The sequence below is a fragment of the Calothrix sp. FACHB-168 genome (assembly GCF_963889195.1).
In the GTDB taxonomy this organism is placed as follows: Bacteria; Cyanobacteriota; Cyanobacteriia; order Cyanobacteriales; family Nostocaceae; genus Aulosira; species Aulosira anomala_A.
Genome location: NZ_CAWPNJ010000013.1, coordinates 115,344 through 173,014 on the forward strand (window position 1 = coordinate 115,344; position 57,671 = coordinate 173,014).

Annotated in this window: 44 protein-coding genes and 1 pseudogene (2 of these 45 cut by a window edge); 18 read left to right on the plus strand and 27 right to left on the minus strand. The window is 40.4% G+C overall.

What is annotated here, in order from left to right; genetic code table 11:
- Nucleotides 1-741, minus strand: partial view of an ATP-binding protein gene (locus tag AACW45_RS06960; RefSeq protein WP_190632347.1) — the start only. 1,914 nt of this gene lie to the left of the window's left edge; 741 of the gene's 2,655 nt are visible here — the first part of the coding sequence; its start codon is at nucleotides 739-741; the stop codon falls past the left edge of the window.
- A 277-nt stretch (nucleotides 742-1,018) separates the two neighbouring features.
- Here AACW45_RS06960 and AACW45_RS06965 point away from each other — a divergent pair, with 277 nt between their 5' ends.
- Nucleotides 1,019-1,483 carry a hypothetical protein gene (locus AACW45_RS06965; protein WP_190632348.1) on the plus strand — a complete coding sequence of 155 codons (465 nt, stop codon included), beginning with the start codon at nucleotides 1,019-1,021 and terminating at the stop codon, nucleotides 1,481-1,483.
- 33 nt (nucleotides 1,484-1,516) lie between these two features.
- Here the strand turns inward: AACW45_RS06965 and AACW45_RS06970 are convergent, their stop codons facing one another.
- From AACW45_RS06970 to AACW45_RS06980, 3 genes are all read right to left on the minus strand, one after another.
- On the minus strand, nucleotides 1,517-3,013 hold the full coding sequence (locus tag AACW45_RS06970; RefSeq protein WP_190632349.1) for an ABC transporter substrate-binding protein: 1,497 nt from the start codon (nucleotides 3,011-3,013) through the stop codon (nucleotides 1,517-1,519).
- 411 nt (nucleotides 3,014-3,424) lie between these two features.
- Nucleotides 3,425-5,308 (minus strand): ATP-dependent zinc metalloprotease FtsH, encoded by a 1,884-nt coding sequence (ftsH, locus tag AACW45_RS06975; RefSeq protein WP_190632350.1) that lies wholly within the window; start codon nucleotides 5,306-5,308, stop codon nucleotides 3,425-3,427.
- A 168-nt stretch (nucleotides 5,309-5,476) separates the two neighbouring features.
- Nucleotides 5,477-5,602, minus strand: a complete 126-nt coding sequence (locus tag AACW45_RS06980; RefSeq protein WP_277880325.1) for a hypothetical protein — start codon at nucleotides 5,600-5,602, stop codon at nucleotides 5,477-5,479.
- Between the two features lie 193 nt (nucleotides 5,603-5,795).
- Here AACW45_RS06980 and AACW45_RS06985 point away from each other — a divergent pair, with 193 nt between their 5' ends.
- A complete protein-coding gene (locus AACW45_RS06985; protein WP_190632351.1) occupies nucleotides 5,796-6,341 on the plus strand; it encodes an NADPH-dependent FMN reductase in 546 nt (181 codons plus the stop codon).
- 108 nt (nucleotides 6,342-6,449) lie between these two features.
- Here AACW45_RS06985 and AACW45_RS06990 read toward each other — a convergent pair whose 3' ends face one another.
- A complete protein-coding gene (locus AACW45_RS06990; RefSeq protein WP_190632352.1) occupies nucleotides 6,450-6,638 on the minus strand; it encodes a hypothetical protein in 189 nt (62 codons plus the stop codon).
- A gap of 10 nt (nucleotides 6,639-6,648) precedes the next feature.
- Nucleotides 6,649-6,813, minus strand: coding sequence for a hypothetical protein (locus AACW45_RS06995; RefSeq protein WP_190540720.1), 165 nt, complete (start codon nucleotides 6,811-6,813; stop codon nucleotides 6,649-6,651).
- Nucleotides 6,814-7,054: 241 nt separating this feature from the next.
- On the opposite strand from AACW45_RS06995, the gene AACW45_RS07000 reads away from it, so the two are divergent.
- Nucleotides 7,055-7,999 carry a cation diffusion facilitator family transporter gene (locus AACW45_RS07000; protein ID WP_190632353.1) on the plus strand — a complete coding sequence of 315 codons (945 nt, stop codon included), beginning with the start codon at nucleotides 7,055-7,057 and terminating at the stop codon, nucleotides 7,997-7,999.
- Between the two features lie 260 nt (nucleotides 8,000-8,259).
- Here AACW45_RS07000 and AACW45_RS07005 read toward each other — a convergent pair whose 3' ends face one another.
- A complete protein-coding gene (locus AACW45_RS07005) occupies nucleotides 8,260-9,048 on the minus strand; it encodes an SDR family oxidoreductase (RefSeq protein WP_190632354.1) in 789 nt (262 codons plus the stop codon).
- A 26-nt stretch (nucleotides 9,049-9,074) separates the two neighbouring features.
- Complete coding sequence (locus AACW45_RS07010; protein ID WP_190632355.1) at nucleotides 9,075-10,334, minus strand: proton extrusion protein PcxA; 1,260 nt, start codon at nucleotides 10,332-10,334, stop codon at nucleotides 9,075-9,077.
- Nucleotides 10,335-11,739: 1,405 nt separating this feature from the next.
- On the opposite strand from AACW45_RS07010, the gene AACW45_RS07015 reads away from it, so the two are divergent.
- Nucleotides 11,740-12,309, plus strand: coding sequence for a pentapeptide repeat-containing protein (locus AACW45_RS07015; protein ID WP_096644534.1), 570 nt, complete (start codon nucleotides 11,740-11,742; stop codon nucleotides 12,307-12,309).
- A 263-nt stretch (nucleotides 12,310-12,572) separates the two neighbouring features.
- Entirely contained in the window at nucleotides 12,573-13,760 is a 1,188-nt protein-coding gene (locus tag AACW45_RS07020; protein WP_190632356.1) for a glycosyltransferase, read from the plus strand.
- Nucleotides 13,761-13,871: 111 nt separating this feature from the next.
- Here AACW45_RS07020 and AACW45_RS07025 read toward each other — a convergent pair whose 3' ends face one another.
- Entirely contained in the window at nucleotides 13,872-15,038 is a 1,167-nt protein-coding gene (locus AACW45_RS07025; protein WP_190632357.1) for a pyridoxal phosphate-dependent aminotransferase, read from the minus strand.
- A gap of 349 nt (nucleotides 15,039-15,387) precedes the next feature.
- Here AACW45_RS07025 and AACW45_RS07030 point away from each other — a divergent pair, with 349 nt between their 5' ends.
- Nucleotides 15,388-16,353, plus strand: coding sequence for a DUF4351 domain-containing protein (locus AACW45_RS07030; protein ID WP_190632358.1), 966 nt, complete (start codon nucleotides 15,388-15,390; stop codon nucleotides 16,351-16,353).
- 1,121 nt (nucleotides 16,354-17,474) lie between these two features.
- On the opposite strand, the gene AACW45_RS07035 is transcribed toward AACW45_RS07030, so the two are convergent.
- From AACW45_RS07035 to AACW45_RS07070, 8 genes and pseudogenes are all read right to left on the minus strand, one after another.
- Nucleotides 17,475-19,589, minus strand: coding sequence for a hybrid sensor histidine kinase/response regulator (locus AACW45_RS07035; RefSeq protein WP_190632359.1), 2,115 nt, complete (start codon nucleotides 19,587-19,589; stop codon nucleotides 17,475-17,477).
- Between the two features lie 238 nt (nucleotides 19,590-19,827).
- The gene (locus AACW45_RS07040; protein WP_190632360.1) at nucleotides 19,828-20,181 is read right to left on the minus strand and encodes a XisI protein; all 354 of its coding nucleotides are present in this window, start codon (nucleotides 20,179-20,181) and stop codon (nucleotides 19,828-19,830) included.
- The gene (locus AACW45_RS07045) at nucleotides 20,169-20,474 is read right to left on the minus strand and encodes a XisH family protein (protein WP_242045728.1); all 306 of its coding nucleotides are present in this window, start codon (nucleotides 20,472-20,474) and stop codon (nucleotides 20,169-20,171) included. The genes AACW45_RS07040 and AACW45_RS07045 overlap by 13 nt, the downstream gene beginning before the upstream one ends.
- Nucleotides 20,475-20,630: 156 nt before the next feature.
- A pseudogene (locus AACW45_RS07050) lies at nucleotides 20,631-20,756 on the minus strand (element excision factor XisH family protein); the annotation flags it as partial.
- A gap of 24 nt (nucleotides 20,757-20,780) precedes the next feature.
- Entirely contained in the window at nucleotides 20,781-21,620 is an 840-nt protein-coding gene (locus AACW45_RS07055) for a CheR family methyltransferase (protein WP_242045729.1), read from the minus strand.
- A 72-nt stretch (nucleotides 21,621-21,692) separates the two neighbouring features.
- Complete coding sequence (locus AACW45_RS07060) at nucleotides 21,693-22,064, minus strand: hypothetical protein (protein WP_190632361.1); 372 nt, start codon at nucleotides 22,062-22,064, stop codon at nucleotides 21,693-21,695.
- 18 nt (nucleotides 22,065-22,082) lie between these two features.
- The gene (locus tag AACW45_RS07065; RefSeq protein WP_190632362.1) at nucleotides 22,083-28,682 is read right to left on the minus strand and encodes a HAMP domain-containing protein; all 6,600 of its coding nucleotides are present in this window, start codon (nucleotides 28,680-28,682) and stop codon (nucleotides 22,083-22,085) included.
- 638 nt (nucleotides 28,683-29,320) lie between these two features.
- A complete protein-coding gene (locus AACW45_RS07070) occupies nucleotides 29,321-30,787 on the minus strand; it encodes an NB-ARC domain-containing protein (protein ID WP_190632363.1) in 1,467 nt (488 codons plus the stop codon).
- A 593-nt stretch (nucleotides 30,788-31,380) separates the two neighbouring features.
- Between AACW45_RS07070 and AACW45_RS07075 the strand changes: the two genes are divergently transcribed.
- The 3 genes from AACW45_RS07075 (at nucleotide 31,381) to AACW45_RS07085 (ending at nucleotide 35,306) form a co-directional block, all read left to right on the plus strand.
- On the plus strand, nucleotides 31,381-31,812 hold the full coding sequence (locus AACW45_RS07075) for a response regulator (protein WP_190632364.1): 432 nt from the start codon (nucleotides 31,381-31,383) through the stop codon (nucleotides 31,810-31,812).
- 728 nt (nucleotides 31,813-32,540) lie between these two features.
- The gene (uvrC, locus tag AACW45_RS07080) at nucleotides 32,541-34,412 is read left to right on the plus strand and encodes an excinuclease ABC subunit UvrC (RefSeq protein WP_190632365.1); all 1,872 of its coding nucleotides are present in this window, start codon (nucleotides 32,541-32,543) and stop codon (nucleotides 34,410-34,412) included.
- Between the two features lie 714 nt (nucleotides 34,413-35,126).
- Entirely contained in the window at nucleotides 35,127-35,306 is a 180-nt protein-coding gene (locus tag AACW45_RS07085; protein ID WP_096644520.1) for a replication restart DNA helicase PriA, read from the plus strand.
- A gap of 407 nt (nucleotides 35,307-35,713) precedes the next feature.
- Here AACW45_RS07085 and rlmN read toward each other — a convergent pair whose 3' ends face one another.
- From rlmN to lgt, 4 genes are all read right to left on the minus strand, one after another.
- Complete coding sequence (gene rlmN / locus AACW45_RS07090; RefSeq protein ID WP_190632366.1) at nucleotides 35,714-36,766, minus strand: 23S rRNA (adenine(2503)-C(2))-methyltransferase RlmN; 1,053 nt, start codon at nucleotides 36,764-36,766, stop codon at nucleotides 35,714-35,716.
- Between the two features lie 278 nt (nucleotides 36,767-37,044).
- On the minus strand, nucleotides 37,045-37,398 hold the full coding sequence (locus AACW45_RS07095; RefSeq protein WP_190549208.1) for a phenylpyruvate tautomerase MIF-related protein: 354 nt from the start codon (nucleotides 37,396-37,398) through the stop codon (nucleotides 37,045-37,047).
- Between the two features lie 172 nt (nucleotides 37,399-37,570).
- Complete coding sequence (gene cobM, locus AACW45_RS07100; RefSeq protein ID WP_190632367.1) at nucleotides 37,571-38,377, minus strand: precorrin-4 C(11)-methyltransferase; 807 nt, start codon at nucleotides 38,375-38,377, stop codon at nucleotides 37,571-37,573.
- A 225-nt stretch (nucleotides 38,378-38,602) separates the two neighbouring features.
- Entirely contained in the window at nucleotides 38,603-39,478 is an 876-nt protein-coding gene (gene lgt / locus AACW45_RS07105; protein WP_190632368.1) for a prolipoprotein diacylglyceryl transferase, read from the minus strand.
- A gap of 735 nt (nucleotides 39,479-40,213) precedes the next feature.
- Between lgt and coaD the strand changes: the two genes are divergently transcribed.
- From coaD to AACW45_RS07125, 4 genes are all read left to right on the plus strand, one after another.
- Nucleotides 40,214-40,765, plus strand: a complete 552-nt coding sequence (gene coaD, locus AACW45_RS07110) for a pantetheine-phosphate adenylyltransferase (RefSeq protein ID WP_190632369.1) — start codon at nucleotides 40,214-40,216, stop codon at nucleotides 40,763-40,765.
- Nucleotides 40,675-41,343, plus strand: a complete 669-nt coding sequence (locus AACW45_RS07115; RefSeq protein ID WP_190632370.1) for a DivIVA domain-containing protein — start codon at nucleotides 40,675-40,677, stop codon at nucleotides 41,341-41,343. The genes coaD and AACW45_RS07115 overlap by 91 nt, the downstream gene beginning before the upstream one ends.
- A gap of 300 nt (nucleotides 41,344-41,643) precedes the next feature.
- Nucleotides 41,644-42,000: a Ycf66 family protein gene (locus tag AACW45_RS07120; protein WP_242045730.1), complete on the plus strand. Its 357-nt coding sequence runs from the start codon at nucleotides 41,644-41,646 to the stop codon at nucleotides 41,998-42,000.
- 481 nt (nucleotides 42,001-42,481) lie between these two features.
- Nucleotides 42,482-43,219: a DUF554 family protein gene (locus AACW45_RS07125; RefSeq protein ID WP_190632371.1), complete on the plus strand. Its 738-nt coding sequence runs from the start codon at nucleotides 42,482-42,484 to the stop codon at nucleotides 43,217-43,219.
- A gap of 301 nt (nucleotides 43,220-43,520) precedes the next feature.
- On the opposite strand, the gene AACW45_RS07130 is transcribed toward AACW45_RS07125, so the two are convergent.
- Nucleotides 43,521-44,855 (minus strand): hybrid sensor histidine kinase/response regulator, encoded by a 1,335-nt coding sequence (locus AACW45_RS07130; protein WP_313933766.1) that lies wholly within the window; start codon nucleotides 44,853-44,855, stop codon nucleotides 43,521-43,523.
- The gene (locus AACW45_RS07135; protein ID WP_190632372.1) at nucleotides 44,852-47,608 is read right to left on the minus strand and encodes a hybrid sensor histidine kinase/response regulator; all 2,757 of its coding nucleotides are present in this window, start codon (nucleotides 47,606-47,608) and stop codon (nucleotides 44,852-44,854) included. The genes AACW45_RS07130 and AACW45_RS07135 overlap by 4 nt, the downstream gene beginning before the upstream one ends.
- Before the next feature lie 578 nt (nucleotides 47,609-48,186).
- Here AACW45_RS07135 and AACW45_RS07140 point away from each other — a divergent pair.
- Nucleotides 48,187-48,828: an iron-containing redox enzyme family protein gene (locus AACW45_RS07140; RefSeq protein ID WP_190632373.1), complete on the plus strand. Its 642-nt coding sequence runs from the start codon at nucleotides 48,187-48,189 to the stop codon at nucleotides 48,826-48,828.
- A 168-nt stretch (nucleotides 48,829-48,996) separates the two neighbouring features.
- Here the strand turns inward: AACW45_RS07140 and AACW45_RS07145 are convergent, their stop codons facing one another.
- From AACW45_RS07145 to cysS, 3 genes are all read right to left on the minus strand, one after another.
- The gene (locus AACW45_RS07145; RefSeq protein ID WP_190632374.1) at nucleotides 48,997-50,343 is read right to left on the minus strand and encodes a TldD/PmbA family protein; all 1,347 of its coding nucleotides are present in this window, start codon (nucleotides 50,341-50,343) and stop codon (nucleotides 48,997-48,999) included.
- Nucleotides 50,344-50,455: 112 nt separating this feature from the next.
- A complete protein-coding gene (locus AACW45_RS07150; RefSeq protein ID WP_190632375.1) occupies nucleotides 50,456-51,895 on the minus strand; it encodes a TldD/PmbA family protein in 1,440 nt (479 codons plus the stop codon).
- A gap of 306 nt (nucleotides 51,896-52,201) precedes the next feature.
- Nucleotides 52,202-53,659 (minus strand): cysteine--tRNA ligase, encoded by a 1,458-nt coding sequence (cysS, locus tag AACW45_RS07155; RefSeq protein WP_190632376.1) that lies wholly within the window; start codon nucleotides 53,657-53,659, stop codon nucleotides 52,202-52,204.
- Between the two features lie 251 nt (nucleotides 53,660-53,910).
- Here cysS and AACW45_RS07160 point away from each other — a divergent pair, with 251 nt between their 5' ends.
- The 4 genes from AACW45_RS07160 to AACW45_RS07175 all read left to right on the plus strand — a co-directional run bounded on the left by AACW45_RS07160 (nucleotide 53,911) and on the right by AACW45_RS07175 (nucleotide 57,089).
- Nucleotides 53,911-55,080, plus strand: coding sequence for a CobW family GTP-binding protein (locus AACW45_RS07160; protein WP_190632377.1), 1,170 nt, complete (start codon nucleotides 53,911-53,913; stop codon nucleotides 55,078-55,080).
- A 481-nt stretch (nucleotides 55,081-55,561) separates the two neighbouring features.
- Nucleotides 55,562-56,014 (plus strand): D-aminoacyl-tRNA deacylase, encoded by a 453-nt coding sequence (dtd, locus tag AACW45_RS07165; RefSeq protein WP_190632378.1) that lies wholly within the window; start codon nucleotides 55,562-55,564, stop codon nucleotides 56,012-56,014.
- A 106-nt stretch (nucleotides 56,015-56,120) separates the two neighbouring features.
- Nucleotides 56,121-56,456 (plus strand): photosystem II reaction center protein Psb28, encoded by a 336-nt coding sequence (gene psb28, locus AACW45_RS07170; RefSeq protein ID WP_190632379.1) that lies wholly within the window; start codon nucleotides 56,121-56,123, stop codon nucleotides 56,454-56,456.
- A gap of 129 nt (nucleotides 56,457-56,585) precedes the next feature.
- A complete protein-coding gene (locus AACW45_RS07175; RefSeq protein ID WP_190632380.1) occupies nucleotides 56,586-57,089 on the plus strand; it encodes a MogA/MoaB family molybdenum cofactor biosynthesis protein in 504 nt (167 codons plus the stop codon).
- Nucleotides 57,090-57,290: 201 nt separating this feature from the next.
- Here the strand turns inward: AACW45_RS07175 and mraY are convergent, their stop codons facing one another.
- A protein-coding gene (mraY, locus tag AACW45_RS07180) for a phospho-N-acetylmuramoyl-pentapeptide-transferase (RefSeq protein WP_190632382.1) crosses the window boundary here: on the minus strand, nucleotides 57,291-57,671 show its end. 717 nt of this gene lie beyond the right edge of the window; 381 of the gene's 1,098 nt are visible here — the last part of the coding sequence; its start codon lies off the right edge, out of view; it ends in the stop codon at nucleotides 57,291-57,293.

A 57,671-nucleotide genomic window follows, 5' to 3' on the forward strand; every position in this document is an offset into this window, starting at 1 on the left:
ATCAAGTCGCTCCGTAGGTAGGGGTTCATCCCATTTTCCTTGTGCTAATTGCTTGGCTGCGTGGTTCAGCTTCAGGGTAGGACGTACCACTAAAGATTGCGCCAACCACCAAACAATCCCCAAAGTCAGCAATAAAATGCCGATGAAGGTGATTAGAGCAATTGTTTGGGCTTCTATTTCTCGTTGGAGAATCGGTCTAGCATCCAACTCAACCACCAGCAAACCATCCTGGCGATTATATTGATCGGTGATTGGTGCATAACCATACAGCACAGGGATGCCATTATTATTAACAGTAATTTCCCGCTCAGTTTTGGGTTGTTTGAGCAAGCCGCCAGCTGCTAGGAGGGGAGGTATTGGATCTAAGCGATCGCCTACTTTTGCGGGTGTGGAATTGTCTGGCGAGTAATCTAGCACATACCTGTACTCACCATTCGCTTGGGGACGGACTGTATAAATATGCCGAATGTCATTACTGGCTGCCTGGATTTGCTGTAATTGCTTGGCGTTAATTTGGTAGAATGGCGTATCTTTATCCTTTGGCTGCACGACCAGACTGTGATAGTCGCTGTCAATCTGGGGTTTAGCTAGCTGCAAAATTTCTAGCAGGCGATCGCTCGTTGCTTGTCGCAAACTCAGGCGTAACTGCCAATATTGACCCAAGGCTAAACTGCCTGCCGCTAACGTAATTAAAGCAGAAAACGCCAGCACAATTTTTGTACTTAAATTCCAATTTTGCATTTTCTTTTGTTCTCGCTCAAGATACTCTGTGGGTTCAGTCCTAACCCAACTTGATAAATTAATTCAAAATTCCAAATATAGTCAGGTTGAGTTTGCTATTTATCTGATTTAGAATACCCAGTACATTTAACTTAATAACGTCAAATTAATTTTCTTAATACCGCCAGCAAAAAGCTGATGTCAACACAGTAGATTTGATGAACATTCCGTTTTATGGCAGTAGAATAGACCAGAAAATTATCTATATGTTGAAGTTAAAAACTTCAAGGATTTTCCGATGACTCAGAATCAGACATTGTTTAAATTTCTGGCTGGATTTACTGCTGGCTTTTTTGCTGTGTTGGTTTTCCACCAAGTAGCGTTAACCATTCTTCATGCAATTAACTTCATTTCAATTTCTGCCTATGCAACACAACCTACCCCACCATTTGGTGTTCCACAGGTCTTATCTTTGGCATTTTGGGGTGGTATTTGGGGAATCATCCTCGCAGTATTGATCTTGAGATCCAACTCCTCATTAGCATGGTGGCAGACTCTCATCTTTAGTGCGATCGCACCTACTAGTGTTTTTTTATTCGTAGTTTTACCGCTTAAAGGAATGCCTATTGCTGGTGGATGGCAACCCAATTTGATCATCACAGGATTGATTGTGAACTCAGCTTGGGGGCTGGGAACTGCACTGTTGTTAAAACTTTTTCAAAGTTTTGAGCAGAAAATTTTCAGAAAAGATATTTCCAAATAGATGCTTGTTGACTGAATAATTTTGTGTAAATACTTATGGGTTCAGTCCTAAACCAATTCGATAAACCGTTTTTTGTTGACTGCGACCCATTTTTTCAGTTAATTTTTCCCATTCTGTATCGATGGTTGTCACCGCTTGGTTGAGATTGATATCACCCGCTAAAAAGTCTGCCACTGCGCTATCTAAGATTTTTTGTTGATAGCCGTTGTTGTTGGGGATGGTGAGATCCATCATCATGTTAGGGTTATTCAGACTAGCACCAATTCCCCCCAAATATTTATTCGCCGCCGAGGGACTCATCCCTGCTTTTACCCAAATTTGATTGCTGGAAAATTGAGACACCCGATAGGGGTTAAAACCAGTTTCACCCACTGTCACATCAACATTGGACTGAGCAGGTTGGCTGACATAGGAGATAAAAGCATAAGCCGCCGCTTGCACTTGGGGAGGAGATGAGGCATTCACCCCAGCCGTCCATCCAATCAAGGCTGCATAGGGAGCATGATTCACACCGTTGACTGCATAGGGACAGTTAAATTTGTCGCAGGTCACGAGTTTACCAGTTTTGCGGTCTAAAACTTCCTTCGTACCTGGGAGAATACTAGTACCAACTTTATCGACCACCTTCGATCCTGGCGCAATGGTCAATGTACCTGTATTCCCATGATCCATAGTCAAGGCACACCGTCCACCGATAAATCGTTCTCGTGTATCATCCATAGAGTGCTTTAACTCATCGGGGGGGCCGTATTCTCCAGTTTTTTTATAAATTGCTAATGCCTTGGCAAATGCTTGGTTATTAATCAACGGCTTCATTGTCTCTGGATCAAAAAAGCCTCCTTGATTAGTTCCTTGAGTTTGTAGAAAAGAACTGGCAATTGACCAGAATGCCCAGCTAATTACATGATTGCGGAGTTTTGGTAAACAAGAGCCATAATCTGGCGTACCATCTCCGTTGAGGTCTTTACCGTGGAAGTGTTTGGCAATGGCCAGATATTCATCCCAAGTGCTAGGAGGCTTAAAACCAGCCTTTTCCAGTAAATCACTCCGGTAGTAAAGCATATAGTAGTCGCCATCTACAGGTAGCCCATAGATTTTATTGTGATAACTGGCGCTATATTTTTGATAAAAGGGAGTGATGTCATTCCATTGCAAAACTGGATCGGTTTTGACGCGATCGCTAATATCCGCCAGATAATTGGCATTCACCAAGTCAGGCAGCCACAGTGGGGTATAGACAATTACGTCATACTGATTGGCTTTATTTTTGTAATCTTTAGCAATGAAATCGTACAATTCCCCGAAAGCAGCCGGTTTAAAGACAATTTTCGCTCCAGTCATGGCTTCAAACTCTTTGGCACGAGCTGCAAAAGCATTACCAATGGGATATTTAAGTGCTACAAAGGTGACTGTGGTACCATCAAAACGTTGGGCTACTGCGGCTGTAGCTTGGCGATGTGGTTCTTTCGCCTCCAATGTTTTGGTTGTAGTGATGGACTGATTACAAGCACTGATTAGACTTAATCCCATTAGCGCGATTGCGAAACTAAGTTTTCGTACTGGGATTGTCATAACAAAGAAGAATAGATTTAATTTCTTGAGATGTTGATTTGCCATATTGGGATCAAGTCTGCAAAGACTGCTATCTTAAGTTACCCAATTCACTTGAAATAATCCCAGTAGGCGATTGTATAGTTATAGTCACATTAGGACATCATAAAAAACTCCACCCACAATGGATGGAGTTTAGAGGATGTTTTAAAAGTTTTGTTGGTGGTAGCAAAAATTTTTATAGCGCAAATAAGGATACCATCTAAAATAGATGAAAAGCTGACTGGAAAAGGCAGGGGGAAAGGGAAGGTTTCCCGCCGCCTTTGATGAAAATTGCTCTTTCCTAGCCCCTAGCCCCTAGCCCCTAGCCCCTATTTTCAAGCTTGACTACTAATGAGATACAGCTACTTTTTCATCAGCAACCTGCGCATGTTCAGCAACAATTTGGCGGAATAGTTCGCCTTCAATTGTCTCTTGGTCTGATAACAAATCTACCAAGCGTTCTAAAGCAACACGGTTTTGTTCCAAGATTGATTTTGCAGTGTGGTAAGAACTACTGATAATTTCCCGGACTTGGGCATCAATTTTGGCAGCAATTTCTTCCGAATATTCTGATTTATTCATCCAATCGCGCCCTAAAAATACTTCGCCGCTTTGATTTTCTAAAGATAAGGGGCCTAAGGTAGACATCCCAAATCGGGTGACCATTTGGCGGGCTAAATTTGTGACTTTTTGCAAGTCATCACCTGCGCCGGTGGTAACTTCTGGCTTACCAAACACAACTTCCTCAGCAGCGCGACCACCTAAAATTGAGGTAATTCTCGCTTTGAGTTGAGAACGGGAAATTAAACCCTGTTCTTCGTTGGGTGTAAACCAAGTTAAACCTAGTGCTTGTCCGCGCGGAATCAGGGTAACTTTCTGCACGGGGTCGTGGTCTTTAATTAAGGTTCCGACTAAGGCATGTCCAACTTCGTGGTAAGCAATTAACCGTTTAGCCTTACTATCTACTAGGGCGGTTCTTTCCATCCCTGCAACTACCCGATCGACAGCATCATCAATTTCCAGGATGGTAATGGCTTCTTTTCTGCGTCTGGCGGTGAGAATTGCAGCTTCGTTGAGTAAGTTAGCTAAATCTGCGCCTGTAAATCCTGGGGTGCGGCGCGCGATCGCATCTAGAGATACACTAGGATCGATTTTCTTATTGCGGGCATGAACTTTTAAAATATCCAAGCGCCCTTTTAAATCTGGTGAATCAACAATCACCTGTCTATCAAAGCGTCCGGGACGTAATAACGCTGCATCAAGGACATCGGGACGGTTAGTGGCAGCAATTATAATGATGCCAGTGTTACCTTCAAAACCATCCATCTCCGTGAGCAATTGATTTAGAGTTTGCTCTCTTTCATCGTTACCGCCACCGATACCCGCACCCCGTTGTCTACCAACAGCGTCAATTTCATCAATAAATATCAAACAGGGTGCATTTTCTTTGGCTTTTTTAAATAAATCGCGGACGCGGGATGCACCCACACCAACAAACATTTCTACGAATTCTGAGCCAGAAATGCTAAAAAAGGGAACGCCCGCTTCTCCTGCGATCGCTTTTGCGAGTAAAGTTTTACCTGTACCCGGAGGCCCAATTAACAGCACACCTTTGGGAATTTTTGCGCCGACAGCCGTAAATCTTTCTGGCTGTTTCAAAAATGTGACGACTTCTTGCAGTTCTTCTTTAGCTTCTTCTACCCCTGCCACATCCTCAAATTTTACTCCCGTTTTCGCCTCCATTTGAAAGCGCGCTCGCGATTTGCCAAAATTCATTGCTTGGCTAGAAGCATTCGTAGAGCGGCGCAAAAACAATAGCATTAAAGCCACCAGTGGTAAAATCCACATCAGGTTAATCAATAACCCCACAGCAGCTCTACTGTTGGCGGAAGAAACTTCCCCAAACTCCACATTTTTTTCTTTGAGTTTATTAATTAACTCTGTGTTTTGGTCTAAAAGTTTCACTTGAATCGGTGTATCTTTTTGCCCAACTAAGTACACTTTGGCAATATTTTCCGCCTCATCCAGTTCGACTTTTGCCACTTCCCCCTTGTCTGTTTTTTTAATCAACTCCCCATAACTTAAGGAATTGCGCTCTGCTTTTTGCGCCAAGGCTGGATTGCCAGCGACAATCCCCGGTAATAATATCAAACTGGCAGCTAATGCTCCAGCCCAAGAAACACGCTTTGTCGATGGCTGTTTGTACAATTCTTTTTTACCTAAAACTTTCATAACAATTACCTTTCTCCTGGTGGCAAAAGCTGCGCGCTGTTTTTATGCCTATTCTTCTAGCCAAAATTGAAATAACGGGAAATAAATGTTTTCTCATCTAGTTTAGCTTCCACACAAAACCATTTCCCAGAGTTTTTTCATTAGGTTTTCAGAATACAGTCCCTAAAATCAGGGAATGAAAATAAACCCAACTTTGAGCCTAGCAAATTGGTAGGTAGCTATATGCGCCATGAGGCTATATACATGGTATCTATTTTGACAAAATATGGGCATGGGGCATTGGGCATTGGGCATTGGGCATTGGGCATTGGGCATTGCTGATTATTGTACAGACGCGATTCATCGCGTCTCTAATGACTCTTGACATATTTTTCAACAAAATTGCTAAAATAGCCATAGTCGTAATGATTCCGCTTTTCAAAAATCTGAGTGCTAGCAGATATCTAGTGATTTAGTAAATGTTGTTATTGAGTTGGTGGGTGAAATTATGGTGAAAATTGTTGGTATTGGTGGTAGTTTAAGATCCAACTCCTATACCCAGCTTGCTTTAGAACTGGCAGCACAAAGGGTAGAAGTATTGGGTGCAGAAGTAGAAATTCTGGATTTACGGCAGATGCAGCTACCATTTTGCAATGGTGGTAAAGAATATCCAGATTTTCCAGAAGTTCTACGTTTGCGGGATACAGTCAAAAATGCTGATGGTTTAATTTTAGCGACACCAGAGTATCATGGCGGTGTCAGTGGTGTATTGAAAAATGCACTGGATTTATTGAGCTTTGAAGAATTGTCTGGTAAGGTGACTGGACTAATTAGCGTCTTAGGTGGACAGTCAAATAGTAACGCCCTTAATGACTTACGGTTAATTTTGCGCTGGGTACATGGTTGGGTAATTCCTGAACAAATTGCGATTGGACAAGCTTGGGGTGCTTTTAGTCCTGAAGGTAAACTCAAAGATGAACAACTCTCCCAACGCTTTGATAGCTTTGCTCAGAGTTTAGTTGATAATACTCGCAAACTTCGAGGAATAAGCTAAATTTTTACTTAGTTGGCTGGTCAAGAGTCAATAGTCAAGAGTCAAGAGTCAATAGTCCAAAGTCAATAGTCCAAAGTCAATAGTCCAAAGTCAATAGTTGTTTATTTTTTACCATTGACCATCAACCATTGACCATTGACCATTGACCATTGACCATTGACCATTGACCATTGACCATTGACCATTGACCATTGACCATTGACCATTGACCATTGACCATTGACCATTGACCATTGACCATTGACCATTGACCATTGACCATTGACCATTGACCATTGACCATTGACCATTGACCATTGACACCTATTCACCACAACATCATTGGTAACCCTGCAATTACAGAAGCAATTCCTGTCCAAATCGAAAAACGTCCAATATCTGCTTCGTCTAATGCCATACTCATTTGTGCCAGTGCTGCTAACAATGCTGCTAACATCACAATGAATAAACTGGCATATCCCAAGTTACTCATGATTCATCCTCATTATTTCATCATAGTTTTGGGTGTAAGAGTATTTGCCCTACCAACAATCAATACTCTTCTCTAAGAAAATAATGGCGATGAATGGCTTTAACTTCTGCTATACGGATGGCAAATTTTTTATTTCTTTCTATTTCAATCAGAAGATTAATATTAAGTTAAATTAGTGGCAATTAGCACAAAAATTCTGCAAACTAGTATTCAGAAGTTGGCTGTTATTTAGGTATCAAAGATGGGACATAATCATCATCATGGTCATCACAATCATCATCATCATAGTCATGAGCATGAACATGGTACTAATAACTACAGCCGCGCTTTTACGGTTGGTATCATCCTGAATGTTGGATTTGTCATTATTGAAGCAACTTATGGATACTTAGCTAACTCGTTGGCTTTGCTGGCTGATGCAGGGCACAATATGAGTGATGTTTTAGGATTATTACTAGCTTGGGGTGCGAGTTTTTTGGGTAGCCGACCCCCCAGCCAACGCTATACTTATGGATGGCGACGTTCTTCGATTTTAGCGGCTTTAATTAATGCGATCGCACTTTTATTAGTCATGGGCGGAATTGGCTGGGAAGCAGTCCAACGCTTCAGTCAACCTGCATCTATCGGGGGAAATACAGTTATTGTTGTAGCGATAGTTGGCATCATTATTAACACTATCACCGCTTTAATGTTTATGTCAGGTCGCAAACATGACTTAAACATTCGCGGCGCATTTCTACACATGGCTGCTGATGCAGGAGTTTCTTTAGGAGTAGTATTAGCTGGGATTACTATTATTTTGACTGGCTGGCTGTGGTTTGATCCAGTTGTTAGCTTAATAATTGTCGCAGTAGTAGTAGTTGGAACTTGGCAATTATTAAAAGATTCAGTCAACTTAGCATTAGATGCTGTACCAGAAAGTATTGAACCACTAGCAGTGCAAACTTATTTATCTGAACTTTCTGGTGTTACCCAAGTTCACGATTTACATATTTGGGCTATGAGTACCACAGAAACAGCATTAACAGCGCATTTAGTAATTCCTTCTGGTCATCCTGGCGATGATTTTCTCATTCAAACTTGCAAAGAATTGCACGATCATTTTGGTATTGCACATTCTACCTTACAAATAGAAGTTGGCGATTCTCAGCAAACCTGTACTTTGGCTTCCTACCATAGATTTTAACCAGGACTTACGCAAATATTTTATTATGCCAATTCAAATAATGTTTGCGACACATCTATATATTCTAGAGGTCATGGCAGTGCCATGACCCTACCCATTTGTGATATTCTTTTTCCACATTCGTATTATTTTAATTACAGCAGATTGCCAGTTGATAAAGTACAGATAATCGTTGATTGTAGGGGCACTGGCACTGCCATGCCCCGAAGCGCGTACCTCATTTACTTACGAATTACGAATTACGAATTACGAATTACAAATTATGTGGGTTTCACTCTGCTAGCTATCCAATAAAATAATGTGGGTATATATCTTTTAAAATAAATTAATAAAATATCAAAACTACCAATATAAACTTCTCGTTTTTTACGGTAAATAGCCGCCAGCATTTTTTGAGCGCAAATATCAGCATTCATGCCTTTTTCTTGCCCTTCATCCATTCTTTGATAGGCACTGCCATCATAATTTAAGGCATTATAAGAAATATTGGTTTTAATTCTGCCGGGACAGATAATTGTAATAAAAATATTCTTATCAGGTTTTAATTCCAATTGCAAGGTTTCAAAAAAGCCATGTAAAGCATGTTTTGAAGCTGCATAAGCAGAACGTAAGGGAAAACCAACTGCACCAACAATACTAGAAACAACTGCAATTTGTCCGCTACCACGAGCAATCATATAAGGTAGAATTTTTTTAGTCAAATTGATAGTGCCAAAATAATTAATTTCCATAATTTTTCTATCCACTATCTCTTGGGTATCAACGGCTAAAGAGCGTTGACTGATACCTGCATTATTGACTAAAATATCGATTTTCTGGTAATGATTGATTGCAGTTTGTACTGCTGTTGCTAATGATGTCGAATCTGTAATATCAAGGGTGATAATCAAACATTCGCTGTTGATATTTTGTTTGACTCTTTGTAATTCCTCTTCCCGTCTGGCGGAAATAATTAATTTTGCTCCTTGATTAGCAAATTGATAAGCTAATGCTTCACCAATACCAGAAGATGCTCCAGTAATCCAAACAACTTTATCAATAAATTGCATTGATTTACACCATTGATTACTCTCAATTATTCGTCCATCTCTTTTAAAGTCGCTAATGCTGAAGGAGATAAACGACTGAGATATCGGAATATCCAGTATTTAAATATAGTATCTAAAATCACGGGAAATGTGGCAATAAAGAGAAAAATTGCACTTCTATTGGCGGGGATACCTAGATGTTCTGATAAACCTTCTAATAGTACTTCCCATCCATGTGGTGAGTGAAACCCGACAAATATATCAGTAAATAAGATGATTAAAAAAGCCTTAGCACTATCGCTTAAACCATAGACAATATTGTCGATAAAAGACTTGACAATGACAATTTCTTTTTTACTCATAGCCACTATAATGCCAAAAGCAACTAAAGATAGTAAATCAGCAAATACATTACTGATGGCGCTATTACTTTCCTGAGTAAATTCCTCGGCTATTTCTATGGCTTTCTCACGCAGTTGTTCTTGAACTTCTTCATGAGAAAATTTTGGTGATTCATATAATAAATTTTCAAACTTTAGTTTGTGTTCAAAACTTTTTAATTCCTCCAAAGCCTTAATTTCCATATTGACATTGAGGAAAATATGCTCGCTTGTTTCACCTCTAAATTTTTCTACTAGTGGACTGAACAATACTTGCTTAAAAATATGCTGAGTTAATAGCGGGACAAGGATTAAAATTAAGAAAAATCTTAAGGCAATTCTTGTCCGCCTTTGGGTAATATGGTAATTTCTGATAAAATCGGCTTCAGCTTGGGGTGATAAATCTGCTTGGATGCGATTAATTGTTCTCCCTAAAGAACGAGGTAAAAATCCGGTTTTTTGAGTGACAGGAGGAACATTAGCAATATTATTATCAGATATTTTTACTTTTTTATTAACTGGGTTATTAATTGGTATGGGTGTGACATTTGAGATGTCTTGAATAGTACTTATCTGTTCAGTTGGTATATTATATTTAGAGATGACATCATCAATAAACTGTAGTTGTTCTAAAATTGCAGCTTCAGAGATATTTAACACTGAGCGACTGAGGCGAAATTCGGCAAGTTTGACTTTAATAAAAATTAAGTTTTTATTCAGATAACCTTGCCAATAAGACATGACATTTTCGGTATAGTTTCCTGTTGAGGCAGAAATCCTTTGATTGCCAAAATGCTCGATTTCAATGTTTCTAATTACCTGCGCTGCTTTGTAAGCTTCTAATAATGCTCTTTCTGGTGTGTTGACAAACCATTGCTTAAATTTGCTGATTTTGTATTTAATGTTTTGAAAAAATGAATTTTTCATGGCTGATTTTTTGAACTTATATCATTGAATTTATAATAGCTTAGGTTTTCTTGATTAACTTATCTAGTTCAGCTTGATAATCAGGTAATATAGCAATCCTATCTGAGTTGTAGAAACATTTTTTAATGAACCGCCAAGTACGCCAAGTACGCCAAGGATAAGAGAAAAACAGAGAGTTTGTAAATTTCACAAATGATTGAGTCTTGCTATATTTTATTTAAGATTAAACATATTTGCTATATTTACGGAGTTTCAATTATCTTATTCAGGATATTTATAGTATACATGGTGGCATATTTCACAACTCTTAAATTTGTATTGCAAGAGTATGAACATAATATGTAATTTTTATGTCATTAATATGTCAGTAAGCTAATTAAGTACCTCTGATACTTTTTAGTGAATTGGTATAAAATATGAAAACTCATGATTATAAAGCTTGCCTATGCAAGGTAGATTAGAAGATTTGCATATTAAATTGCTATAGCAAACCTAAATGATTTATAAACATTCTCTGCTTTCTCTTTCGGGACATCCAATTTTTTAAATACCCAATCAATTTGTAGTGCGTTCGCGTAGCGTGTCCGAAGGACAAACGTCTCGCTCGCTGGTGTTCAAAAGCGAGCAAGACTTCGGCGTGAGCGCTCAGTCGAACGCTGCTCGCACTACGGAATTTGGGTAATTTATTTTTTGTAAGTCCCTTCTCTGCGTCCTTGGCGTCTTCTCTGCGAGACGCTACGCAAAGGCGGTTTTATAAAAAATCCTGTTTGTAACTCAAGTAGGAGCGCTATATAACTCTTAAAAACTTAATGTATTATCTTTATATTAATTAAGTATCTATACTAAAAATACTGTAATTCATCGCAATACAATAATTGAATATATTGTCAAGGATATATAATATTTTTTAGGAAAATTAATGTTATTTACATAATATTTCATTAAATCACAGTATTTATCATATTAGTTATTATATTTTATATATTTATTGTATGATAGCTAGACGATGCTATTATTCCTTTAACAACATACCTCTGGTAACTGACTCAACCTTTACCCACCGGATTGGTATTTGGTTAATTTGATTAACTTGTAGTTACTGCTTTGTCTGCTTTTGGGAATTTCGGAAATTAATTACAAGTCATGAAAATTAATCACTATTGTGCTGATTTTATGCAAAGAAACTGCAAATAAAAAGTCTAGTTAATTTAGTTGAATTTGCTATCTAAAATTAACCGTGGTTTTTGGTAAGCTACAATTTTTTAAATCGATTCCCAATGAAGTTTCAACATTAATAATCCAGTTAACTTTGCTGCCTGTTTTAGCTTTGCTATGTTGTTGAACCTGGCATTTTAGTGACAATCAAAGTTGGTATTTACACTAAGTTAATCTGAACTAAACAATCATGAATGTGAAAGAACTTCTAACTAGGTATGCAGCAGGTGAAAGAAGCTTTAACGGTATAGAATTACCGGAAGCAGATTTACGCGGGGCTAACTTGGGTGGTGTAGATTTTGGTAGAGTTAACCTCGAAGGTGCTAACCTCACTGGTGCATCTTTAAGTGGGGCTAATTTAAGTCGGGCAAACCTTAGAGGTGCGAAACTTCATAGAGCAAATTTATCGGAAGTTATTTTGAGTGGTGCGGATTTACGCCAAGCGGCGCTAACAACTGCAAATTTAAATGAATCAGATTTAAGTGGTGCATGTTTGAATTATGCAGATTTATGTGATGCTAATTTACACATGGCATCACTGAGTGCAGCTAATTTGCAGGGTGCTAATTTAAGCGGGGCAAAAATGGGCGGGGTACGGATGTGGAAAGCTGATTTGCAGTGGGCGGATTTAAGTGGCGCTGATTTAAGCGAAGCTAACTTAAGCGAAGCCAACTTAACAGGCGCGAATCTTAACGCTACAGATATGAGTGAAACCTTTATGACAGGAACAATTATGCCTGATGGCTTTATCCATCAGTGAAAGGGAGACGCGATGAATCTCAGACGCGATGAATCTCAGACGCGATGAATCTCAGACGCGATGAATCTCAGACGCGATGAATCGCGTCTCTACAATTTTCTTGGTGGTGAGCGATTTTTGCTGATTCAATGGGGCTGATTGTGAGGTGACTGGCTTGAGGGGAAATTTTCTGGATAAATTCACTATTCTTTAACTAAATTAAAAACGGTTATATTCGATTGAGAAATATGTAAAATTTCTCAAATCATTAGAGTGCTTTAATTATGAATCTCAGCCTGTGCATGATTGTTAAAAATGAGGCAGCTACACTGCATAAATGTCTCAGCAGTGTAGCAAATGTTGTCGATGAGATGGTAATTTTAGATACAGGCTCTAGCGATCGCACTCCAGAAATCGCTAAATCTTACGGTGCAAAAGTACATCATTTTAGATGGAACAATAATTTTAGTACTGCTCGCAATGAAGCTCTCAAATATGTTAAAGGTAACTGGGTGTTAGTTTTAGATGCAGATGAGATGCTAACACCAGAAATTGTACCACAAATTTATTCTGTAATTCAAAGTGAAGAATATCTTTTAATTAACCTACTACGTCAAGAAGTTGGTGCCGAACAATCACCTTATTCTTTAGTATCTCGACTGTTTCGTCGTCACCCAGAAATTCAATTTTCGCGTCCTTATCACGCTTTAATTGATGATAGCGTAGCGACAATTTTAGCTAAGGAACCTAAGTGGCAAATTGGCTATTTACAAGGTGTGGCGATTCTCCATAAAGGATATCAAAAAAGTGCGATCGCGCAAGGTAATAAATACGCGAAAGCACAAGCAGCAATGGAACAATTTTTAGCTGCTCATCCTTATGATGCTTATGTATGTAGTAAGTTGGGGGCTTTGTATGTTACCACTGGCAAGATTAATGAAGGGATAGAACTTCTTAAACGAGGAGTAAGAACCAGTGAAGAAAACTATGAAATTTTATATGAATTGCATTATCATTTAGGAATTGCTTACAGTCGGTTACAGAATCCTAAACAAGCTAGTTTGCATTATCAAACAGCTATTAAGTTACCAATTTACCCAATTTTAAAGTTGGGTGCATATAACAATATTGGGAATTTACTCAAAGAAGCTGGAGATTTAAAAACTGCCAGAAAAGCTTATGAAGCAGCTTTGAAAATTGACGATAATTTTGCTGCCGGACATTACAATTTAGGCATGACATTAAAGGCTATGGGTTTATTTACCGATGCGATCGCCTGTTATCAAAAAGCCATCAAGTTAAACCCCAGATATGCAGAAGCTTACCAAAATTTAGGAGTAGTGCAGCTAAAAGTCGGCAATCACCAAGCAAGTTTAATTGCCTTTAAAAATGCGATCGCTCTCCACCAAGAACAAAACCCCGAAGAAGCCCAAAGGCTGCGTCAGGGTTTGCAGGAGATGGGGTTGTTGTGAGAGAGGCAGGAAGCAGAGGAGGCAGAGGAAGCAGAGGAGGCAGAGGAGGCAGAGGAAGTTGGAGAGACTATTGCCCAATGCCCAATGCCCAATGCCCAATGCCCCATAATTCTAAATTCGCGATCGCACAAATTTCTCCAATCGATCCATGCCTTTTTCAATTGTTGCCATGTCTGTGGCGTAGGAAAGGCGGATGTTTTTATCGGCACCAAAGGCAATACCGGGAATTACTGCTACTTGATGTTCTTCGATCAGCGCATCGCAGAATTCTAGGGATTTTAAGCCGGTTTTGCTGATGTCGGGGAACAGATAAAAAGCACCATCTGGTTTGGGACAACTCAAGCCGGGGATGGCGTTGAGTCTGTCTAACATTACCTGTCGCCGTTTGGCAAAGGCTTGGCGCATTTCTTCCACGCAATTTTGCTCACTTTCTAAAGCCGCGATCGCGCCATATTGAGCAAAGGTACAAACGTTAGATGTACTATGCCCTTGGATGGTACTGGCGGCTTTAATGATTTCTACAGGCCCGGCTAAATAGCCAAGTCGCCAGCCTGTCATAGAATAAGCTTTGGCAAAGCCGTTGCTAATTAAAGTGCGGGCAAAAATTTCTTTTCCCAAGGAACCGATGCTGATATGTTCTGCGCCATCGTAGAGAATTTTCTCGTAAATTTCGTCAGAAACAACAAAGATATCTGCATCAACTACTACCTCTGCCAAGGCTTTAATTTCCTCTGGGGTATATACCATTCCCGTGGGGTTAGATGGGGAATTGAGGATAAATAGCTTGGTTTTGGGGGTAATTGCTTGGCGCAGTTGTTCGGGAGTAATTTTATAGCCCGTGGAAGCATCTGTATGTACAATTACGGATACTCCCCCGACTAAAGTAACCATTTCCGGATAACTGAGCCAATAGGGTGCGGGAATAATGACTTCATCACCTGGATCGATGAGAGCGACGATCAAGTTGTAGAGAGAATGTTTCCCGCCATTGGTGACGATAACATTTTCGGCTTTGTAATCGAGTCCGTTATCTGTTTTCAGCTTGTGGGCGATCGCTTCCCTTAACTTTGGTTCTCCGGCGGCTGCGCCATATTTGGTTTTCCCTTCATCCAAAGCTTTTTCGGCTGCTGCTTTGATATGGGCTGGGGTATCAAAATCCGGTTCTCCAGCGCTAAAACTACAAACATCTATCCCCTCTGCTTTCATTGCCTTAGCTTTAGCTGCGATCGCTAAGGTTAAAGAGGGTGTTACCTGACTTACTCGTGCTGCCAGTTTCATTCTTAATTATTTATTCGCTTAATCTCTAACCTATTTAACAATATCCCACAATCTCGATTGAGAATTGACTTTTTAGAATTCCTTAGCCCATCTCGTTAGTAAATTTTGGCAATATTAAGAATTTTGTTAATAAAAGAGCATGTAAATATTTGTACTTCTCTAATCCGATTTGATTGCTAAATTTTACCTGTGATGAGACAGAGATAAGTATAATTTCTGGCATAATGTGGAAAATCAAGCTTTTATCCAGCTTATTGCAGGTTTTTGGTGATATATCGGCTCAATGTTCAAGTAAAGCGATCGCCCACAGCAGAATATATTCCTTTGAAGCAATCCACAATTGACGATAATGACTGATAATAATGACAACAAAAATCTCAATCCCGCAACCGAATATGATTCACCCTGGAAGGATATTTTACAAACATATTTTTCCGAATTTATGCAGTTCTTTTTCCCCAATGCATATAATGAAATTGATTGGAGACAACAGCCAGAATTTCTCGATAAAGAATTACAAGAAGTAGTAGCCGATGCAGAAATCGGTCGTCGTTTTGCTGACAAATTGGTCAAAGTTTATCTGCAAAATGGTCAAGAAACTTGGGTGTTAATTCATGTTGAGGTGCAATCTCAAGAAGAAGCGGATTTTGCCGCGAGGATGTATACCTATAATTATCGCATTTACGATAGATACAAAAAATCGGTAGCTTCTTTAGCAATTTTAGGTGATGAAAAAGCAAATTGGCGACCGGAACAATTTGGTTATAGTTTATTTGGGTGTAGGTTAAATTTTCAATTTCCGATTATTAAATTGATAGATTATCAACCAAGGTTATTGGAACTAGACAACGACAATAACCCATTCGCAACGGTAGTCATGGCACACTTAGCGGCACTGAATACCCGTAATGACCGCAACAACCGTAAACAGCAAAAATTGGCGTTGGTACAAAGGTTGTATGAAAAAGGCTTTGAGGAACAGGATGTAATTAATTTAATAGCGTTTGTGGATTGGATGTTAACTTTGCCACCCAATTTAGAAGCAGAGTTTAAACTAGAAATACAACAACTGGAGGCTAGACGACGGATGAAATATGTAACTTCTTTTGAGCGCAGTGGTATTGAAATCGGCAAGCAACAAGAAGCATTATCATTAGTGACACGGTTACTCAATCGTCGTCTAGTTAATGTTGATGAGGCATTACTTGAGCAGGTGCGCTCTTTAACTATTAACGAGTTGGAAACATTAGCTGAGGATTTACTTGATTTTACCTCGATGGCTGATTTAACTAATTGGTTATCAGCAAGAGGATAAAATAATTACTAATTCCTAATAGTTGGGGAAAGCCACAATAAATTTTTAAATTGGTTGTCTTTATTTGTGAGGTGCTAAACCCCAACTAATTTAATATCAATACAAATACAGCACATCAATATATTCTAGAGGATATGGCAGTGCCTATTGGTGTCAACTTAAGCTAAAAGCTATATACGGCGCGTGTTGTACAAAAACCCTCGCCCTCATCCCCTCACCCCTTCTCCCTCAGGAGAAGGGGAATTAAATCTCTTGCTCCCCTCTCCTGTAGGAGAGGGGCTGGGGGTGAGGGCAGAACATTGTCGCCAAGTGGGTTTCGCCTTAAGTTGACACAGGTGGGCAGTGCCATGCCCCTACCATCTGTCGCATTATTTTTTCAAATGGGTATGACACAGGTGATTTGTAATGCTATAACTCATTGCTGACTCAAAAAGTCTGTAGGCGTAGCCTGTGGTAGACAGCGCTTGATGATTTCTTTAAATTAGGGACTCATTTTTATATTTTGAGTAAACAAAAAAGCTGATTACTTTCTCATTTAGATGTTTTAAGTAAGTAAAAAGCCATTTCACTTACTTAAAAAGCCTTATCGCTTACTCAAAAAGCCTTATTGCTTTCTGGTTTTGGTGTTTTCCGCAGGTAAAAAGCCATTTCACTTACTCAAAAAGCCTTATTGCTTTCTCATTTTGGTAAATCACGCAGTCATTTTGGTGTTTTCCGCAGATAAAAAGCCTTGTTGCTTACTCATTTCGGTAAATAGCGCAATCATTTTGGTGTTTTGCGCAAGTTTTTGGGTTGATTAATTGCTTAAAAATTGCAATGTTGAATAACAAGCTATATGACAGCTACGTTTTCTCGTTTTTGCGATCGCATTTGCTAAAAATAGCCTTTGTCTTAGGGAACTCCAAAAAATAAATTATGCCAAATTGTAGGGGCGGGGTTACCCCGCCCCTACGAGTTGCGGGTTTGGTAAGTTAATGATTGGAATATTTTTTTATTTGGAAGTCCCTTATCCCAATTCAAATAATCTTTGCAACACATCAAAATCTTCTAGAGGGCATGGCAGTGCCAGTGCCCCTACAATCTGTCGGATTTTTTCAAATTGGTATAATTTACGAAATATTTTAATTTGGGTAATTCTGTTCGGCTAATTTAACGATCGCATCAATTAATTGAGTTGGTTCAACTGGTTTGGTAGCATACATGTGAAAACCAGCTTCTATTGCTTGTTTGGCGTCTTCTTCTCTAGCATAGGCGGTAAGAGCGATCGCGGGAATTGTTCCGCCTTGTTCTGGTGGTAGCAGTCTGACTTTGCGAATTAATGTATAGCCGTCTTCTTCTGGCATTCCAATATCGCTAATTAAAATATCTAGGGGATATTTTTGAATTGCAGCCAGGGCTTCTTGAACGGAATTTACAGATGTGACTTCTGCACCAGCTTGTTGTAAGGCGACGGTAAGAAAATGGCGGGTATCAGTATCGTCATCGACTACTAGCAGTCGTAAATTTTTTAGCGGTAATTTGGGGGTAACTAAGGCTTGTTCCGGGGATTTTTCGCTGCTTTCTTGGGTTTTAGGTGCTAAAAATGGTAATCTGACAGTAAAAGTTGCGCCTTGTCCCTCACCTGGGCTATCAGCGTGGATCGTTCCGCCATGTAATTCTACTAAGTGACGCGCGATCGCTAATCCTAATCCTAAGCCAGTATGACTGCGAGTTGTACTGCCGTCAGCTTGACGAAAGCGATCGAATACATATTGCAAAAAGTCAGGTTTTATGCCTATACCTGTATCGTTCACTTGAATTTGGGCGTAGCTGTCTTTGATTTCTTTACCCTTAATCGCTGATAATCTAATTTCCACTCGCCCGTTTTGCGGTGTGAACTTGATTGCATTGCTGAGTAGGTTCCAGACGACTTGTTGTAATCTATCAGGATCGCCAGACACCATAAAAGGTGAAGCTAGATGGCTAGCTACAGAGACATAGCCGTTATTCTCTTTTAGCTTTTTGGCTTTTTTCCTGACTTCATCAATGCTACCCGCTTCACTGGGTGCGATCGCAAATTCAAATGTCAAATTTTTGGCTTCGGCTTGGAGACGTACTGTATCTACGGCGGCGTCAATCACTGTAACTAAATTAACAGGGCAAATATTTAAAAATAGTTTGCCGCGAATGATGCGCGAGACATCTAAAATATCTTCGATGAGTTGTTCTTGTAATAAAGCGTTGCGTTCAATGGTTTCCAAAGCTCGCGCCGTAGCTTTTTCATCAAGTTTGCGATTGCGTAGAAGTTTCGACCAACCGAGAATTGAATTTAAAGGGGTACGCAGTTCGTGAGATAAGGTGGCTAAAAACTCATCTTTCATCCGGTTGGCGGCTTCCGCTTCTTTGAGTGCGGCTTGTTCGCGGATTAATTTGGCGCGTTCTTCTTCGGCTCGTTTGCGATCGCTAATATCTTCTACTGTACCTACATAACCAATAACTGTGCCTCGCTCGGATAGCATCGGTGAGGAACGCAAAGTTAACCATCTGACATCCCCCTCTGGGTTGAGAATAGTAAACTCGTTATAATATTCTCCCCCTTTTTGGGCGCAGCTTGCCCAGTCTGCAAAGATAGTTTCTCTATCTTGGGGTGCTAGCGATCGCAACCAACCTTTGTTTAAACATTCTTCACCAGAAATCCCTAAAATCGTTTGGTAGCGGGGATTTGTATAAGTACAATTACCATCTGCATCAGTTAAAAAAATGCCGATTGGCGAGTTAACACACAAAGAACGAAACTGTTCTTCACTCTTTTGCAAACTGGCATTTAAGGCTGCTAATTGGGCGGCTTGGCGTTCTACCTCTGCGGTTTTTTGAAACAAATCGACAAACGCCGCCACCTTTGATTTCAAGATTTCCGGCTCAATGGGCTTAAACAGATAGTCTACTGCGCCTAGAGAATAGCCTTTAAATACCATTGATTCGTTGGTACTAAATGCCGTTAAAAAAATGATTGGGGTATGACGCGATCGCTCTCTTTGGCGGATGAGAGTGGCTGTATCAAATCCATCCATCTCTGGCATTTGCACATCGAGCAAAATCACCGCAAAATCTTGATTGAGCAAACATCTCAAAGCTTGGGCCCCCGATGTCGCCCTTACCAGATTCTGACCCAGGCTGTCTAATATAGCTTCTAAAGCCAACAAGTTTTCGGCGTGGTCATCAACCAGGAGAATATTTACTGGTAATTCGGACGGCATTATGGGTATAGACTCCTAGCTAGACTAAAAAATTAGTTTCTATGCTTTTTTATAGACTTTCGGCTTTCTGGAGGACTTTTACAACTATCTCAGGTTACAGCTTTGAGGAAAAGGAATAAAGATATACTAGATGTTTTGCTCAAAGACTTGGTTTTCGTTTCTAAAGGCTCATTGTAGAAAGATCGTAGTTGGCTGTCAAAGGCTTGGTTGACGGTTGACTGTTGACGGTTGACTGACTCTAGGCGATCGCAAATTCCGTTAATGCTCGTTTACTAGGATGATGAAAACCGAGAATGATATCCGTCTGAGGAATACCTGCGGCTAATAGATCGTCAACAATTGCCAAGTTGGTGCTATCCTCTTCCACCCAGATTTTACCGTTGTGAATCTGCAAGTATAAAATAATGTGTTGTACTCGTCTTTTGCCATCCCAACCACAACGCAGCCACAGGTATTGATCGCTTTGTTCGTCTAAAATCAGGCGATCGCTAATTGTCGGTTCTGTATTTTTAGCAGATTGAGTATTGCTGAGTTCGTAGTATTTTTTAAGGTTTTTTTGCACAGTATTGCGATATTGGATTAAGGTATCCATTGCACAATTTGCTCCTGTTCAGTATCGACAATCATTAATTGCAGGTTATTTTGGCGGATAATTAGCTGAATTGATGGACGTTGAAAAAAGTTAAAATAAACAATGTCGTCAATTGCTAGATATAAATTATATTCAGGTTCACTGACTTGGATAAGGTTACGATAAACGATGTATTGACCCAGGGCGTTATGAAAGTCATACATCTGAGATTTCCCGACAAAGCTTTTAATTTCTACAACAATTTTTTGCCCTTGGCGTTCTGCTGCTATTGGTTTCTCAGGGGAGTATCCCAATTTTGACGCAATACCCTAGAAGGGTATTGCTATACCAACAAAGCCTGCCTTCGCAGGCTAAAAAGTTTGATAGCCTGCGAAGGCAGGCTTCGTATTTCTAGCCCCACCCTTATAGGGTGAGGGCGTTTTTGCACATTTGGGATGCTCCCGTTTCTCAGCAGCTAAATCAGCATAAAGTTCAGCGTCTTCATATTTAATTATGTAAGGGTCAGCAATTATTAGCCAACCATCTTTAATCAGAGCATTTTTGACAGCATCATGGTAAATATCTTTAGCAGGCATGGAGTGACTTTTTTATCTTTAATTCTAACTTATTCTCCGATAAAGCTTCTCACGAACATCTAAGGCTTCATACTGTTGTTCATAAGGTGTAAATTTCAGAGATTCTTGGCGTCCTAAACCTAATATGCCAAACCTAATTAGGCTTTCATAAAGTAAATGATGTACCCTCTGTTGCAGGGTTTTATCAAAATAGATTAAAACGTTGCGGCAAAAGATGACATTAAATTCATTAAAAGAACCATCTGTAACTAAATTATGCGGGGAGAAGACAATATTATCCTTTAAGGATGAGCGAAAGATGGCGCTATCGTAGGCGGCTGTGTAATATTCAGAAAAATAAGTTTTACCACCTGCTTGTAAATAATTATGGGTATACTGCTGCATTAATTCTAAAGGAAAAATCCCATCTTTTGCTTTGCGCAATACTGTTTCATTCATATCTGTAGCATAAAGACGGGAACGATGATAAAGTCCTTCTTCTTGCAGCAAAATTGCCATAGAATAAACTTCTTCGCCAGTAGAACAACCTGCGTGCCAAATGCGAATAAAAGGATAAGTTTTTAATAGAGGTACTACTTTATTTCTAAAGGCAATGTAAAAGTCAGCATCGCGAAACATCGAAGTTACATGAACGGAAAGATTTAATAAAAATCGTTCCATGCATTCGCGATCGTGCAAGACTTTTTCTTGTAAAGCGGAGATGGTAGTTAAATTTTCTGCGCGAATAGTATTCCAAATTCTACGTTTTAGAGAAGCTAGCGCATAATTGCGAAAATCTAAACCATAGTAACGGTATATACCCTCTAGCAAAAGTTGAATTTCGATTTCTTCTAAATGGGGCATGGGGTATTCGGCATTGGGCATTGGGCATTGGGCATGGGGCATTGGGTATTGGGCATTGGGCATGGGGCATTGGGCATTGGGCATTGGGTATGATTAATCAAAAGTTAGGTTGAAAGGTGCAACTTTCGAGATAAAAGGCGCAATGTTGAGGTTGAAAGCTGCAACTTTCGAGATAAAAGGCGCAATGTTGAGGTTGAAAGCTGCAACTTCCGGGATAAAAGGCGCAACGTTGAGGCTTAAAGCCGCAACTTCCGGGATAAAAGGCGCAACGTTGAGGCTTAAAGCTGCAACTTCCGAGATAAAAGGCGCAACGTTGAGGCTTAAAGCTGCAACTTCCAGCATCAAAGCCGCAACATTTACGCTTAAAATTACAATTTCCAAGATAAAAGCCCCAACCTCCGCAATCAAAACTCTAACTTCCAACCTCAAAACCTCTAGCTTAATGCCCCATGCCCAATGCCCCATACCCCATGCCCCATGCCCTTACCTATATAGCCAAACGCGCAATAAAGAAAGCAATTGTTCCGTATCTACAGGTTTGGTGATGTAGTCTGATGCACCGGCGGCGATGCATTTTTCGCGATCGCCTTGCATGGCTTTGGCGGTGAGGGCAATAATTGGGAGGCTGCGTAATTTATTGTTTTGGCGGATGAGTTTGGTTGTTTCGTAACCGTCCATTTCTGGCATCATTACGTCCATCAACACAATATCAATGTCTGGTGTATTGTCTAAAATGGCAATTCCTTCTCTACCATTTTCGGCATAGACTACTTGCATTTGATATCGCTCTAGCATACTTGTTAAGGCGAAGATGTTACGCACATCGTCGTCTACAATTAAGACTTTTTTATTTGTGAGTAAATAGTCTCTAGCATGTAGCTGTTCTAATATTTCCCGTTTTGGTGCTGGTAGATTTGCTTGGACGCGATGTAAAAATAGTGCGGTTTCATCTAAGAGACGTTCAGGCGATCGCACATCTTTGACGATGATGGTATCAGCTAACCGTCTTAGTTCTGTTTCTTGGGTTCTACTCAGTTCTTGACCTGTATAAACAATGATTGGTAAGCTTTTCCCATTAGGTAAGAGTTTAATCTGCTCGATTAACTCAAAACCTGTCATATCTGGTAGACCTAAATCCAGCACTAGACAATCATAATACTGATTTTGGATGGCTTCGAGGGCTGCTTTTCCTGTACCCACGGCTGTGGTAGTTACGTCGTTATTTCCAATTAATTCAACGATGCTGTGGCGTTGGGTGTCGTCATCTTCTACTACTAGCAAGTTTTTCACTCGCCGTTCGATAAAGCCTTTAATTTTAGTTAAGGCTGCGGAAATCGCTTCGCTGGTGAGGGGTTTTTGTAAATAGGCGATCGCACCGAGTTGTAAACCCCTTTGTCTTCCTTCTTCCACAGTAATGATATGAACGGGGATGTGACGAGTTTTGGGGTTATGTTTTAACCTGTCTAACACTGTCCAACCGTCCATTTCTGGGAGGCGGATATCTAATAAAATGGCGGAAGGATGATATTGCTGGGCTAAGGTGAGTCCAATACTGCCATTTTGGGCGGTAATCACCTTAAATCCTTGCTGTCGCGCCATATCTAAAAGGATACGGGCAAAGTTAATGTCATCTTCGACAATTAATAAAACGCGATCGTCTTCGGCTAAGATTGCGCGATCGTCGTTGAGTACGGGAGAATGGTTAGTAGCAGCGAGGAATTGAGGGCTAGAAATTGGTCTTGGTGTTAAAACTTCAGAACTCAAACCGCGTAACTCTGGGCTGGTTTGGGGAAGGTAGAAAGTAAAGGTACTACCTTGATTCGGTTCGCTGATCAGTTTAATTTCTCCACCAAATAAGCGGGCGATTTCGCGGCTAATTGATAAACCTAATCCTGTACCGCCGTATTTTCTACTAGTACTACCATCGGCTTGTTGAAAGGCTTCAAATATTACTTTTTGTTTATCTGGCGCAATTCCGATACCTGTATCGCTGACTGAGAAAGCAATTACACTGTGGGCGCGATTCAAGGTTTCTTGTGATGAATTCCAACCGGCTTTGACTACTTCTACTCGTAAACGAACTTCTCCACGTTCGGTAAATTTAAAAGCGTTGGAAAGTAAGTTCTTTAAGACTTGTTGTAAACGTTTGCTATCAGTGTAGAGAGTTTTGGGTAAATCCGGCGCAAGTTCAATTGTAAAGCCTAGTCCTTTATTCTGAGCTATTTGTCCAAAGGTGCGTTCTAATTGATCGCCTAACTCGGAAAATAACATCTGATGCATGTCAATTGACATGGTTCCGGATTCGATTTTCGCTAAATCCAGAATGTCGTTAATTAAGGTTAATAAGTCAGTACCCGCAGAGTAAATTGTCTGACTATATTCAATTTGCTTGGTGGTGAGATTACCTTCGGTGTTATCGGCTAATAACCGCGCCAAAATTAACAAGCTATTGAGGGGTGTCCGCAGTTCGTGGGACATATTCGCGAGAAATTCAGATTTATATTTGGATGAAAGGGCGAGTTGTTCGGCTTTCTCTTCTAAAGAACGTCTCGCTTGTTCTATCTCTAAATTCTTCCGCTCAACTTCTTTCTTTTGCAACGCCAACAACTCGGCTTTTTCTTCTAATTCGGCGTTGGTTTGTTGGAGTTCTTCTTGCTGTCCTTTGAGTAAATCTTCGGAAGCTTTGAGTGATTGGGCTTGCTGTTCTAGGCGTTTGTTGGTTTCCCGGAGTTCGTTTTGCTGGGTTTGCAGTTCTTCCGCTAAGGATTGGGATTGTTTGAGTAATTCTTCGGTGCGCATGGAAGCGGCGATGGTATTTAAAACGATCGCAATACTTTCGGTGAGTTGATCGAAGAAGGTTAAATGTATTTCGCTGAAGCGCCGGAAGGAAGCTAATTCTATAACTGCTGTAACTTGTCCTTCAAACAACACAGGTAACACAACCGCATTTAAAGGTGAAGCTTCGCCTAAACCTGAGCTAATTTTCACATAATCACTGGGGACTTCTGTTAACAGAATTCTTTCTTTTTCTAAAGCGCATTGTCCTACCAAACCCTCACCCAAGTAGAAGCGGTTAGCTAAATGTCTCCGTTCGCGATAAGCATAGCTACTGAGTAATTTGAGGAAAGCCTGATGATCTGCGGCTTCCATCATGTAGAATACGCCATGTTGTGCGCCTACTAACGGTGCAAGTTCTGAGAGGATGAGTTTAGAAACAGTTTCTAAATCCCGTTGACCTTGTAACATCCGGGTAAACTTAGCCAGGTTCGTTTTCAACCAATCCTGCTCAGTATTTTTCTGGGTAGTCTCCCGCAGATTAGCGATCATTTGGTTGATGTTGTCTTTGAGGATAGCGACTTCCCCTAAAGCTTCCACAGCGATTGACCGGGTTAAATCGCCTTTGGTTACGGCTGTTGCAACTTCTGCGATCGCTCTTAGCTGTGTAGTTAATGTTGCAGCGAGTTCGTTCACGTTATCTGTTAAATCTTTCCAAGTACCCGCCGCACCAGGTACTCTGGCTTGTCCGCCTAATTTTCCTTCAATTCCTACTTCCCGCGCGACTGTGGTTACTTGATTGGCGAAGGTTGCAAGAGTATCAATCATTTCGTTGATTGTTTCCGCGAGGGTTTCAATTTCTCCCTTCGCATCTAACATGAGTTTGCGTTTCAAGTCTCCATTCGCCACTGCTGTGACAACTCTGGCGATACCCCGTACCTGGGCTGTTAAATTCCCCGCCATTGAGTTGACATTATCAGTTAAATCCTTCCAAGTACCCGCCACACCTTGCACTTGGGCTTGTCCGCCTAATTTTCCTTCCGTTCCCACTTCCCGCGCTACCCGCGTTACTTCCGAAGCAAAGGAACTGAGTTGATCCACCATTGTATTGATGGTGTCTTTCAACTCCAAGATTTCCCCGCGCACATCGACGGTGATTTTCTTGGATAAATCGCCATTCGCCACCGCTTTGGTAACTTCTGCAATGTTCCGCACCTGGGCTGTTAAGTTCCCCGCCATTGAGTTTACATTGTCGGTGAGGTCTTTCCAAGTTCCCGCCACACCTCTAACATAAGCTTGTACACCGAGTTTTCCTTCCGTTCCCACCTCTCGCGCTACCCTGGTTACCTCAGAAGCGAAGGAATTTAATTGATCCACCATTGTATTGATGGTATTTTTCAACTCCAGAATTTCGCCCTTCACATCGACGGTGATTTTCTTGGATAAATCACCATTCGCCACAGCTGTAGTTACTTCCGCGATATTCCGCACTTGGGCTGTTAAACTACCCGCCATGAAATTCACGCTGTCGGTTAAGTCTTTCCAAGTTCCCGCAACTCCCTTCACCTCAGCTTGTACACCGAGTTTTCCTTCGGTTCCCACCTCTCGCGCTACCCTGGTTACCTCCGACGCGAAAGAATTAAGTTGATCCACCATTGTATTAACGGTGTTTTTCAACTCCAGAATTTCCCCTTTGACATCCACAGAAATTTTCTTCGATAAATCGCCATTCGCTACTGCGGTAGTAACTGCGGCGATATTCCGCACTTGGGCTGTTAAACTACCCGCCATGAAATTCACGCTGTCGGTTAAGTCTTTCCAAGTTCCCGCAACACCGCGCACATCAGCTTGTACGCCTAATTTACCTTCGCTTCCTACTTCCCTTGCTACCCTAGTAACTTCCGACGCGAAAGAATTTAATTGATCCACCATTATATTGATGGTGTTTTTCAACTCCAGAATTTCGCCTTTAACTTGGACAGTGATTTTTTTGGATAAATCACCATTTGCGATCGCAGTCGCAACTTCTGCTATATTCCTTACTTGATCGGTGAGGTTACCAGCCATCATATTCACCGCACCTGTTAAATCTTTCCAAGTTCCCGCCACACCGCGAACTTCTGCTTGTACGCCTAATTTTCCTTCCGTTCCCACCTCTCGCGCTACCCGCGTTACCTCAGAAGCAAAGGAACTGAGTTGATCCACCATAGTATTGATGGTGTTTTTCAACTCCAAAATTTCACCCTTCACATCCACAGTAATTTTCTTGGATAAATCACCAGTCGCCACAGCTGTAGTTACTTCCGCAATATTCCGCACTTGCGCCGTTAAACTACCCGCCATAAAATTCACGCTGTCGGTTAAGTCTTTCCAAGTACCCGCAACACCGCGCACATCAGCTTGTACTCCCAGTTTCCCCTCACTTCCCACCTCTCGCGCTACCCTGGTTACCTCAGATGCAAAGGAATTTAATTGATCCACCATTGTATTGATGGTGTTTTTCAACTCCAAAATTTCGCCCTTCACATCCACGGTGATTTTCTTGGATAAATCACCAGTCGCCACCGCCGTGGTTACTTCTGCAATATTCCGCACTTGTGCCGTTAAACTACCCGCCATGAAATTCACGCTGTCGGTTAAATCTTTCCAAGTACCAGCCACACCGCGAACTTCTGCTTGTCCCCCTAATTTCCCTTCCGCGCCTACTTCCCGCGCTACCCTAGTAACTTCCGATGCAAAGGAGTTGAGTTGATCCACCATAATATTGACGGTGTTTTTCAACTCCAAAATTTCACCCTTCACATCTACGGTGATTTTTTTGGATAAATCGCCATTCGCCACGGCTGTAGTTACTTCCGCAATATTTCTGACTTGGGCTGTCAAATTCCCAGCCATCAAGTTAACGTTATCAGTTAAATCTTTCCAAGTACCAGCCACACCGCGAACTTCTGCTTGTACGCCGAGTTTCCCTTCCGTCCCCACCTCTCGCGCTACCCTGGTAACTTCCGACGCAAAGGAATTTAATTGATCCACCATTGTATTGATGGTGTTTTTCAACTCCAAAATTTCGCCCTTCACATCCACGGTGATTTTCTTGGATAAATCGCCATTCGCCACAGCTGTAGTTACTTCTGCAATATTCCGGACTTGGGCTGTTAAACTACCCGCCATAAAATTCACGCTGTCGGTTAAATCTTTCCAAGTACCAGCCACACCCCGAACTTCTGCTTGTCCCCCTAATTTACCTTCCGCCCCTACTTCCCGCGCTACCCTAGTAACTTCCGATGCAAAGGAGTTGAGTTGATCGACCATGATATTGACGGTGTTTTTCAACTCTAAAATTTCGCCTTTAACGTTTACAGTAATTTTCTTCGATAAATCGCCATTCGCTACAGCCGTTGTCACTTCTGCAATATTCCGCACCTGGGCTGTCAAATTTCCTGCCATCAAATTCACATTATCAGTTAAATCCTTCCAAGTACCCGCCACACCGCGAACTTCTGCTTGTACGCCTAACTTCCCTTCCGTTCCCACTTCCCGCGCGACTCTGGTAACTTCCGATGCAAAGGAATTTAATTGATCTACCATCGTGTTGACGGTGTTTTTCAATTCGAGAATTTCGCCTTTAACATTGACAGTGATTTTCTTCGATAAATCACCATTAGCGATCGCAGTTGCAACTTCCGCAATATTACGCACCTGGGCAGTTAAATTTCCTGCCATCAAGTTGACGTTATCAGTCAAATCCTTCCAAGTACCCGCCACACCGCGAACTTCTGCTTGTACGCCGAGTTTCCCTTCGGTTCCCACTTCCCGCGCTACCCTGGTAACTTCCGACGCGAAGGAACCAAGGCGATCTACCATTGTGTTAACAATATTAGCAGTTTGGAGAAATTCCCCCTTCAAAGGTCTACCTTCAATTTCTGGGGCGATAGTTTGGGATAAATCACCATTAGCTACAGCCCGAATTACCCGCGTAGTTTCTGCTGTAGGCTGGACTAAATCGGTAATTAAAGTATTAACAGAATTAACGCAACTTAACCAAGAACCGCGAACATTTCCTAAGGAAGCGCGTTCAGAAACATTACCATCTTTACCCACAACATTACCGATGCGTTGTAGCTCTGCTGCCATGCGCTCATTCTGATCGATAATATCATTCAGCGTATCAGCAATTTTACCCGCCATTCCTGTTTGATCGATAGGCATCCGAGCAGAAAAATCGCCTTTTTTTACAGCATTTAACGTTCTTAATAGCTGTTTTAAATCTAGATTGTCGCTTTCTCTGATTAACTGTTCGGTTGCCATTACTATACCCTTTAGGAATTAATTTTATATATTTTTTCTCCCCATTTTGATTTGGGGAATAGTGTTAAGTTCTGAATTGGCAATATTTAGAACGGGGTTAAATTAAGCCAATAACTTTATCCTTAACTATTGAGAAACAAGGTTGACACAACACTTGTTTGCACCTCATATAGCCAATCATAGCCTTTGCATCGTTCTGAGGATAGCCGCTTGTAGGAGATTTTTCTACAGTAAATATTTCCAGAGTTTTTTATCTATTCCTTTTGGTCTATGTCTTAGGGAGGAAGACTTTTAATAATATTTAAATCTCGTTTTCAGCAAATCAACATATTCTAGAGAGTATGGCATTGCTCATACCTCTACCATCTGTTTTCCAATTGGTATAATTAAGCCTAAAAATCAATACAGTTCAGTTAGTGCCAAAAACCTGTAAATGCGTAGGTTAGTTAGAAGTTCGTGAAACCCAACAAACCCTCGCAAATGTTGGGTTACCCTACGGGAAGCCGCTCCGCGTCTACGTTCCTCAACCCAACCTACAATTATCCTTAACTAATTCTTGGCGTTCTTGGCGTCTTGGCGGTTAAATAAATCAATATTTTTGGTAATTTTTGCGCAATTACTGTGAAAAAATCGGTAATTCAAGAAACTATGCTTAATTGCTGAATAATTGCTGCTAAATTACAAGCAATGTAACCAATGGCTAAGGGAGATTTATTTTTTAACAACAAGAAAATTGGCTCTAGGGTTTGGGGTAAAGTTGCACCATATACTCGCCAGAGATTTTCCCGTAGTTGATGCAAAATGCGATCGCCTGCAATATCATCAGTACCAGGACGCAATAACCAATGAGTGCGCAAAATTTGAAAATGGCGTAAATCTTGAGTCTCGATTACTTGCTGAATCTCGGTTGTTGCATGTTCCACCAACTCGTCGGTAACTACTTTCATTACCAAGGGTTGCAAACTAAAGGCGATTTCTGCTTTACCGATCCATTTTTCTAAAAGCGATCGCCTTTCTAATGCCATAATCGCTTCTAACACCATAGCCGGATCGATGGATACGAATAGATGAGTCTGCAATCGCGCAAAAGCAATCGGTTCTTGCCAAATTGCTAACCAATAAAGAATATCTTGCTCTAAAGCGCTCAATTGCGCAAACTGTTGTTTTAAAATATCTCGTAAGCGATCGCCAATTACTAAGGTATTTTGAGTCAAAAATCCGGCGATATTTCCCCCAAATACCAATTGAATTAACGGTGTTACCAGTTTCAAAGCCAAGGGATTTCCGCGATAAAGGTGAATTAAAGCCGATAATCCGATTTCCTTCCCGCTAAATCCGCGCGATCGCAATAATTCTACCGCTTCTGTTTTCGCCAAACCCTTGAGATTTAAACAGTTCACTATCTTATTATCAACTTCTATCGCCTTGGGGGTTTCCCGACTGGTGAGGATAATGCAACTTTGATGCTGAGAGCGGCTGATTTTTTGGATAAATTGATTGTATATACTCGAATCTGCCTCTAATCCATCCAGTATGATTAAACAGCGCTGTTTTTGCAAATGATAGATAATATCGGCGCTTGGTTCAAAATTAGCCAGCAAGCTATCTATGAGAGAATCAACAGATGGTGTAGATTGCAGCGATTTCCAAATCAAGCAATTAAATTGTGATTGAATCCGATCTATCAAAGCCAGCGTTAAAGCAGTTTTACCAATCCCCCCGATTCCCACAATCGCGACTAACTTACAACCGCCGAAAATCCATTGTTCTAGCTGAGTTAACTCCCGATTTCGTCCATAAAAGCTTTCTAAATTCGGCGCTTCATGCCAATCGAGGTATGGTGTAGAGATATCTGCAATTATTGCCGATTCTCCTGGCGAAGCATCCGCGATCGCTTCCCAATCAGCAATACCTACAGCTTCACAAATTGCAATAAAAATTTCTCGTTGAATGCGATCGCCTTGCCAAAATCGGCGTAAAGTAGCCCTAGAAGTATGAGCATCTACCCACCAACGCGCTGTACTAGTTTTCGTCCAACCCAGACGCAACCTCGCTTTATCGACAATTACCAATCCTGCTGTTGATGCTCTCAACGAGTTTGACATATACCTATCACTCAGTCGATGATTCCCATTTTGGCTTACCTGGAAACCCTTAGGGCAGTCACCACAATCCAGTAACCCAAAGCAACACAGCACTCACTAATGACAATTGTACAGACGCGATTCATCGCGTCTCTGACAAATGAATAATGAGTAATGACTATAATTATTAAAAATTTTCGTTAATATTGAGAATATCTATAAACTTATACCGATATCGTATTGATAATGTTGTTTAAAGGCTTGTTTGTAATTTTGAAATTTCTGTTCTTACTTACCTATAGCTGGGATTTACATTTATCTACATAGAAACCTTGGCATGTGTATATTTATGCCAAGACAAAATATCAGAAAGTACACCAACTTATTTATTACCATGAGTTGCAAGAAAAATAGCTGAAGAAATTATTAATTTTTCAGTTAAATGGTGTTTCGGATCATACTATTAAGCCTGGACAAGAAAAAAGTAATTTGAATTTATTACAACTTTGTTTGCAATTTATGAAGTTAATTTACTTGATTTACCATCGGCTATAGGGAGTTTGATTCGGTTTTTTCGATCATCAGTGGTGGGTTCATAACCAAAAACAGCTAACATGACAGCACAATTACTCCAGATACATCAGCGATTGAGTTCGCAACAACTGAGACGCATCTTGCTCGTTGAGGATAATGATGTAAACAGAATGTTGATGAGCGACTATCTAAGTTACTGTGGATATAATGTCCATAGTTTATCGATAGGTTCTGCCTTATTCTCAACTGTTGAAAAATTTCAGCCAGAGTTAATATTACTGGATTTAAAACTGCCAGATATTGATGGTTATTCATTGCTTGAAAAAATTCAAAGAAAACCATCATTTCCCAAAATACCTATTATTGTAGTTTCCGCATTTGCATTTAAAAATGACCAAGAACGGGCGATGAGATTAGGAGCTTATCGCTACTTTGTAAAACCAGTAAATCTCAAAGAGTTAATTATGACAATTAGCGAAAAATTAACTTCTCGCAATGTTGTGGGATATTAAATATAGGGCATTGGGCATGGGGCATTGGGCATTGATGAAAATAAACGCTCAATGAAAAGTGGTGGGAAGATAAGCTGAACTTGAAAATACGATTGACCATTGAAAATTGTACAGACGCGATTAATCGACCATTGTACAGACGCGATTAATCGCGTCTCTAACAATTAACCAGAGATTTTCTCTAAAATAGATATAGGTGGATTTGTCAATTTACCGAAACGTCGTAATGCCCCTCCCTCAACGCAGTAGGGAGGGAATATAAGACGGACGACGACGATTACACCTCCGACCAATATCAATCGTTATGGATGAAGAGTCGTCAACCCTTGGACTTGGCAAAGAGTCGATCCAGTCTTCAATAAGTTGAGTGACATGGTAAGATAAAAATGGTAGTTGACCCTCCCGACTGTATGGACATCAGACAGGCTAACTTCAAAGTAGTAAGACTTGCCGCAGCAACATCAGAGATCGGGGAAAACGCGAGTCCTGCTGGTCAGCCATTGCTGTAAATCCAAGACAAACGTATCGTAGAACAATTAATTGCCAGTGGAAGATGGGCAACTGCCTGTGGACGCTGTGTAAGACCAAGTTGAACACGGGTTTAATGAGGCAACGGCGGTTGAGACGGGAAACCCTGAAGACGAATAAGACCGTCTTTGTGCTAGTTGAAATTGGAAGCCCCAGTTTCAGCCAAAGGCAAACTGGGGTACTTCACCTATTTGCGAATCGTGACACAAACTTCTAAAACACTAGTTAAAGATACCGAACGCCTGGAAAACCGTTTAGCCGAGATACCGCCGGAACCAGGTGTTTATTTAATGCGGGATGAAGGCGATCGCATTATCTATATAGGGAAATCGCGGAAATTGCGATCGCGGGTGCGTTCCTATTTCCGTGATGGCTACAATAAAAGCGATCGCATTGCCACAATGGTAAAACAAGTGGCAGAAATTGAATTTATTGTTACCGATACCGAGGCGGAAGCTTTGGCGCTGGAAGCGAATTTAATTAAGCAGCATCAGCCATATTTTAATGTGCTGCTCAAAGATGATAAAAAATATCCTTATGTCTGCATCACATGGTCAGAAGCATATCCACGCATTTTTATTACCCGCAAACGTCAATTAGGCAAAGAAAAAGATAAGTTTTACGGCCCTTATACAGATGCAGGTTTATTAAGGGAAATATTACGCCTATCTAAGCGAATTTTTGCTCTGCGACAACGACCCCAACCATTATTTAAAGACCGTCCTTGTTTAAATTATGATTTAGGGCGCTGTCCGGGGGTGTGTCAAAAATTAATTACACCGGAAGAATACCGCAAAACTGTGCAAAAAGTAGCGATGGTATTTCAAGGTCGAACTCAAGAATTAATTGAGATTTTGACACAGCAAATGGAGAAAGCTGCCGAAGCGTTGAATTTTGAAGCAGCAGCGCGGATTCGCGATCAAATCTCTGGGTTAAAATCTCTCACAGCACAGCAAAAAGTATCCTTACCAGATGATACCGTGTCGCGGGATGCGATCGCCTTAGCCGCAGATGAACAACTAGCTTATATTCAATTATTCCAAATTCGGGCTGGGCAATTAGTCGGGCGTTTAGCATTTGTAGCGGATGCACAAGCTGAACCTGGGGCGATTTTACAACGAGTTTTAGAAGAACATTATCAAACTGCTGATTCTGTAGAAATTCCCATAGAAATATTGGTACAGCATGAGTTACCACAAGCAGAAATTTTGGCAGATGTTTTAACTGGGCGTAAAGGGCGAAAAGTCACAATTTTAGCGCCTCAACGCCAAATTAAGGCAGAATTAATTGAGATGGTAGAGCGCAATGCTCAATATGAATTGCAAAGAATGCAAAAATTAGGCGATCGCAATCAGCAAGCAATGGAAGATTTAGCTGCAATTGTCGATTTACCCGACTTACCCCATCGCATCGAAGGTTACGACATTTCCCACATTCAAGGCTCAAATGCAGTCGCTTCTCAAGTAGTATTTATCGATGGCTTACCCGCCAAACAACACTATCGTCACTACAAAATCAAAAATCCCAACGTTACCGCCGGACATTCCGATGATTTCGCCAGTTTAGCCGAAGTCATTCAACGCCGCTTTCGCAAGTATATCGAAGATCCGCAATTACAACGTGCAGGTAATCCAGACTGGCCGGATTTAGTGATGATTGATGGCGGTAAAGGACAATTATCATCGGTTGTCGCCATTTTGCAAGATATGAACTTATTAGAAGACTTGCGCGTTGTTAGTTTGGCGAAGCGACGGGAAGAGATTTTTGTACCCGGAGAATCTCAACCTTTAGAAACAGATGCAGAACAACCAGGAGTGCAACTATTACGCCGATTGCGCGATGAAGCCCATCGTTTTGCAGTGAGTTTCCATCGTCAACAGCGTAGTGATAAATTAAAGCGATCGCGTTTAGACGAAATTCCCGGTTTAGGACATTATCGCCAAAAACAACTTTTAGGACATTTCCGTTCCGTCGATTATATCCGCCAAGCCACACCCGCCCAACTAGCAGAAGTCCCCAGCATCGGCCCCCATTTAGCTCAAGAAATCTACAATTATTTTCATCCTGCTTAAGGATAATCTCAAGCTGAGAAATTCTCTTCACCTCGTCATCAGGAATTCAATCCTGATGCAAATTTTTCTGTAAAAATTCCTTAAAAAATATTTTTATATCTTATGACCAATGACAAATGACCAATGACCAATGACCAATGACCAATGACAAATGACCAAAAAAAAGTTATGGGTAATTGATAACTGAGATAACCCATTACCTAATTACCCATTCCCCATTACCCATTACCAACCACTAGCCTAGCAGACATAACCTATGTCTTGAGCTATAAATATTGGAAGTTTTAATTAAATTGTTTCGCGACAAATTCATCCCCACATCAACCCAGAAAACATTAAGCAAAGCTTAAAAAAATATTTTTGTGACTAAAGTTACAGTATTTTTCTCTATTTGACTTTTTGCTATTAATATACAGACAAATCTGCGAGATCGCAGCAAATGAGTTTATCTCCAAGCATTATTGTTAGGGATCAGTAAACTTCTAAATAGGAGCCTTACCAAAAATTAATTTATATATCCAAAGTGAGATGTTACACTTATAGATCTAATAAGATAATAGATAGAAAATAAGGGCTTGTTTTAAAAAATTGAAGTTTGTTTGAAGAAATCAGGCAAATTATAGAGGCTTTTATTAATTTGCATTAAACCAGTGATTAACTGGTCTGATTGGCTGTCTTTACTCACCATAATTCATTAAAACCAGGGAATTTAAAATGCAAATAGTACAAGAAATTTGCTGCCCCAACTGTGGCAGTAAAGCTGAACGTCACTATATATCTGATAGTCAAATAACTCGCACCCAATGCCCAACTTGTGATTACTTGATGATTACTTGTACGCGCACTGCTAAAGTCATTGAGGCTTATGCCCCTGGTATTTACGCCAAGACTTAAGATGAAAGGCAGATGGCAGAGGGCAGCACTTCGACAGGCTCAGTGACCGGGCAAAAGGAAAGATATATTGAGGTAACTTTACTGTGAGTTACATAATTGTGTTATTTGCGCCTCTTTCATCAAATTTTTTCGCTATTAGATAGCCTGAATATTTGGCACAAACAATGCGATAAATCGTAGGGGCATGGCAATGCCATGCCCTCTAGAATATATTGATATGCGGCAAATAATATTTAAATTGGTATCTTTCAAAAAGCGTTGTGTGGTTAACACAACGCTTTTTATATTGCTATTTACAGCATATTTCAGTAAGCGCTTTGGGGCATGGCGGTGCCAATGCCCCTACAATCAACAATTATCTGTACCTCACCAACTTGCAATTCCCTGTATGTTGTCAACAATTCTGCCTATTGCCCTAATTTTTGCGATCGCAATTGTCCACAAGCCGCATCAGCTTCTAAACCGCGTGAATAACGGACACTCACAGCAATAAATTGCTGTTTTAAGACGTTAACAAAGGCTTGAATGCGATCGCTAGTAGGACGTTTATAATCGACTTCTTGAATGGGATTGTAAGGAATCAGATTCACGTGGCTTTGGAAACCCCGCAAGCGTTTGGCTAATTCTAAAGCATGTTCTGGTAAATCATTCACTCCCGCTAAAAGTATGTATTCAAAACTCACGCGGCGTCCAGTAATTTCCACATATTCCCGACATTCTGCCAGCAAATCTTCAATAGGGTAGAAGCGGGCGCTAGGAATTAGCTGTTGTCGGAGTTCTTGATGAGGCGAGTGGAGACTGACAGCGAGAGTAATTTGTAAATTATGCTGGGCTAACTGACGAATGCGATCGCGAATTCCCACAGTAGAAACAGTAAGCGATCGCTGTCCAATACCGACATCTTGATTTAAGGATCTTAAAGCTGCGAGAACATTTTCCGTATTTAATAACGGTTCACCCATGCCCATAAATACCACATGGCTGACTCGTTGCTGAAAATCTTCTTGTACCGTCAACACCTGATCGACAATTTCATGGCGGGCTAAATTTCGCTTGTAACCACCTTTACCCGTAGCGCAGAAATCACAAGCCATCGGACAACCCACCTGGGTAGAAACACAGACAGTTAACCGCTTATCGCTGGGAATCCCCACGGTTTCCACAATTTGCCCATCTGCAAGTTGCAAGAGATACTTAATTGTGCCATCAGCTGCAACAGCCCGGTGGTGAATTGTCGAACGCCCAACGGGGATATCTGCGACTTCGCCACGCCATTGTTTAGGAAAGACAGAAATATCAGCTAGCGATCGCACACCTTTATGATATAGCCAATCATGTAGCTGCTTACCTCGATAAGCAGGTTGTCCTTGCTGCTGTACCCAAGCAGTTAATTCAGCTACAGAAGCACCTAATAATGGGGAATTTAAGTCAACAGAAGAAATTAGCGGTGTAACAGACATAAGCGATCGCCAGTTGATGCTAGAATCTCTATCCTATATCTTCTGGTTCAATCCTGGAGTAGACCAAAAAAGAAAAAGATCAGCTAAGGCGAGTCTAAATTGCATAACTACTTTATGGGCTGTTAACAGCCCTCACAATGGATTGTGAACTTAAAAGCAGAATAGCTTACGAGCAAATGAAAAAATATTGCAATCATTAAAAACTTACCAAACCCGCGACTCGTAGGGGCGGGGTAACCCCGCCCCTACAATTGGCATGATTGATTTTTTGGAGTTCCCTAACCGAATGTTGTCCCATTCCAACCCCACATTGCACCTTTGCTATCAGCAAATTCAATGTAAATGCGATTTTTTGCTACACCGAGAGATTGATTAATTTCTTGACAAAAATCCTGACTCATACTTTGAGTTTGGTCAGGTTTCATTGAGCCAATACTTTTAATTTCAATGTAGCAAACCGGGTCTGTAGTTCCCGCAAATGTCATCGGAATTCCCGGTTCAAAAGCCGTCATTACATAAGATTCTGGTTTTCCCAAATGCTTTGCTAATTTAGCCGATAAGCTTAACAGCATCGCCTCAACTTCAGCTTTTTCCGGTGCAGATACAGAAGTTTGTACTTTAATTAATGGCATAGTCAAAAATTTAATAGTCCAGAATCAACATTCAACGGTAAGTAGAGACGCGATTAATCGCGTCTGTACAACAGTCAACAGTCAACGGTCAACGGTCAACGGTCAACAGTCAACAGTATTAGTTTACCGAGCCAGAGACTCGCACAAGACAAGAAAGACAAATGACAAATGACTAATGACTAGATCGAAATAAATGTTGATGTTCGGGATGATATAAACGCGATCGCCCTGTTGCTTTTGAAAGTGCTGGACTGATAATGTAAAGTGTGGTGCGTATTAGCTGTTCTTTGCGGGTACAGTCAGCCATCTCATTCAACGGAACCACCCGAATTTTTTCATCAGGCCAGCCGACACGGAAACAAATTGCTACTTGGGTGTCGCTGGGATAATGTTCTAGTAACTTAGCTTGCGCATCTTCTACATGACGGGCGCTCAAATATAAGCACAGGCTAGCTTGATGTGCGGCGAGTGTGGCTAATTCTTCACTAGCGGGGACTTCAGTACGTCCACTGATACGGCTGAGAATAATAGTTTGCACTAAACCCGGTACAGTTAATTCTACTTGTAATTTAGCTGCTGCGGCTTGAAAAGCGCTGATACCGGGGATAACTTCAAAAGAGATATTCGCCTGTGATAGCAGGTACATTTGCTCGTGGATGGCGCTATAGAGGCTTGGATCGCCGGAATGGAGACGAACCACAGATTTTTGCGATCGCACCCGCTCTACCATCAAAGGTACAATCTCTTCTAAAGTTTTATTCGCCGTCCGAATAATCTCCGCATCTTGGCGACAAAGCTCTAAAATCTGTTCAGGGATCAAAGAGTCCGCAAATAAAATCACATCCGCTACAGCCAGAAGTTTTTGTGCCTTCACCGTTAATAAATCAGGATCTCCAGGCCCAGCACCCACAATGTAAACCCTGGGTTCTAGAGTCTGCAAGGTTTTTGGGTCACATGTTCTAGCAGTAAATTCACTCATAAAAGCATAGACTTCAACTCTGCAAAAAAAAATTTTGATAAATTTTCAGTGTCTTTCCGGATAATCTCTATTGCTCTAGTAGAGAGTAATGGTAGATGCACCCTGGTTAAGCCCTGGAGAATACTCTGGGGCATTTTTTATTTTTGGGCATTGGGCATTGGGCATTGGGCATTGGTTATATTCCCCTGTCTTTTAATCTCCGCCTATCCGCGTCTCCCTATCTGCTTATTCCCCAATCGCGCCGTTACTTCTGGGGGTAGAAACGACATCTGGTAAAGAGCGTTTCGCTAAGTAAAGCCAAGCTAATCCGGCTAATCCTAAAGTAATCCCAATTAAACTTACAACTTGAGCCATCCTTAAAGGGCCTAGCATCAAGCTATCAGTCCGCAACCCTTCAATCCACAAGCGTCCTGAACTGTAAGCTGCTAAGTAAGTGAGAAATAACGTACCTATCTTTAAGCGTGGTTTTCCTTGCAAACTGCGAAAAAACAAAGTTATCAGCAAGGCGAACACCATTAAATCCCACAAAGATTCATAGAGGAAGGTGGGATGAAAGTATTCATTATTAATAAATTCTGGGGGACGGCGTTCTAGTGGGATATATAACTTCCAAGGTAAATTGGTAGGATCGCCAAAGGCCTCCGAGTTAAAGAAATTTCCCCACCGCCCGATCGCCTGCCCTAAAATCAGCGAAGGTGCTACTAAATCTGCTAGTTGCCAAAAAGAAACTTGCTTGAGTTTGGCAAAGATTAAAGCTGCAACCAAACCGCCCAAAATCGCGCCATGAATCGCAATCCCCCCTTGCCAAATCGCGATAATTCGTTCTGGGTGCTGGGCATATTCTGGCCATTGAAACAAAACATAATATAACCTAGCTGCGGGAATTGCCCCAATCACCAACCAAATTGACAAATCGCTGAGTAAATCTGGGTTAACATTCCGACGCTTTGCCAAGTATTGCGAAAGACTGACACCAATCAACACTGCTGAGGCGATTAATAAGCCGTACCAGCGAATAGTTATTGGCCCTATTTTCCAAATCTCTGGGCCAGGAGAAGTAAATTGAAATGCCAAAGGCAAAGTGGAAATATCCAGTGCCATGCAAAAGTACCTAGCTAGATAACTAAAATTATTAATCAGCCTGAGCAGTTTCCTATCATAAAACAAGAAACCAGGGGCTTTGAGTATATAACTAATTAGAGCAGGTTTTGCTTTGCGGTAAAAACCTATCTGTTAGTCAGCTAATCACGAAAAATCTCACAACCAAACATACAAATCACTCCTACCCCCTAGTAGTCTGTCAGGGTTGAAATGAGGGACAGTAGTGTGAGCGTCTCGCTCACGCGGGCAAGACTTCGGCGTGAGCGCTCAGTCGAACGCTGCCCGCACTACCAAAAACCCCTCAAAACAAAATTGACAGACCACTAGGGACTGTTTTCAAACTCTAAATTTGACTTAATTGTAGGTTGGGTTGAGGAACGAAACCCAACATTTACTTTACTTCGTTGGGTTACGTCTACTTTCTGCAACCTACTTTCGGGGTTTGAAAACACGCCTTAGCCCCTAGCTCCTAGTCCCTAGCCCCTAGCCCCTAATCCCTAGCCTAACGATAAATATACGTAGTTACTAATAATTACTTAGTATCGTTAATTTCTCTAACAAAAATAATATTTCTCGGAGATGTAATAGGTTTATCAACAGGTTCCGATATAATCACTTACATCACTTTGATGCATCAAAGATTATTACAGTTATGCATTTTGAGACGGCGCATAAATTTGCTCATACCTTACCCCTTTGTCTAAAACTAGGGGCTTCCTCGGTGCGGAGGTACTAGTGATTGCTATTTACCCTGGTAGCTTTGATCCGATTACCTTGGGACATCTGGATATCATCCAACGGGCTAGCCGATTGTATGATGGGGTAATTGTGGCTGTTCTGCGCAACCCCAATAAAACACCGTTGTTTACGGTACAGCAAAGGCTAGAGCTAATTCGTCTATCTACACAACATTTACCTAATGTTGAAGCAGATAGCTTTGATGGTTTGACAGTCAACTATGCTCAAAAGCGACAAGCACAAGTGTTATTAAGGGGTTTAAGAGCAGTTTCCGACTTTGAAATTGAGCTGCAGATGGCTCATACTAATAAAACTCTTTCTACCCAAATAGAGACTGTTTTTCTAGCCACCTCCAATGAGTATAGTTTTTTAAGTAGTAGTGTGGTAAAAGAGATTGCAAGGTTTGGTGGCTCTGTCGATCATCTCGTTCCCCCACACGTTGCTTTAGAAATATACCAATGCTACAACCACAACTCTCCAATGTTGAACCCGATCGCAACGGAAACAATCTCCCCTCTGAAGACTATCCCGAAGGAGCGGGAACCATAGATCTTCAGGAGGAACTCGCTCGTCTTGAGGATATTATCGTTAGTGGATTCCGCATTCCCCTAACGGGACGCACTTTAGTTGATGATGAAAAGCTGTTAGAGCAGCTCGATTTTATTCGGGCTTCTTTACCATCAGTTTTTCAAGAAGCAGGATTAATCCTCGATCAAAAAGAGGAAATTTTGCTGGAAGCTGAAGAATATGGCCAGCAAGTTGTTGAGGCGGCGCAAGCTAAACGCGCTCAAATCTTGGCGGAAAGCGATATTATCAAGCAGGCAGAACGCGAAGCCGAACAGCTAAGACGACAAGTGCAACAAGAATGCGACGCCATGATGCAAGAAACTCTGGCAGAAATTGAGGAAAAGCGCCGTGCTTGTATGCAAGAGTTAGAAGAAATGCGACAAGCTGCGATCGCTCAAGCTCAAGAAATCGAAAATGGTGCGGATCAATATGCTGATAGCGTCCTAGAAGGTATTGAACAGGATCTTAAAGATATGTTGCGAATTGTTAGCAATGGCAGACAAGAACTGCGAGCAGAAATGCCTCCGCAAAGAAATTCTCCGCCACCTAAGAAAAGATAAGCTTGATGGAGGTTGAAAATTTCACAAAACTGTGTTAAAAAAAATCAAAATTAAAAATCAAATTATGTCCGCACAGTAAGAATTATCGCTATTAATTAGCGGTAAATTCAATCTGTATAAGCTAGCTTTGTGCTTAAATTTAAGAAAATACTTTGTTGAGAAAACAATTTTAATTCTTTTTTAGCGAGCAAGTGGAAGGTATTTTAAATTAATCAATTTCCGTAAGTTCGTAGTCAAATATAACTGCGAACTTATTTCATTTTTGAGTGAATTTATTACATAAATTATAGGTAAAAATATATGATGCTAATTTTCCAAAATCTAGTTTTGATGCAAGTTAATTTTGGTTTTAATTTTGCTTTTAATATAGCGAGCTTACTAGGACTAATATATATAGTTTTTGGTATGGCTTACATGATTTTTATGGTAAATTTGCTATTTAGAAGAGCTAGCAGCCTTAATGGTATGGCTTTTATAATTTATCTGCTGCAAGCTTTATTAGTACCAAGTGTGATGTTGCTTGTAGGTTTTATTTTTGTTTTTCAGGGTTGGCGATTAGATCCGATTTTACAGTTTGCCCAATTTTTATTAACTATATTAATTCTTTATTTCTGCATCAAAGACTTGCTGGTAAATGAAATTTCTCGCAATAGATAATGTTAGTCAAAATAGGGACTGATATCTTGCACTTACACCCTATAAGAGTGAGGTTATACAAACTCAGCTTGGCTACGCAGGCTAATAAACTTGGTTTTTCGCTTGATTGCTAAAATACAATGTTTATTAAAAACTTATCAATAGCACAATACGGTTCAGTTAGCGTCAAAAAACAGATTTGGCGTAGGTTGGGGAGCCACTGCGTTGGACGGGTTTCCCGACTTGAAGCAAGTGGCGTTTGAGGGACGAAACCCAACATTTTCGGCGCTACATTTATCTGAGGTTATACAAACTTAGCCTGACTATGCAGGCTAATAAACTTGGTTTTTCGCTTGATTGCTAAAATACAATGTTTATTAACAACCTATTTATGGCAATCCGTTTAGAACTGACAAACACCCATCTTCCTTGTCCCCCTTGTCCTTTTTCTGCGTATATAAAATAGGATTGCTATATGAAACTTTATCAGAGGTAAACTAAAGTGACGCTAGATTTTTGGGTGCGAACTAACGGCACTTGGATTAATGCTATCAGTATTATTGCAGGGACAATTAGCGGACTTCTTTTAAAGAAGCATCTTCCTGCAAAAATGCAGCTGATAATTACCCAAGGAGTAGCGTTAATCACCATCTTTATTGGTTTGCAAATGGCTGGTAGTTTAACGCAAGTGAAAAATACTCGCGTTGATGGCATAGTATTAGGACTAATTGCGATCGCAGTTGGCGGAGTTTTAGGCGAGTGGTGGAAATTAGAAGAAAGACTCTATTCTTTAGGCGACTTCATTAAAGCACTTTTTCCCGCAAGCGACAATTTTACAGATGGTTTTGTTGCTAGTAGTTTATTATTTTGTGTCGGGCCAATGGCTTTAATTGGCAGTTTTAACAATGGTTTAACCGGGAATAACACTATATTAATGCTCAAAGCCACAATGGATGGCATCAGCGCGATCGCACTTAGTAGCAGCTATGGTATCGGCGTAGGATTTTCTGCCATCATCCTGCTGTTATATCAAGGTACCGTCTCCCTCATCGCTGGATTGTTAATCCAAGTTTTACCCAACCCAACCAATCATCCCTGCTTGTTATTAATTACAGGTGTAGGTGGCTTAACAATTCTCGGATTGGGATTAAACTTATTGGTAATCACCCAAATCAGAGTCGCTTCTTTACTACCAAGTTTACTCATTGCACCTCTACTTTATTTATTAACTATTAAGTAAGTCCCTAGAATTGAATTCTTATACCAATAAACAAAAAGAATGCGGGTGGTAGGGGCATGGCACTGCCATGCCCTCTATAATTATTGATGCACCACAGAAAGCATTTAAATTGCAATACAGTTCAGTTAAGGATAAATTGTAGATAAATTGTAGGTTGGGTTGAGGAACGAAACCCAATATTACCGGGGTTTGGTTGGGTTTTTAGACTATATTGATAGTCCGAAAAATCATTTAAATTGGTATTACCAATGACGAATGACAAATAACAAATGACAGTTATCTTTAAATCCCGGCAACCTACTTAGCTCACTCCTTTACTTGCCATAACTGGAATAGTAATTATAAACTCTGACCATGCACCAGGTTGAGAATTTACTTCAATTTTTCCCTGATGTTCATCAACAATAATTTTATAGGAGATTGCTAAACCTAATCCCGTACCTTTTCCAGCAGCTTTAGTTGTATAAAGATATTCAAAAATTTGTTTCTTAATATGTTGTGGCATACCCGTGCCATTATCTTTAATAGAAATTATTGCATATTGCTCATCCAGACTGAGATTTGTAGTCACAGTAATGCAATTTGGTTTAGCTTTAATTTCGGCAAAGCTTCTGCCTTGATTTGCCTCTTCTAAAGCATCAATGGCATTAGCGAGAATATTCATGAAAACTTGATTTACGGGACTTTGTAAACATTCAATTAACGGTATTTCGCCATAATTTTTAATAACTTCAATTTCCGGACGCTCCTCATTAGCTTTTAAGCGATGCTTGAGAATTAACAGCGTGCTATCTAACCCTTCATGGATATCAAATAGTTGCTTTTTTGCTGTATCACTACGAGCAAAGCTGCGTAAACTATGACTAATATTAGTAATCCGTTCAATGCCAATTTCCATTGAATTGAGCAGTTCGGGAAAATCTTTTTTGATATATTCTAAATCAATAGATTTAATGGTTTTTTGAATTACCGGACTCGGTTGGGGACATTCTTGTTGATACAAAGCAATCAGTTTAAATAAATCCTTGAGGTATTCTTGAGCAGGAAAAATATTACCAGCTACAAAACTAATGGGATTATTAATTTCATGTGCTACTCCAGCAACTAAATTACCCAAGGCTGACATTTTTTCATTTTGGATTAGTTGCAGTTGCATAACTTGCATTTGCTCCAGGGTATAACTCAGTCTAGCCGTTCTTTGAGCTACCCTTTTTTCTAATTGTTCATTCATACTGCGTAATTCTTGATTCAGGTTACACAGTTGTAAATGTACGTTGACTCTTGCTAAAACTTCTTCTTGTTGAAATGGTTTAGTAATATAGTCAACTGCACCTAAAGAAAAAGCTTTAACTTTATGTTCTGTTTCATTTAAAGCCGTCATGAAAATTACAGGGATATTTTCATTGTTAGGTAGATTTTTCAGCCGTTGGCAGGTTTCAAAACCATCAATTCCTGGCATCATGACATCTAATAAAATTAAATCTGGAGTCATTACCGCCAATTTTTCTAAAGCACTCTCGCCACTTTGGGCAATAAAGACTCGATATCCTGCTGATTTTAAACAATCAAATAAAACTTTAATATTAGTAGGATTGTCATCGACAATCAAAATTTGGTTGGGTTGAGTTGAATTCACGATTTAACCTCCGCTATTGCCTGTTGAATAAATTTAACGATCGCGCTTTCGTTCATCTCCTGTAGCAGTTGTAGTAATTGCGCGGCAAAAGGCTCGTAGCGTCGATCTAATTGAATTAGGTGCTGTGCTGCTTGTTCTAGGGTGTCAATATCACCCATGCGTGCTGCTAATTGCAGATTTTCTAATTCTTGAATATCCGGTAAGACTAAAGCGATCGCCTGATTCGCAGTATCATTGACAACACTCGGCACAGTCTCGGCTTCGCGAATCCAGGTTAAACCCAAGTGAACGCTCAACTGTGACAGCAACTCATCCGATTGTATTGGTTTGGGTAGAAAGCCATTGCAACCTGCAGTTTGGCTTTGTTGGCGGTTAAAATCAAAGACGCTGGCAGAAGCAGCAATAATGATAGTGTGTTGAAATTGGGGAAGCGATCGCAATTTTGCTACCATTTCTAATCCATCCATCACAGGCATTAACAAGTCAGTAATGATACAGTCTGGTTTGTGTATCATAGCTTTGTCTAATCCTTCCGCACCGTTACTGGCTTCAATTAATTCAAAATCTAGTAATCCTAATAAATGGGAGATTACAGAGCGATTTTCCCAGCGATCGTCAACTATCAAAATTTGTCGTCGTTTGCCTTCATAACCAATAATATTTTCAGTAGAGGTTTGCGGCTGAATTTCTCGCCACTCAGCAGCCGTAACCACATCTACATCAAACCAAAAGGTGCTACCCTCCCCCAAAGTACTTTTGACTTGGATTTGACTACCCATCAATTCCACAATCTGCTGACTAATTGCCAATCCTAACCCCGTACCCTCAGCCATTCGCTGGCGATCGCCAACTTGCTCAAAAGGTATAAAAATTTTGTCTAATTGCTCTGGTGTCATCCCTACTCCCGTATCTGTGACTTCAAAGCGGAGACAATACTTACCCTGAATTGATTCATTTATAACACTGATCCTCAGTAAAACACTACCGCGATCGGTAAACTTGATAGCATTACCCAACAAATTAATTAATACTTGCCTTAAGCGTTTTTCATCAGTATGGATAAACTGCGGCAATTTATTCACGGCTTCATAACTAAATTCAATATCCTTTTGTTCCGCACGAATGCGACAAATTTCTACAATACTGTTGAGAAAGCTATTAAATTGAAAATCTTGATTTACCAGTTCTAACTTCCGCGCTTCTATTTTAGAAAGGTCTAAAATATCATTAATTAATGTTAATAAATGAGAACCACATTGATAAATAATATTGAAAGCATCTAATTGTTTAGCTGTAGATTTCTTGTCTCGCTGCAAAATTTGCGCGTAACCCAAAATACCATTGAGGGGAGTTCTTAATTCATGGCTCATATTGGCTAGAAAGTCACTCTTAGCTGCATTAGCTGCATCAGCCATTTCTTTAGCTTCTTTGAGTTCAGCAGTTCGTTCTTCAACTCGCTGTTCTAATAACAAATTAGTTTTTTGCAAAGTTGCAAAAGCGTTTTGCAATTGCCCAGCCATACTATTAAAAGCTATGGTTAAAATACCTAGTTCGTCCTTTCTCTGTGTAGGAATTGTTTGCCCAAATTCCCCATTAGCAAAAGCAGTTGCGGCATCTTTCAGCTTAATAATTGGCTTAGTAATCCAGCGAGCCGTAAGAATTCCAACTCCTATAGATATTAATAAAGCTAACAATGATAAAATCAGCGTATTCCGATTATTTTCATAAATTTGCCCCATAAAATCTGCTGCGGGAACTGACTCTACCACCAGCCAATTCAAACCAAATTTATCTTTCCAAGGAGCAACTTTGACAAAAATTATTTCTCTATTGACTACAAATTGTAGATGTTCCTCTCCTTTGATGTTGTAAAAATCAAAGTTAGCTTTTAAATATTGGGCTGTAGCTTTGATTAAATCGTCATCACTTTCTTCTGCTTTTAATCTGAGAATCTTGCCCTTTTCATACTTGAATGGCGGTTGAATATTAGAATTAGCTACTAGAAATCCATTACGTTCTAAAATAAATACTCTACCATTGGGGCTAATATTGATATTTTTTAAAAAATTGCCAATTGAAGACAGCTTTAAATCTGTGCCTAACACACCAACTAAACGATTTTGTTGGTTATATACTGGATAGCTGTAAGAAATAGATATAATTCCTAAGTTCTGCCATTGGTAAATCTGGCTCCAAATTGGTTTACCAGCTTTCACTGCATCCGTATACCAGGGATCTAATAAAGGATTGATATCGCGAACTTCTAATATATTGTCCCTAGAACCATCAGGTTTTAGGTTATAAACATACATTTTTTTATCAGATGCAGCATTGAAAACTTCTAGATTGAAATTAACTAGATTTTTATCCTTTTTTTCTTTGAGAATCCCCGTGAATTTACCCTGTGCATGACCAAAATTTATATAGCTAATATTAGAATTTTTAATTTGGGCATAAAAATATTTTTCTAATTTATCCGAATTTTGATAATCTAAAACTCCAGATTTGATTAGATCAGCGTTAATTTGATTTAACTTTACCGGGTCTTTGAGGTAAGAATCGAGATGTAAAAACACCTTAGAATTCACTTCATTTTGTAATTTAATAACTAAATCATTAACTGTTCTTTGTCCATTTCTAAAGGAAAAATATCCTACTAATCCCACAGTGACGCAGATTTGGATGACAAAAGGAACAATTAAAATTGTGCGTATAGGAACTTTGCTCAATCTGCTTTTGATAATTTGTTTCATGATTTTTCTGAGTTTGGTTGCATTCGTAGTAAAAAATTATGCAATGAGGATAATTTTTGCTCAAAGTATTGCAGAGTTTATGCGAAAAATCATGTTAATTTTTGTAAGGAATATTTTTAGTTCTTATATATATCATCAAAAATCTTGATGAATATATTATTCACACGCTATTGTGATGCAAAAATTAATTTCTGTATTAAATGTCTAATCTATCTATAGCATTAGTATTTGCTGATTGGAGAAATTCAGTAATACTCAAAATCAAAAATGCTGATTTTTTAGTTCCTACTCTTCCTCTGTACCTCAAAACTGCTGACGCAAGTATTTTCAAAAGTGTTAAGCAGAATCATAGAGACGAGAAATCCAGCATAATATATATCTTCATTACTGACAAAAATATTTTATTTAAGCTTTAAATTTGTTGGATATAACCCAGAAATTCTTTATCAAATACTCGTATTAAATAAGTAATGACACCATTGGTAAACATGTGTCTAGTTGATTATATTTTAGTTGTGTTCAGGCGAAAAATCCTGGATATGCTGCTTGGTAAGTCAACACATATATTTGGAGTATCTATGTTACTGTCAATAGAAAATATTGAAGATGTTCTTCGCTTGGAATTCCGCAAGCAAGTTGTAGAACCAGGGATTCAAGATGCAGTCACATTTTTACGCCGATGGTCATATCTTTCGAGTCAAGTTGTGCGCTTACATGGAGCCGCATTAGCTAGAATACATATCCCAGATATCCAATATTTGTTAGCAGAAATAGCTTACGGTGAATGTGGTTCTGGAAACAAAAGTAAAATTCATAGCAAATTACTGCTGGAATTAATTAATCAATCTCCTAATGCTCAACTTATTACTCAAAAGGTAGATCCATTTTTAGCACAATTTTTTGAACACACCATCAGCCATTTATCCCAGATGAGTCAGGATGAAGCGATTGGATTTATTGTCGGCTTAGAAGCTCCTGCATACGATATTTTACATTTACTCAAGCAATCTTTTATAGCTGTAGATATACCAGAAATAGATGTATTGCAATCAGAGTATTTTATTATCCATGATGCAGTCGAAAAAGAGCATCAACAATCAGGCCATGAAGCGATAGAAATTATCATGGCTAATGGTTGTCAATTAAGCAAAATTCACAAAGGCGGGGATTATGCAATTAATTTCTTAATTACGATGGTAGGTAATACAGTTGTGGTTTAATTCCATCCCAGCTACTGTGAAATTACTAATTTTGATAATCAGGTTGTATTACCAAACTTTATAATGTTCCCTATTATTTTTTGCTATGGCTGTTGACTGTTGACTATTGACAGACTTAAAAGCCTAGCTCTGCTTGAAGTTTGAATTGTGCTTTGTGCTGTTAGTTAGTTACAGAGTATATGTAAAATCTTTTACCAACATTCCGGGAACAAGGCTACCTCCAAGTTGACGGTTTTCGTAAGTTCCAACTTCAGGGATAAATTCTTGAAAATTAGTCAAATCTACTAAATTATCTCCCCAAAAGCGATAGAGACTTTCATCAAAACGCAGGTTTTCAATAGGAGCAATAATTTCGCCTTTCTCTACCCAAAAGCAAGCATAACGGGTCATACCTGTAATTCTACCCGTAGGGCGATCGCTCCAATTCAAATAATGTAAATTCGACACATATAAGCCTGTATCTAAACTCGGTAAAATCTGCTCAAAAGCTAAATTACCCGGACTGACTTCAAGCGCGCGTAAGCTTTCATAACTATTCGCACCGTTTGCCGTTTTTTGATATTCTTTTGCAGTCCGAGAGTTAACTAAACTATTGATTAAATATCCTTTGGCAATTATAGGTAACTCTGGTGCTGCCATTTCTCCTAATTCATTAAATCGCGGCACTAACCCTAGCTGAAAGTTTTCTTTTAAATTAAACTTAGGGGAAAGTAATTTTTCTTCACGGCATAATGCAGCTAATGAACTATTTCCTTGTTGGATATCGGCTTCACTCACACCCCCCCAAGAAAGCATATTTACTAAATCGGCAACTGCGGCAGGTGCGAAATAAGTTTTATAATTGCCTCTAGGTATTTCCTTTGTAGTTAAAGAAAGTAATTCTAATTGTTTTTTATCTTCTTGAATTCTCTTTATATAAGCAGATTCATCCCAGTTACTACCTGCAAAAGTACCTTTAACTGCTTGCCCTGATGGTTTAAACAGAGAATAATCTAAGGTAAATGTATCGGTAGCAAACCAATGTTTTTGTCCTTGGGAATCGCCGTAAGCTTGAATCACTACACCCCCGGCGTATATCCCTGTAAAATCCAGGTCAGCAACTAATTCTAGAATTGTAGGTACTACCGCTTCATTAGCTAACAATTTGCCAGAATGTATTTCTCTACTACTATTATTTCCTGATGGTAAAACTAGATAGGGATCGATAGGTAAAAAGCGAATTTCTTCCCGTAATTCTTGTAAAGCTGTGTATGCTGTCTGCCAATCAATCTGCCAATTTCCAGTAAAAGGAAACTGACGCATACTAGTACGTTGCTCTTCCATTAAAGTTAGTTCAACCCAACCATCAGCAACATAACCAGTTTGGCGGACTTTTGCCTGATTAAACCTGGTAAATTGACTGCGTTCGCTGTTAAGTTTAACAGTGAATTCTTCAGTTGCCGTTTTCTTGACAAGGAGAGTTTCAATTAACTGGTTAAAGCTAGTTTCTAATGTAGATAATTCGTCAATTTTCATGAGCAGGGGGTATTAAAGAGCAGGGGAGCAGGGAGCAGGGGGACAAGGAGAATAAAGAAGACAATTGTACAGACGCGATTCATCGCGTCTCTGGCTAATGACTAATAACTATTTAACTTCCACCACCAAATACTTCGACATTAGCAAATAGACAAACTGGTGAACCATGTCCTACCCAAATAGCTTGATTTGGTTCGCCTTTACCGCAGTAAGGTGTACCATATATTTGCCAATTGGAATTATTACCAACTTTGGTTAAACTTTGCCAAAATTCGGGAGTGGTGGCGCGATAGTTGGGGTTACGCAGGGTTTTGGTGAGTTTGCCGTTTTCAATTAATTTGGCATACTCGCAACCAAACTGAAATTTATAACGGCGATCGTCTATTGACCAGGAACGGTTTGATTCCATGTAAACACCATTTTCCACCCCGGCGATAATTTCCTCAAAGGTGGCGTTTCCTGGCTCTAAATTTAAGTTAGCCATGCGATCTATTGGGGGGCGATTCCATGAGGAAGCACGGGCACAAGCTACGCCTGCTATTCCCGCCCTGGCTTGGCTTTCTAGGCTGCCTAAACCTCTCTGAAGTACGCCGCCTTTAATTACATATTCTCTGGTGGCTACTGCGCCAGTATCGTCAAAGTTATAGCTGGCAAATTCACCGGGTACGGTGGGGTCAAAGGTAATGTTCATCAGTGGCGAACCGTAAATTAGGTTGCCAAAATCGCTCTTTGTGACAAAGCTACCGCCGGCGTAGTTCCGCTCATCTCCCAAAATTCGGTCAATTTCTAGGGGATGCCCGACGCTTTCATGGATTTGCAGCATCATTTGGTCTGGTGCTAGGACTAAATTGGTGCGGGTTGTTGGGCATTCGTCGGCTGTCAAGAGTTCTACTGCTTGTTCTCCAACTTGCTGCACCCGATCCCATAGTCCATCTTGTTTTAACAGTTCCAATCCGCCTTGATAACAGTTTGCGTGCCAGCCGTTGTTAGTACGCTGCTGGACGATCGCGCCATCTTGGGCTGTAGCTCCGTAATGTGCGCCAACAGAGAGAAACTTTTGGTATACTTGGGAGCCATTACTACTGACAAACCATGTCTCTTTTTCGTTGCTGCTAAAGCTGGCTGTAGTTTGGACAATTTTGTCGCTAACTTTGAGGGTTTGGCAAATCCGCACGAGTAAATCGTTGATTTCTCTGGGGGTAAGGGCATCTAATGGTTTGACAAATGGTGAGTGATATTCACCCACAACTTTAGGACGCTGAGTTTCCCGGAAATCATAGATTCGCCATTCACTAGCAACAAGTGCCTGTTTATACGCTATTTCGGCGGCAGCTTGTAAGCTGGCAATGTCTAAATAATTGGTAGCTGCATAACCCAAACAGCCATTTACCAATACTTCTAGCATTGCTCCTTTGGTGGAGTATTTGCCATTAGCTTGGGGTAAGCCATCACGGACATGACGGTTAACGGCTGTTTCTTTGACAACTCGAATACCAACCCAATCAGCAGGAATATTGATATTCGCGATCGCGTTTGTTAATTCAGAAAACATAATTTCAATTCTAAATTCAAAACTTGTACTGAAGCTCACTCGAAGTATTCAAAATTCAAAATGAAGAAGTTATTGTTGACGATTTTGCTTTGTTTTGACGACTAGGGACATCCAATTTTTTCAATACCCAATCAATTTGTAGTGCGAGCATCTTGCTCGCTGGTGTTCAAAAGCGAGCAAGACTTCGGCGTGAGCGCTCAGTCGAACGCTGCTCGCACTACGGAATTTGGGTAATTTATTTTTTGTAAGTCCCCTATTGCGGCAATTATTTTGATTAACTCATTAGTTTCTCCCAAAACTTAGTAGTTAACTCCTGTGCCAGCGTGTGCCATCCTTACTATCAATTAGAGTAATACCTTGTGCTTGGAGTTCATTCCGGATGCGATCGCCTTCTGCAAAGTTTTTGGCTTTTCTGGCTGCTTGGCGTTGTGCAATCAAATCTTCTATTTCTGCATCGCTTAAACCATTATTTGCAGGTTTTGCGGCTTCTGGTTTGGTTTCTAAGCCTAAAACTCCCGCTAAGGTAATCAGGGTTTCCCATTGTTGGCGTAAGTCTTCAGCAGGTGTTGCAGTTTTCCCTTCATGGACAATAATATTTCCCTCGCGCCGCAGTTCTTTGGCTAATTCAAAGATGATTGCTAAACCGCCAGGGAAGTTAAAATCATCGTCTACGGCTTCTCGGAAACGGTTGACATATTCTGGGGAGATTTCTGTTGTACTTCCGGCGTTGTTGACTTCCCATCCCAGTTGTTCGCCGTATTCATCACCAAATAGCAATCCTTCTTTCAAAGTATGCCAGCCATTAGTAGCGGCGGCGATCGCTTCGTCGGTAAAGTCGATGGGTTTGCGATATTGGGCTTGCAGCACAAATAACCGCACCGCCATTGGTTCTACATCTCGATCTAAGAGGTCGCGAATGGTGGTAAAGTTACCCAAAGATTTGGACATTTTTTCACCATCTACTTTCACCATGCCGTTGTGCAGCCAGTAGGTAGCTAAAGGCTTACCTGTTACCGCTTCTGATTGGGCGATTTCGTTTTCATGGTGGGGGAAAATTAAGTCAGCACCACCAGCGTGAATATCTATGGTATCGCCCAGGCGATCGCGTACCATTGCAGAACATTCTATATGCCAGCCGGGACGCCCTGAACCCCAAGGTGATTCCCAAGCGGGTTCCCCTGGTTTAGCGGCTTTCCATAAAGCAAAATCAAAGGGGTCTTTTTTCTTTTGATATTCTGGATCTTCGATATTAACGCGATCGCTGGCACCAGCTTGCAAATCGTCTAATTTTCGCCCAGAAAGCTTACCATAATCAGAAAACTGCCGCACAGCATAATAAACATCACCATCGGCGGGGTAAGCATAGCCTTTATTTTCTAAATCGTGAATTAGCCGTTGAATCCCATTCATCGTATGGGTAGCGCGGGGATACTCATCAGCTTCTTTTATGCCCAATCTAGCCATATCCTCAAAGTAGGCTTTAATAAAGCGATCGGCTACAGCTTCCATTGAGGAACGTTCTTGCCTAGCTCGATTTAAAATTTTGTCATCAATATCGGTAAAATTTTGGATATAGCGCACTTCATAGCCGCTAAACTGGAGGTATCGCCGGACTACATCCCAAACAATACAAGCTCTAGCATGACCCAAATGGCAATAGTCATATACCGTCACGCCGCAGTAATACATCTTAACCTTGCCTGGTTCTACGGTTGTAAAGGTTTCCTGACGACGGGTGAGGGTATTGTAAAGGGTTAGGGTCATAAGCAGTTTAAAATTCAGTTATTCAAGATTCAGAATGGAAAAACCATTATGTGCTAAACATCTTAGCGATCTATCTATATGCAACATTAAAGCAAAGACAGCTACATTCAGTAATTGAGAAATAGATAGATACGTAATAATAGGGTAAAGCACCAGGGATGAGAGTCCAGCATCCCTATGCTAGTTTTTTCTGGACTCGTTGCGCTACACTCCTACCTTTTTGACTTTATTTTTGTTTTGATTAGAGCGCTATGCAATCAGCAGTTACTCCTGAATCTCAAGCAATGGATGCGCCAAAACAAGGTATACCTGTCACAATTATTACAGGTTTCCTTGGTAGTGGTAAAACTACATTACTTAATCATATCCTGACTAATCAGCAAGGATTAAAAACGGCTGTTTTAGTTAATGAATTTGGTGAAATTGGCATCGATAACGAATTAATTGTTTCCACCGATGAAAACATGGTGGAATTAAGTAATGGTTGTATTTGTTGCACAATTAACAGTGATTTAGTTGATGCCGTTTACAAAGTTCTAGAACGAGAAGAAAAATTAGATTATTTAGTTGTAGAAACAACTGGACTAGCAGATCCATTGCCAGTTGCTTTAACATTTCTCGGTACAGAATTACGAGATTTAACTCGTTTAGATTCAATTATTACCGTAGTAGATGCGGCAAATTACAGCCTAGATTTATTTAATTCTCAAGCAGCATATAGTCAGATTGCCTATGGTGATGTGATTATTCTCAATAAAGTAGATTTAGTTAATGAGACTGCTTTAAATGAATTAGAAAGAAAAATTGGTGAAGTCAAAGAAGATGCGCGAATTCTCCGCACCACTCGTTCAGACGTTCCACTTCCCCTAATTCTTAGCGTTGGTTTGTTTGAGTCTGATAAGTATTTTGATACTGTAGAAGATGAACATGAGCATCACGATCATGACCACGATCATGCTCATGCTCATCACGATCATGACCACGATCATGACCATTCTACCTGCGGTCACGACCACGACCACGATCATTCTACTTGCGGTCATGACCATCACGATCATGACCACGATCATGAGCATCACCACCATCATTCCGACCATTTAGAAAATGATGGATTTACTTCCTTGTCCTTCCAAAGTGACAAGCCATTTTCTATTAGAAAATTCCAATATTTCTTAGATAACCAACTACCCACCGATGTCTTTCGTGCTAAGGGGATTATGTGGTTTGAAGAAAGTCCCAAACGTCATATTTTCCACTTGTGTGGCAAGCGCTTCACAATGGATGATGATGAATGGAAAGGTGAACCTAAGAACCAGCTAGTTTTGATTGGTCAAAATTTAGATAAAGAAGCTTTGTTCCATCAACTAGAAAATTGTGTTTGTCTTCCTTCGGTGAGTCGGGGTAAAGGTTTTGGGAAATAGGGATTGGTGATTTGTCATTAGTCATTAGTCATTAGTCATTTGTGATGAAATTGACTAGTGAAAATGAAAGATGATAAATCACATTTTGTAGGCTGGGCAATGTTCAGCCTACTAATACAGCATATTTCAGGTAAATGAGGTACGCGCTTCGGGGCATGGCAGTGCCAGTGCCCCTACAATCAAAGATCATTTGTACCTCACCAACTAGTACAGGTCGGCGGAAATGAGCATACCATTGTAGTGCGAGCATCTTGCTCGCGTTTGTCAGCGAGCAAGATGCTCGCACTACTCTAGATTATCAAAATGAATTTATAAAATGGTATGGTTATTTACGCCATGCAGCACTAGTAATCTGCTGTAATTAACGAGGTTAGAAATATGAACAGTCAACCAAAACCAAATTTAAATGAGTTAGAACAATTTCAACGACTAGTTTGAATATTGTTATTTTTATTCTTATTTTGCAATTTATTATCTTTACATGCGCGTTATTATCCAAAGAGTTAAATCATCTCAAGTAACTGTTAATGGGGAAATTATCGGCAAAATTGGTCGGGGACTCAACTTACTTGTAGGGATTGCTGATACTGATACCGATGCGGAACTCGACTGGATGGTGCGCAAATGTTTGGAATTGCGGTTGTTTCCCGATGAAAACGGAGGAGATCGCTGGCAAAAATCTGTGCAAGAAATTGGTGGCGAATTACTGGTAATTAGCCAGTTTACGCTTTATGGTGATTGTCGCAAAGGTCGCCGTCCGTCTTTTGATCGGTCGGCTATTCCCTCCTTAGCTCAAGCTTTATATGAAAAATTTGTTACCAAGTTACGTACCAGTAATTTAAAAGTTGAGACTGGCGAATTTGGCGCGATGATGCAAGTTAGCATTGAAAATGATGGCCCGGTAACTTTAATACTAGAAAGAGAAGCTAGTTAAGTGTTTATCCGTAATGCCAGAATCTCCGTAATAGTAAAGATTGCTTGGTTCGCAAATGATGAGAGAATAATATATTAATCATTACAAAACTTTAAGTTCACTCATCATGGCGAAAATCCAATTTTCTAGAGGTATAGACGAAGATGTAGTACCTGATGTCCGCTTAACGCGATCGCGTAGTGGTGAAAGTAGTACTGCAACATTTATCTTTGTAAATCCCAAAGCTTTAGCTCAAACCACTACCGAAGATATCACCGGGATGTACCTGATTGACGAAGAAGGCGAAATCGTTACTCGTGAAGTGAAGGCTAAATTTGTTAACGGGAAGCCAGAAGTATTAGAAGCAATATACCTGATGAAATCTGTTGAAGAATGGGATCGCTTTATGCGCTTCATGGAGCGTTACGCTGAAGAAAACGGTCTAGGATTGAGTAAATCTTAATTAGTAATTAGTAGGGGCGGGTTTATGTGAGATCGTTATGGATATTTGAGGATATCTGTGAACCCGCTCATACATTAGTCATTAACTAAAGACTAAGGACTAATAACTTCTCCTGCAAAACTTAAATTTATGACACAACAACCTCATCCAGATTCAGTGGGAATCGCGGTAAATTGTGCTGTTGTTACTGTTAGCGATACACGTTCTTTAGAAACAGATAAAAGCGGTCAGTTAATTAAGGAATTACTTGTAGCCGCCAATCATGCTGTATTAGCTCACAAAATTATTAAAGATGAGCCAGCACAAATTCAAGCACAGATAAAACTGCTGGGTGAAAGTCCAAATTTAGATGTGGTGATTTTCAACGGTGGCACAGGCATTGCGCCCAGAGATACCACATTTGATGCTATTGAGAAATTATTAGAGAAAACCTTACCCGGATTTGGAGAATTGTTTCGGTTTCTCAGTTATCAAGAAATCGGTTCGCGAGCGATCGCATCTCGCGCTGTTGCTGGTATTTACCAAAATCAATTAATCTTCTCCCTTCCAGGTTCCAGTAATGCAGTCCGGCTGGGAATGGAAAAGCTTATTTTACCAGAACTAGTTCATTTAGTCAAACAAATGAGAGGATAAGGGAAGGGAACGGAAGGAGGACAATTGTAGAGACGCGATTCATCGCGTCTGTGCCCAATGCCCCATGCCCAATGCCCCATGCCCAATGCCCCATGCCCAATGCCCAATGCCCAATGCCCAATGCCCCAAAACAAAAAACCCCACTGTGATGTGGGGAGGGTTGATTTTTATTTCAAATGATTTTGTTAAACAAGTTGCGAATTAAGCGATCGCCATCGTGATTGTAGCTAAGATTGCGGCGATTAAATAAAATACTGCGACCACTTGCAATTCTGACCAACCCGTGAGTTCTAGGTGATGGTGTAAAGGTGCCATTTTCAACAGTCGCTTACCTTTACCATCGGGGCCTTTGGTGGCTTTGTAGTAACTTACTTGCGCCATTACAGAGAGGGTTTCGACGAAGAAGATACCACTGAGAATAAACAGTACCACTAAGCTGTTAGTTAACAATGCTACAGCCGCTAGAGCGCCCCCTAAAGCCAGGGAACCGGTATCTCCCATAAAAACACGGGCTGGGTTGCGGTTATGGGCTAAGAAACCTAAACAAGCGCCGCTTAATGCAGCACAGAAAACCATGAGTCC

Coding starts and splice junctions, on each gene's coding strand:
- AACW45_RS07005 (WP_190632354.1), bottom strand. CDS start 9,048: ATGCAATTTATTGATAAAGTTGTTTGGATTACTGGAGCATCTTCTGGT.
- AACW45_RS07095 (WP_190549208.1), bottom strand. CDS start 37,398: ATGCCATTAATTAAAGTACAAACTTCTGTATCTGCACCGGAAAAAGCT.
- AACW45_RS07055 (WP_242045729.1), bottom strand. CDS start 21,620: ATGCCCAATGCCGAATACCCCATGCCCCATTTAGAAGAAATCGAAATT.
- AACW45_RS07145 (WP_190632374.1), bottom strand. CDS start 50,343: ATGAAAATTGACGAATTATCTACATTAGAAACTAGCTTTAACCAGTTA.
- AACW45_RS06990 (WP_190632352.1), bottom strand. CDS start 6,638: ATGGTCAATGGTCAATGGTCAATGGTCAATGGTCAATGGTCAATGGTC.
- AACW45_RS06995 (WP_190540720.1), bottom strand. CDS start 6,813: ATGAGTAACTTGGGATATGCCAGTTTATTCATTGTGATGTTAGCAGCA.
- AACW45_RS06965 (WP_190632348.1), top strand. CDS start 1,019: ATGACTCAGAATCAGACATTGTTTAAATTTCTGGCTGGATTTACTGCT.
- AACW45_RS06985 (WP_190632351.1), top strand. CDS start 5,796: ATGGTGAAAATTGTTGGTATTGGTGGTAGTTTAAGATCCAACTCCTAT.
- AACW45_RS07150 (WP_190632375.1), bottom strand. CDS start 51,895: ATGTTTTCTGAATTAACAAACGCGATCGCGAATATCAATATTCCTGCT.
- AACW45_RS07135 (WP_190632372.1), bottom strand. CDS start 47,608: ATGAAACAAATTATCAAAAGCAGATTGAGCAAAGTTCCTATACGCACA.
- AACW45_RS07010 (WP_190632355.1), bottom strand. CDS start 10,334: ATGAAAAATTCATTTTTTCAAAACATTAAATACAAAATCAGCAAATTT.
- AACW45_RS07040 (WP_190632360.1), bottom strand. CDS start 20,181: ATGGATACCTTAATCCAATATCGCAATACTGTGCAAAAAAACCTTAAA.
- AACW45_RS07075 (WP_190632364.1), top strand. CDS start 31,381: ATGACAGCACAATTACTCCAGATACATCAGCGATTGAGTTCGCAACAA.
- cysS (WP_190632376.1), bottom strand. CDS start 53,659: ATGACCCTAACCCTTTACAATACCCTCACCCGTCGTCAGGAAACCTTT.
- AACW45_RS07035 (WP_190632359.1), bottom strand. CDS start 19,589: ATGCCGTCCGAATTACCAGTAAATATTCTCCTGGTTGATGACCACGCC.
- AACW45_RS07175 (WP_190632380.1), top strand. CDS start 56,586: ATGACACAACAACCTCATCCAGATTCAGTGGGAATCGCGGTAAATTGT.
- rlmN (WP_190632366.1), bottom strand. CDS start 36,766: ATGTCTGTTACACCGCTAATTTCTTCTGTTGACTTAAATTCCCCATTA.
- ftsH (WP_190632350.1), bottom strand. CDS start 5,308: ATGAAAGTTTTAGGTAAAAAAGAATTGTACAAACAGCCATCGACAAAG.
- AACW45_RS07025 (WP_190632357.1), bottom strand. CDS start 15,038: ATGAAACTGGCAGCACGAGTAAGTCAGGTAACACCCTCTTTAACCTTA.
- AACW45_RS07015 (WP_096644534.1), top strand. CDS start 11,740: ATGAATGTGAAAGAACTTCTAACTAGGTATGCAGCAGGTGAAAGAAGC.
- AACW45_RS07070 (WP_190632363.1), bottom strand. CDS start 30,787: ATGTCAAACTCGTTGAGAGCATCAACAGCAGGATTGGTAATTGTCGAT.
- AACW45_RS07120 (WP_242045730.1), top strand. CDS start 41,644: ATGATGCTAATTTTCCAAAATCTAGTTTTGATGCAAGTTAATTTTGGT.
- AACW45_RS06980 (WP_277880325.1), bottom strand. CDS start 5,602: ATGCCCAATGCCCAATGCCCCATGCCCATATTTTGTCAAAATAGATAC.
- cobM (WP_190632367.1), bottom strand. CDS start 38,377: ATGAGTGAATTTACTGCTAGAACATGTGACCCAAAAACCTTGCAGACT.
- AACW45_RS07065 (WP_190632362.1), bottom strand. CDS start 28,682: ATGGCAACCGAACAGTTAATCAGAGAAAGCGACAATCTAGATTTAAAA.
- AACW45_RS07000 (WP_190632353.1), top strand. CDS start 7,055: ATGGGACATAATCATCATCATGGTCATCACAATCATCATCATCATAGT.
- AACW45_RS06970 (WP_190632349.1), bottom strand. CDS start 3,013: ATGGGATTAAGTCTAATCAGTGCTTGTAATCAGTCCATCACTACAACC.
- AACW45_RS07060 (WP_190632361.1), bottom strand. CDS start 22,064: ATGGGGCATTGGGCATGGGGCATTAAGCTAGAGGTTTTGAGGTTGGAA.
- AACW45_RS07020 (WP_190632356.1), top strand. CDS start 12,573: ATGAATCTCAGCCTGTGCATGATTGTTAAAAATGAGGCAGCTACACTG.
- dtd (WP_190632378.1), top strand. CDS start 55,562: ATGCGCGTTATTATCCAAAGAGTTAAATCATCTCAAGTAACTGTTAAT.
- AACW45_RS07085 (WP_096644520.1), top strand. CDS start 35,127: ATGCAAATAGTACAAGAAATTTGCTGCCCCAACTGTGGCAGTAAAGCT.
- AACW45_RS07160 (WP_190632377.1), top strand. CDS start 53,911: ATGCAATCAGCAGTTACTCCTGAATCTCAAGCAATGGATGCGCCAAAA.
- lgt (WP_190632368.1), bottom strand. CDS start 39,478: ATGGCACTGGATATTTCCACTTTGCCTTTGGCATTTCAATTTACTTCT.
- AACW45_RS07030 (WP_190632358.1), top strand. CDS start 15,388: ATGACTGATAATAATGACAACAAAAATCTCAATCCCGCAACCGAATAT.
- AACW45_RS07140 (WP_190632373.1), top strand. CDS start 48,187: ATGTTACTGTCAATAGAAAATATTGAAGATGTTCTTCGCTTGGAATTC.
- AACW45_RS07115 (WP_190632370.1), top strand. CDS start 40,675: ATGCTACAACCACAACTCTCCAATGTTGAACCCGATCGCAACGGAAAC.
- psb28 (WP_190632379.1), top strand. CDS start 56,121: ATGGCGAAAATCCAATTTTCTAGAGGTATAGACGAAGATGTAGTACCT.